Source organism: Nitrosovibrio sp. Nv17 (assembly GCF_900119085.1).
Lineage (GTDB): Bacteria > Pseudomonadota > Gammaproteobacteria > Burkholderiales > Nitrosomonadaceae > Nitrosospira.
In genome coordinates, this window is sequence record NZ_FPIQ01000013.1 from 1 (window position 1) to 57374 (window position 57374).

The following is a 57374-nucleotide window of genomic DNA, read 5'->3' on the forward strand; positions in this document are numbered from 1 at the left end:
CAACGGGAACAGCAATCTGTGCAGGTGTTCCGGGTTCAGTCGTTTGAAGTGTCATGATGAATCCTCGAATGAAGTCGCGATACAATGTCACGGGTTCCCCGACCCTGCACACGCGCCTACCATCCTTGTGTATACAGGCTCAAAGCCTCGGATACTCCACGGTATTGGCGAATAGGGCGGGGAGCCAATCTACATCACAAGCTCAGACCTTAAAAAACCTGTCTTCAGGATGGGACGGCTTCCCCAGTGAAGCATCATCTTACTTGCATCACAAACAAAATCTGAATATCTCTGATCATACAAGGATGGGTGGAGCGCAGCGCAACCCATCACTCCTGCGGAATTTCCGGAGCTCGGTAAAGAACCGAATGCTCGCACGGATCGTATTGAAGAAAGGAAATCACAGCCAATGAAACAATTCAACGGCTGCCGTGCTTTCCACCGGAAAGACTATCGATATGACAAAAAATAAGAGGCGCCTTGCTCATCCTCAGGCGTATCGTACTGATCGGTACCGGAGATGATCATGAAGCGTGAGCAAACAGCCATCTCACCCGAGGAGCGCAGATTCCACAGAGTATCCCAAAGGGATCTATTGATTTTCTGCGTGCTGGGCTACGTATTGTACTTTACCGCGCGTTGGGGAGAGCCACCGACCTGGGCGCTGGCGGGGATCGAGACCCTGAAGCCGGTCCTCGGCGCGCTCGGCAACGCCGCGCGCGTAAGTGACGTGCCCTTCCCAGCGCAGGTGATACTCATCTATTGCGCCTTCGGTTTCCCCTTCCTCACGGTCTGGGCCATGTACCGAGTTTTTGTGACTGAGGATCCAAGGAAGATCATCATGCCTGGAAAGAACGAACTGCCGCGCTGGAAGCTGGCGTGCCTAGGGGTGGGACAGCTAGTGTTGATACTTTCTTTTATAGGAATCTGTATCCATGAGCACACTGGTTCTATCGGATGGGAGATGCACGCCTTCTTCTCGCCGGGTTTTGGCACGGCGACCATACTGCTCATCGGCTACGGAGGCTTTGCCATGACCATACCGATAGTCTTTTACTGGCTGTGGATCGCGCTAGCGGGATATCCCGGAAAACACGTAGCCAGCAGTCCAGTCGACGATCCGATCGATCAGGAATCGGATGCACCCACCATCATATTGAAGGAGGGAAATCATGGCCAGTGAGGCGGATGAAAAGGAACTGACATTCGACATCGTGTTCGGGCTCGGCGGCGAATTTTCAAGCACAGCCCTGAAGCTCGTCCAGGGGGCGCTGCTCGATGTATTCAAGGATGTCTTGAGTTATAAACGCTGAGACCGGCAATCTCAACTGGTACCAAGAGGCGGGTTTCTCCTCCCGTTTGACCGTCAGCTCCATCGTTCCTGCGGTCCCTGCAAGGATTCGAGCACCCCGCACAGCCCAACACCCAGCCCGCCCTTCCGCCCCCTCCACGTAGACTCCTTCGGCCCTCTCGTCCGGAAAATTCCACCGGACGCCGGCTAGCCCCGGCACCGCTTCTACGCGATAATCACGCGTCGTACTTCCGGGACTCTGTCCGTGGCCAACGAAGACCTCTCCAGACTCAGGATCGACCGCACCGGCGGCGCCCGTCCGATCGGCCGGAAAAAGCCGCTGCGGACCGTGCCCGCGCTGGCCGCCGTCGCGGCGCTGGGGCTGCTCGCGGCGCTGTATCTGCGCACCCATGCCACGGTGGAAGTGCAAATCGGCACCGTGACCACGGCCTACCCGTCCCAGTCCCACACCCTGCTCAACGCCACGGGGTACGTCGTGGCCCAGCGCAAGGCGGCGGTGGCGTCCAAGGGCACCGGCCGGGTCGAATGGCTGGGCGTGACGGAAGGCAGCCGGGTGAAGCAGGGCGAGATCATCGCCCGGCTGGAAAACACGGACGTGGGCGCCACGATGGAGCAGGCGGCCGCCAACGTCGGCGTCGCCCGTGCGAACCTGCAACAGGGAAAGGCGGAACTGATCGATGCCGAGGCGGCCCACCGGCGCAACGAGGAGCTGCTTGCCAAGGGTTTCATCTCGCAGTTCGCCTTCGACGCCGCGACCGCGCGCTTCCACAAGGCCCGGGCCGCGGTGCGCGGCTACGAGGCGGCGGTGGACGCGGCCGAGGCCAGCCACCGCGCCGCGCAGGTGGCGGTGGAGCAGACCCTGATCCGGGCGCCCTTCGACGGTATCGTGCTGACCAAGAGCGCGAACGTGGGCGACGTGATCACTCCTTTTTCCTCCGCCCTCGACGCCAAGGGCGCGGTCGTCACGATGGCGGACATGGACACGCTGGAAGTGGAGGCGGACGTTTCCGAATCCAGCCTGCCCAAGGTCAGGCTGGAGCAGCCGTGCGAGATCCAGCTGGACGCCATGCCGGACATGCGCTTCCGCGGCCTGGTGGAGCGCGTCGTGCCGACGGTGGACCGCGCCAAGGCCACCGTGATCGTGAAGATCCGCTTCCTCGACCGCGATCCCGGCATCCTGCCGGAGATGAGCGCCAAGGTCGCCTTCCTGGAAAAGGAGATGGCTCCCGACGAGCGCACCGCCCGCACGGTCATCCCGCCGGAGGCCGTCGTCTCGCGCAATGGCCGCCAGGTGGCGTTCGTGGTGAAGGACGACGCCGCGATCGAGACACCCGTCGAGACGGGCGCGCGGATTGGCGACATGGTCGAGGTGCTGCGCGGCCCGGCGGCGGGCGACAAGGTCGTCCTGCACCCGGACGGCGGCCTGGGCCACGGCGACAGCGTCAAGGTGGCAGCGAAGTAGCGGACACATGGAATCCCCGGCCGAACCCATCGTCCGCATCAGGAATCTCACCAAGAGCTACCGCCGCGGCGAGCAGCGGGTGCCGGTGCTGACGAACATTTCCTTCGACATCGCCGCCGGCGAGTTCATCGCGCTGATGGGGCCGTCGGGGTCGGGCAAGAGCACCCTGCTCAACCTGATCGCCGGCATCGACAAACCGGATGGCGGCTCGCTGACGGTGAACGGGACCGACATCGCCACCCTTTCCGAGGCGGAGCTCGCGGACTGGCGCGCGGCCAACGTCGGGTTCATCTTCCAGTTCTACAACCTGATGCCGGTCCTGACCGCGTTCGAGAACGTCGAACTGCCCCTGCTGCTGACGTCGCTCGCGCGCGGCGAGCGCCAGGCGCGCGTGGACCTGGCCCTCTCCATGGTGGGGCTGGCCGACCGCACCACCCACTATCCCTCGGAGCTGTCCGGGGGCCAGCAGCAGCGCGTGGCGATCGCCCGGGCTTTCATCACCGACCCCGTCATCCTGGTGGCGGACGAGCCCACGGGCGACCTGGACCGCGCCTCGGCGAACGACATCCTCGCCCTGCTCGAGCGCCTGAACGCCGAACTGGGAAAAACCATCATCATGGTGACGCACGATCCGCACGCAGCGCGCTCGGCGCACGCGATCCGGCATCTGGAAAAAGGGGAGCTCGACGTGGCGCCCTGAATGCCGCGCCCGCACGCCCATGCACTTCCTGAAACTCATACTCAGAAATGCCCTGCGCCACCGGCTGCGCACGGGGCTGACGGTGCTGGGCCTGGTGGTGGCCATCCTGGCGTTCGGGCTGCTGCGCACCGTGGTGGACGCCTGGTATTCGGGCGCTGAAGGCGCTTCCGCCGCGCGCCTGGTGACGCGCAACGCAATCTCGCTGGTGTTTCCCCTGCCGGTCAGCTACCGCGAGCGCATACGCCGCATGGAAGGCGTGACGGCCATCTCCTATGCGAACTGGTTCGGCGGCGTCTACGTGACGCCGAAGAATTTCTTTCCCCAGTTCGCCGTCGACGCGAAAACCTACTTCGACCTCTACCCCGAATACGTCATCCCGCCCGCCGAGATGAAGGCCTTCGTCATCGACCGCAAGGGCTGCGTGATCGGCCGCAAGCTGGCGAATACCTACGGCTTCAAGGTCGGCGACGCCCTTCCGCTGCGCGGCACCATCTATCCGGGCACCTGGAATTTCACCGTCCGGGCGATCTACGACGGCGCGCAGGCCAGCACCGACACGTCCCAGCTGTTCTTCCACTGGGACTATCTCAACGAGACCATGAAGAAGGCGGGCGCCCGCAAGACGGACTGGGTGGGCGTCTACGTGATCGAGATCTCCGACCCCGACAATGCCGCCCAGATATCCACCGAGGTGGACGCCATGTTCCGCAATTCGCTCGCCGAGACCCTCACCGAGACGGAGAAGGCCTTCCAGCTCGGGTTCGTCTCCATGACCGAGGCGATCGTGGTGGCGATACGCATCGTTTCCTTTCTCGTCATCTTCATCATCCTGGCCGTCATGGCCAACACCATGGCCATGACGGCGCGGGAGCGCATCGCGGAGTACGCCACCCTCAAGGCGCTCGGGTTCGGCCCGGCCTTCCTGGCGGGGCTGATCTACGGCGAATCCCTCGCGATCGCGCTCGCCGGCGCGGTGCTGGGCATCGCCCTCACCTTTCCCGTGGCGCACGGATTCAGCAAGCAGGTGGGCACGCTGTTCCCGGTCTTCGGCGTGTCGCCCGAGACGATCTGGATGCAGGCCGCGGCCGCAGCCGCGGTGGGCGTCGCGGCGGCCGCGCTGCCCGCCTTTCGCGCCGCGCGGGTGCCCATCGTCGAGGGACTGAGGAGCATGGGCTGAGATGTCCGTTCCCCTCTCCTACATCTGGCGCAATCTCGCCGCCCGCAGGCTGACCACCCTGCTCACCGCGGGCGGCATGGCGCTGGTGGTGTTCGTCTTCGCCACGGTGCTGATGCTGGAGGAAGGGCTGCGGGTCACCCTGGTGGAAACCGGCTCGCCGGGCAACGTGGTCGTGACCCGCCGCTCCGCCGGGACGGAGGTGCAGAGCATCATCGACCGGGAACAGGCGGCGATCGTGGAAAGCCAGCCCGAGATCGCGCTCGGCGAACACGGCCTGCAACTGGCCTCGAAGGAAACCGTGGTGCTGATCTCGCTCGCCAAGCGCGGCTCGGACAAGGCATCCAACGTGTTGATCCGCGGCGTCGGCTCGCACGGGCTCGAACTGCGCCCGCAGGTCAGCCTGCTGTCGGGGCGGATGTTCCGTCCCGGTTCGACGGAGATCATCGCCGGCAAGAGCGTGGCGGAGCGCTACCAGGGCACCGGCGTCGGCGAGACGCTGCGCTTCGGGCAGCGGGAATGGACCGTGGTCGGCATCATGGATGCGGGCAGGACCGGCTTCGACTCGGAGATATGGGGCGACGCGGACCAGCTGATGCAGGCGTTCCGCAGGTCGGTCTACTCGTCGGTGATCGTGAAGCTCGTCGACCCCGACCGGTTCCCGGAGTTCAGGGCCCGCCTTGAGGCCGATCCCCGCCTGACCCTGGACATCAAGCAGGAAAGCGTCTTCTATGCCGAGCAGTCGCAGCTGCTGGCGAACTTCATCAGCTACCTGGGCATGATCCTGTCGATCATCTTCTCCATCGGCGCGATCATCGGCGCCATGATCACCATGTACGCCTCCGTCGCCAACCGCGCCACGGAGATCGGCACGCTGCGCGCGCTCGGGTTCCGCCGCGCCAACATCCTCGCCGCCTTCCTGGTGGAGGCCCTGATGCTGGGCGCCGCAGGCGGCGTGGCGGGGCTGGCGCTCGCCTCGTTCATGCAGTTCTTCACCATCTCCACCATGAACTGGCAGTCCTTTTCCGAGCTTGCGTTCAGCTTCACCCTGAACGGCGAGATCGCGGCCAAGTCGCTGGCCTTCGCGCTGGTCATGGGCGTGGCCGGCGGATTCCTCCCCGCCGCCCGCGCCGCGCGGCTCGACATCGTGGATTCGCTGCGGGCAGCCTGATCCGGTTCCCGATCGCGCGGATCAGCCGCGAATCTCTTCGATCGTGCCCATGTGGAATCCCAGCCTGCCGCACTGGCGTTCCTCGAAGTAGCGCCTCAGCGGTTCGTGGATGACACGGAACGCGAGTTCCGTCCAGGGAATCTCCGTCTCCGCGAAGAGCCGCACGTCCAGGCTCTCGCTGCCCGGGCTGAAGTCCAGATCCAGCAGCCGCGCGCGAAACAGGACGTGCACCTGGTTGATGTGGGGTATGTTGTAGATGGCGTAGAGGTTCCCCATCTCGACCCGCGCGTTCGCCTCCTCCAGCGTCTCCCGCGCCGCACCCTGCACCAGGGTCTCGGCGTTCTCCATGAAGCCCGAGGGCACGGTCCACAGGCCATGGCGCGGCTCGATGGCTCTTCGGCACAACAGTATCCTGTCCTCCCATTCGGGAATGCAGCCCACCACGATCTTGGGATTCTGGTAGTGGATGGTATGGCACGAGGGGCAGATGTAGCGGGGCAGCGCATCCCCTTCGGGAATGCGCCACTCCACCAGGCCGCCGCAATTGCTGCAGAATTTCATCCGCTTCCCGCTTCCTTTCTGAATGGCGAACGCGCGTTCAGCGTGTCCAGGTACCGATCGACTCCCTGCGCCTCGTGCCTGACGTGGTGCCCGACCGCCGCCGCGAACTCGGGGTGCGCCAGCCAATGCGCCGACCAGGTACGCGCCGGCAGCAGGCCGCGCGCCAGCTTGTGCTCTCCCTGCGCGCCGCCCTCGAACAGGGCAAGGCCGCGGGCGATGCAGAATTCGATGGCCTGATAGTAGCAGGTCTCGAAATGCAATCCGGGAACGAACGCCATCGTACCCCAATAACGCCCGTACAGCGTACGGTCGTTGTGCAGGTTCAGGGCGGCGGCGATGGGCCGGCCCTCGCGCAACGCCAGTATCAGCAGCACGTTTTCGGGCATGTGCCGGCCGAGCCGCAGGAAAAAATCCAGGCTGAGATAGGGCGATGCGTGATGGTCGAAATAGGTCTTGTCGTAGCAGCCCGCGAAGAAGCGCCAGTGATCCGGCTGCGCGTCGTGCCCGGAAAGCCATTGGAAACGGATGCCCTCCGCCTGCAACCGGCGCCGCTCCTGCCGGATCTTCCTGCGCTTGTCGCGTTCGAGCGTGCCCAGAAACTCATCGAAATCGGCATACCCTCCATCCGGGCGGTTGCGCCAGTGGAACTGGACGCCTTGACGCAGCGCCAGGCCCGCTCCCTTCCACTCGGCCGCCTCCCCGTCCCCCGGAAACAGACAGTGGAACGACGACACGCCGGACTCCACGGCCATTTTCAGCGCGGCCCCGATCAGCATCCGGCGATGCTCCGCCGTGTCTGCCAGCAGGCGCCGGCCGGTCACGGGGCTGAAGGGAACCGCGCTCAGCAGCTTGGGATAGTAGGCGTATCCACAGCGGCGATGGGCGTCCGCCCAGGCCCAGTCGAAGACGTACTCTCCGTAGGAATGGTCCTTCAGATACAGCGGCAGCGCACCCCGCAGGACACCTTCTTCCCGGAGCGCGAGGAAGCGCGGCCGCCAGCCTGTCTCCGGCGAGGCGCAGCCGCTGCCGTGCAGGGCGGAGAAGAGTTCATGCCGCAGGAAGGGATCGTCCCCGGCCAGTGTATTCCATGCCGCGACAGAAATGCCGTCCAGAGAATCGAGCGCCTCGATTTCGTACTTGGATGTCATGGAAATGTCCCACCCGGCACGCGCGTCCGATCGCGCACGCCCCGGATCCCGCCCCGGTCTCCTTGCAACGTTCTGGTAATATTATGCGATCCACGCGGCCACGGCCCCTCCGGGGCCCCGATCGCGATGACGTCCGACAGGCCCAGACCATAGCGCATACTCATGGCGCCATCATGAAACTCGCCATCGCCCAGATCAACTGCACCGTCGGCGACCTCGACGGCAATCTCCGCAGGATTCTCGACTTCACCCGCCAGGCCGAAGGCGCCGGAGCCCGCCTAGTCGTCACGCCGGAGCTGGCGCTGTCGGGATATCCGCCCGAAGACCTGCTGTTGCGGGACGGATTCCGCCTGGCGTGCCGGGACGCGCTCATCCGCCTCGCCAGGGGCGTACACGGCACGGCATTGCTGGTCGGGCACCCTCATCTCCTGGACGGGAGGCTGTACAATGCGGCGTCGGTCATACGGGAAGGCAGGATCCTGGCCACCTATTTCAAGAATCATCTCTCCGGGCATGCGTCGCTCGACGAGCGGCGCTATTTCGAACCGGGCGCCGATCCCTGCGTATTCGAGCTGGATGGCGTGCGATTCGGCATCGCCATCTGCCAGGACATCTGGCAGCGGGACGTCGCCGCCCGCGTCCGCGCGGAAGGGGCCCAGGCACTCGTGGTGCTGAATGCCTCGCCCTACCACACCGGCAAGCTCATGCTGCGCCAGCAAGCTGCCCGCCAGCGCATCGAGGAAACAGGGCTGCCCATCGTCTACGCCAATCTCGTGGGTGGGCAGGACGAACTGGTATTCGACGGCGCATCGTTCGCGATGGACTCCCATGGAGACGTCACGCACCTGTTCGGGGCATTCACCGAGACCCTGGGCCTGGTCGAACTGCACCATGGCGCTCCCGTCACCGGCGCCATTGCAGCACCCCAGTCGCCGGAAGCCGATGTCTACCAGGCGCTGTGCCTGGGTCTCGGCGACTACGTCCGGAAAAACGGCATACCGGGCGTGCTGCTCGGGCTTTCCGGGGGCGTGGATTCCGCGCTGGTGCTGGCCGTCGCAGTGGATGCACTGGGCCCGGAGCGGGTTGAGGCGGTCATGATGCCTTCCCCTTTCACCGCCGACATCAGCTTCCAGGATGCACGTGCCATGGCCCGCACGTTCGGCGTGCGCTATCGTGAACTGCCGATCCAGCCGCTGCTGGCGGCCTTCACGGAGACGCTTTCCGCGGCGTGGGCCGGATCGCCGGCCACGGCCGCGGACATCGTCCTGGAGAACCTGCAGGCACGCATACGCGGCACCCTGCTGATGGCGCTTTCCAACCGCCGGGGCGCCATCGTGCTCACGACCGGCAACAAATCCGAAACGGCGGTGGGTTATTGTACGCTGTACGGCGACATGGCGGGCGGCTTCGCGGTGCTGAAGGACGTTCCCAAGACCCTGGTGTATCGGCTCTGCCGCCATCGCAACGCGCTGAGCGAGGTCATCCCGGAGCGCGTGCTGGCCCGGGCGCCCTCGGCCGAACTGCGCCCGGAGCAGACCGACCAGGACAGCCTGCCACCCTACGACGTCCTGGACGGCATCGTCGAAGCCTACGTGGAACGCAGTCTGTCGGTACCACAGATCGTGTCCATGGAGCACTTTGAGGAAACCGACGTACGCCGCGTGGTGCGCCTGATCCGCCTCAGCGAACACAAGCGCCGCCAGAGCCCGCCCGGCCCTCGCGTCACTTCGCAGGGCTTCGGCAGGGACTGGCGCCATCCCATCACCTCGGGATACCGTGAATTCTGAAGCTGTACAACCCGTACCGTCGGTTTCGGCGTAATATTCGGTCACCTGCGACAAAATCCATGCATCAAGGAATGTGCCATGAGAAAAATTGAAGCAATCATCAAGCCGTTCAAGCTCGACGAAGTGTGCGAGGCGCTCAACGAAGCCGGCGTCAGCGGATTGACCATCACCGAGGTCAAGGGATTCGGCAGGCAGAAGGGCCACACCGAACTCTATCGGGGCGCGGAGTACGTGGTGGATTTCCTGCCGAAGATCAAGATCGAGACCGTCGTACCCGAGGCGCTGGTGGACGGCATCATCGATACCATCGCCCGTACCGCGCGCACCGGCAAGATCGGGGATGGCAAGATCTTCGTCACGCGCATCGAGCAGGTCGTGAGAATCCGCACCGGCGAGACCGGTGAGACCGCCATCTGAGGTTGCCTGACGACCGGCCGACGCAACCCGCCGGCTGTCCGCGCCTTGCCCTCGCGTCTGCAGATGGCGATCCCGGCCAGCCGGAACTTCACTGCGGGCATCGCAATCCTATTCACATGATATACCGCTACCTGGCAGCGACTCTGGCACTGCTGCTGGCAACCGATCTGCCTGCCACCGGACTGCCCGATCTGGGTGAAGCATCGCAGGCAACCGTCTCGCCCCAACAGGAGCGGGAACTCGGACTGCGGATCATGGCGGAAATCCGCGCCGATCCCAGTTATCTCGACGACGCCGAGGTTGCCGGCTATCTTACCGGGCTCGGCACACGGCTGCTGCTGAATTCCAGCGAATCGCGCCCCGACCAGGAGTTCGAGTTCTTCGCGGTGAAGGATCCCATGATCAACGCCTTCGCCCTGCCCGGGGGATTCATGGGTTTCAATACCGGCCTCATCCTTGCCGCGCAGAGCGAATCCGAACTGGCGGGCGTGATGGCGCACGAAATCGCGCACGTGACCCAGAAGCACCTCGCACGCATGATCGCGGGGCAGAAGTATGCCTTCCTGAGCTCCCTGGGAGCGGTCGCGCTGGCGGTGCTGGCCTCTCGCAGCAACCCTCAGGCCGCGCAGGCGGTGCTGATCGGTTCGCAGGCGCGCCAGATCCAGTCGCAGCTGGACTTCACCCGCGAGCACGAGAAAGAGGCGGACCGAATCGGCCTCAACATCCTCGTCAGCGCCGGCCTGGACCCGCGCGGCATGTCGGGATTCTTCGAGCGCCTGCAGAGGGCCGGACGCTTCCGTGAGAGCAGTGCGCCGTCCTATCTGCGCACCCACCCCATCACGCACGAGCGCATTGCCGACATCGACAGCCGCACCCAGTCCCTCCCCTACCGCCAGATTCCCGACAGCCTCGACTTCCAGCTGGTGCGGGCCAAGCTGCGGGCTGCCATGGACACGCCGGGGAACGCCGTCGAGTTTTTCGACTCCGCGCTGCGTGAGAGACGCTATCGCAACGAGGCCGTGGAACGCTACGGATTGATCAACGCCCTGCTGCGGGACAGGAAGTTCATGCGCGCGGACAAGGAATTGATGCGGCTGTACGAGAACCTGCAGTCCAGCGTCGATGACGCGCTGCAGAACCGTTCACCCGCCCTGATCGCGCACAGTACATACCGGGTGCCCCTCTCCAGCGACACCATCGAGGCGCTTGCCGAGCGCGCGCGCCTCGCCTTGGGCGAGGTCGAGGCGCACGGCATATTCAGCGGCGCCCCTCCGGACTCCGTTCAACCGGACGCGGACGGTATCCTGGAAAACCATCGCCTCGGTGCTACCATCCATATCACGCGCAAGCCGGCCCTGCCCAGCCCCATGATCGAGACCCTCGCGGCAAAGGTCAAGCTGGCACTGGGCGAGACGGCGGAAGCACTCGATCTCTACGAGGCCGCACTGCAGATCTATCCCCAGCATCGCGCCCTGGTCTATGACTATGCCGAAACCCTGTTGCACAGGAAGGATCCCGCGGCTGCCCTCCGGTTCGTGAACCAGCAATTGCAGTTCCTGCCCGACGACACGCGCCTCTACCGGCTGCAGGCGCTGTGCCACGGCGCGCTGGGCAACACGTTGATGCAGCACCGTGCGCAGGCGGAAATCCACGTACGCCAGGGAGACATCCCCGCCGCCATCGAGCAGTTGCAGATCGCGCTGAAGGACGAGGATGGCGATTTCTATCAGAAATCCGGCGCGGAGGCGCGTCTCAGGGAGCTGCGCACCCTGGCCGACGCGAAGAAGAATGAGTGAGGTTTCCATCCGATCCGGCGCATCCCGAAGCCAGGATCGTTTCTAAACCGCCCGCCCTCAGGTAATATACCCGGTTTTCTTTTTTTCACCCACGTCAAGGGCGCATCGCCCGGGCCACGTATGACATCCCCTTCGCCAGTCCGGCGATTTCTTTTCATCCTGGCGCTGCTGGCAGGTGCGGCGGGCATCTGGCACTGGCAGTCAGCATCGGATCCCGACGAGGCACGCTACCGGACCGAACCCGCGGACCGCGGCGAGATCGTGCAGAGCATCACGGCGAACGGCACCCTCAATCCGGTCGTGCTGATCAACGTCGGCACCCAGGTGTCGGGTACGGTGTACAGGCTCCACGCCGACTTCAACGACCGCGTCGAGGAAGGACAGGTGCTCGCCGAACTCGATCCCGCATTGTTCCAGGCGCAGCTGCTCCAGTCCCAGGCCAGTGTGATGAATGGCCGCACCGCGCTCAAGCTGGCGCAGAACAAGATGGACCGCAATCGTACGTTGGTGGAGCAGGGTTTCATCTCCCCGGATGCGCTGGAAGCAGTGGAACAGCAGCTGGAGGCTGCCCGCGCCCAGCTCGCCATCAGCGAGGCGCAGCTTGCGCGCGATCGCGCCAACCTCGGCTACAGCGTGATCCGTTCGCCGATCTCAGGCGTGGTCATCGCGCGCGATGTCGACGTCGGCCAGACGGTGGCAGCCAGTTTCCAGACGCCCACGCTGTTCCTGATCGCGAAGGATCTGCGCCAGATGCAGATCGACACCAGCGTCGCGGAGGCGGATATCGGCCTGCTGCGCATCGGCCAGACGGTCGGCTTCACGGTCGACGCCTTCCCGGCGCGGGAATTCGAGGGTACCGTCCGGCAGGTGCGCCTCAACCCGGAGATCCAGCACAACGTGGTGTCATACAACGTCATCGTGGCGGTCTCAAACGACGAGGGCGTGTTGCTGCCGGGCATGACCGCCAATGTGCGCTTCATGGTCGATCGGCGCAGCGATGCGCTGCGCGTGCCCAACGCGGCCCTGCGCTACCGGCCGGCGGAACGCGACGGATCCCCGCCGGCGGCAGGCGGCGAGCGGCCTGGCACCCGGGTCTACCGGCTGGAACAGGGCAGACCCGTCGGGATCGACGTTCGCACGGGCATCGCAGATACCCGCCACACGGAGGTTCTGGAAGGCGACATCCATGCCGGCGACGCCCTGATCGTGCGCGAGACGGCGGAGGGGAGTGGCCCCGGCGGAAAATTCAGGTTCAAGATGTTCTGATGACGCACCCGGCTCCCATTCCCGGCGGCCCTCTGATCCGGACCCGGGATCTCTGCAAGATCTACAGCCTGCAAGACGGCACCGGTGACGATACGGTCGACACCCAGGTACTGTTCGACGTGAGCCTCGCCATAGATCGCGGCGAGTTCGTGGCCATCATGGGCCACTCCGGCTCCGGAAAATCCACGCTCATGAACCTGCTCGGCTGCCTGGACACCCCCACCAGCGGGCACTACTGGCTGGAAGGGCATGACATCGCGGCGCTCTCCGATGACGACCTCGCCCGCGTGCGCAATCGCAGCATTGGCTTCGTCTTCCAGGGATTCAACCTGCTCAGGCGCATGACCGCCCTCGATAACGTGGCGGCGCCCCTGCTCTACGCCGGCTCCACCCGCGCACAGGCCCGCAGCCGTGCGCGGGAACTGCTGGAACGCACCGGCCTGGGCAGGTTCGCCGCCCACCAGCCCACCCAGCTGTCCGGGGGGCAACAGCAGCGCGTCGCCATCAGCCGCGCGCTCGTCAACAACCCGCCGCTGATCCTGGCGGATGAGCCCACCGGCAACCTCGATACCCAGACCAGCCACGAGATCATGGCGATCTTCGAGCAGCTCAACCGGGAAGAGGGCATCACCGTCGTTCTGGTCACGCACGAGGATGATATCGCGGCCCGCGCCCGGAGATTGATCCGCCTGCAGGACGGGAGGGTGGTGCACGATGGCGGGATCGGGGCATGAATCCGCTCGCCATCATCGGCGAAGCGCTGCGGGCGCTGCGCCTCAATCGCCTGCGCACCGGCCTGACCATGCTGGGCATGATCATCGGCGTGGCGGCGGTGGTGCTGATGCTCGCCGTGGGCCAGGGTGCGCAGACCGCAGTGAATCAGGCCATCAGCTCGATGGGCAGCAACCTCTTCATCGTCATCCCCGGCGCGACCTCCTCCGGTGTACTGCGTTCCGGCGCGGGCGGAGTGCAGACCTTGACGATGGCGGACGCGCAGGCCATCACCCATCTGCCCTCGGTCAAGGCGACCGCACCGCTGCTCGGCAGCACCGCGCAGATCAACCATGGCGCGAACAACTGGAGCACTTCCGTCACCGGCGTCACCCCGGACTTTTTCCGGATACGCGACTGGCCGCTGGAACGGGGGGCGTTCTTCACCGAAACCGATCTCCGCGCCGCGGCGCGCGCCGCCATCCTGGGCCAGGTCAGCGCCGAGAACCTCTTCGGCACCGACGATCCCATCGGCAGGACGATACGCATCCAGAACAGCCCCTTCACGGTCGTGGGGATCCTCGCTCCCAAGGGGCGGGGGCTGGATGGCAACGACCAGGACGACGCCGTCTTCATCCCCATTACCACCGGACAGCGCCAGATCTTCGGTACCCAGTTCCCCGACACCATCCGCTTCATGATGATCCAGGCGGTATCCGCCGAGGCGATGGACGAGGCCGAGCGGGAGATCAACCAGCTGCTGCGTCAGCGACATCGCATCACAGAGGGTGCGGAAAACGACTTCACCGTGCGCAACATGGCGGCCATCGCCGCAGTGGCGACGGGAGCGGCCCGAATCATGTCCATCACGCTGGGCTCCATCGCTTCCATCTCGCTGCTGGTGGGCGGCATCGGCATCATGAACATCATGCTGGTGTCGGTCACGGAGCGCACCCGCGAGATCGGCATCCGCATGGCCATCGGCGCCAACCGCCGCGCCATCCTCGCGCAGTTCCTGCTGGAGGCGATGGTCATCTGCATCCTGGGCGGCCTGATCGGCATCGCCCTCGGCATCGGAGGCGCCTGGGCCGTGAGCATGGCCCTGGACATGGTCGTGGTGATCACCCTGGGCACCGTGCTCCTGGCGTTCACCTTCGCCTCGGCAGTGGGGATATTCTTCGGATTCTATCCCGCGAAGAAGGCAGCCGCGCTCAGGCCGGTGGAAGCGCTGCGATACGAATGATGACGGTGAGTCGCGTCCATTGCGCCCGCGGCACCTGAGGCCCTCGCATTGGGCCGAGGAGCATGCTCCTCGAGGGGAAAGGGAAAGGGAAAGACGGTGACCGCCTACTCCACCGTCACCGACTTCGCCAGGTTCCTCGGCTTGTCGACGTCGGTGCCCTTCTGCAGGGCCACGTGGTAGGCCAGCAGCTGCAGCGGAATGGTGTGCAGGATGGGACTGAGCGAACCGGCGTGCTCCGCCAGGCGGATGACGTGCACGCCCTCGCTTTCCTGGATGTGGGAATCGGCATCGGCGAAGACGTACAGCTCGCCGCCGCGCGCGCGCACTTCCTGCAGGTTGGACTTGAGCTTTTCCAGCAGGGCGTCGTTGGGGGCGATGGCGACCACCGGCATTTCCGTGTCCACCAGCGCCAGCGGGCCGTGCTTGAGCTCTCCCGCGGCGTAGGCCTCGGCGTGGATGTATGAAATCTCCTTGAGCTTGAGCGCACCCTCCATGGCGATGGGATAGTGCACCCCCCGCCCGAGGAACAGCGCGTGACGCTTCTGCGAGAACCTGCCGGCCCAGACCTTGACCTGGGGCTCGACCTGCAGCGCATGCTGAAGAGCGACGGGCAGATGCCGCAGCGCGGCGATGATCTCACGCTCGCCTTCGCCCGACAGTTTTCCGCGAAGCTTGGCCAGCGTCATGGCGAGCAGCATCAGTGAGGCCAGCTGGGTGGTGAATGCCTTGGTGGAGGCGACGCCGATCTCGGGTCCGGCGCGGGTCAGGAAGCGCAGGTCGGTCTGCCGCACCAGCGCGCTTTCCGCCACGTTGCAGATGGCGAGGCTGTGGCGGTGCCCCAGCAGCCGGGCGTAGCCGAGCGCGGCCAGGGTGTCCGCCGTCTCCCCCGACTGGGAGATGCCTACCACCAGCGCGTCGGGATTGGCCACCGGCTCGCGATAGCGGTATTCGCTCGCGATCTCGACGTTGCAGGTGAGACCCGCCAGCGTCTCCAGCCAGTAGCGTGCCACCAGCCCGGCATGGTAGCTGGTGCCGCAGGCGAGGATCAGGATGCCGTCGGTGGCATTGAAGATGGATTCCGCCTCGCTGCCGAACAGGCGCGGGGAGATGGAATGGGCGTTGAGCACCATCTCCAGGGTATTGGCCACGACGCCCGGCTGCTCGAATATCTCCTTCTGCATGAAGTGTGCATAGGGCCCCAGTTCCACCGACTCGTTGGTCAGCTCGCTCTCGTGGACGGGACGCGTCACTTCCTGGCGCATCCCGTCCCGAAGGCTGACGATGCGGTAGCCGTCGCGGCGCAGCTCGGCCACGTCGCCCTCTTCCAGGTAGATCATGTGCCGGGTCACCTGTAGCAGGGCGGAGGCGTCGGAGGCGGCATAGTGCCCCGATTCGCCCAGCCCCAGCAGCAGCGGCGCACCGTTGCGGGAAACGACGATGCGTTCGGGGTGCGCCTCTTCCATCACGGCGATGGCGTAGGCGCCCTGCAGTTCGCCCACCGAGCGGCACACGGCCTCGAACAGGTCGGAGGTCTCCCTCAGGTTGCGGGTGACGAGATGGGCGATCACCTCGGTATCGGTATCGGACAGGAAGCGGAAACCCTCGTCCTGCAGGTGCTGCCGCAACGATTCATGGTTCTCGATGATGCCGTTGTGCACCACCGCGACCTTCGAGATCTCACCGGAGAAGTGGGGATGGGCATTGCGCTCGGAGGGGGCGCCGTGGGTCGCCCAGCGGGTATGGGCGATACCGACCTCTCCCTGGAAATCCTGCTCGCCTGCCAGCTTGCTGAGTTCCGCCACCCGCCCGGTGGTGCGCAGCCGGTGCAGGCCGCCGTTCATCAGCGCCAGCCCGGCGGAGTCGTAGCCCCGGTATTCGAGGCGGCGCAGGCCTTCCAGCAGCGCCGGAACGACGTCGTGATGCGCCACCGCGCCGACTATTCCGCACATGAATCGATACCTCCCTGTCTCACTCGAGAAATTGGCGAATCGGGATCAGTCCCGGCTGCCCGGTGCTACTGTCCGTCCCGGGGTTTCTTTACCGGCCGCTTCCATCCGTCGATGCTCGTCTGCTTGACCCGCGACAGCGTGAGCGTCTCCGGCGGCGTATCCCGCGTGATGGTGGAACCTGCGCCGATGGTGGAACCCTGCGTCACCCGCACGGGCGCCACCAGTTGCGTGTCGGAACCGACGAAAACGTCATCCTCTATGATGGTCTGGTACTTGTTGGCGCCGTCGTAGTTGCAGGTGATCGTGCCGGCGCCGATGTTGACGTTCCGGCCCACCACGGAATCGCCGATGTAGCTCAGATGGTTGGCCTTGCTGGCTGCGGCGATGGTGCTGTTCTTGACTTCGACGAAGTTGCCGATATGGACGCCACTGTCGAGCCGGGTGCCGGGACGGATGCGAGCATACGGACCGATGCGGCAGTTCTCCCCGATTGCCGCCGACTCGATCAGGCTGAAGGGGGCGATCGCCGAGCCCGCCTCTACGCTGACGTCCTTCAGGACGCTGTAGGCACCCACCTTCACGCCGTCCCCCAGACGCACCCGACCTTCGAAGATGCAGCCGACATCGATCTCCACGTCGCTGCCGCAGTCGAGCCATCCACGCACGTCGATGCGCTGCGCGTCGGCCAGCGTCACGCCCTGCTCCAGCAGCTTTCTTGCGCCCTCATGCTGGCAGATGCGTTCGAGCGCGGCAAGCTGTACCTTGCTGTTGACGCCGGCCACCTCCCATTCATGGCCGGGTTGAATTGCCTCCACGGCGACACCGTCCTCGACCGCCATCGCCACGATGTCGGTCAGGTAGTATTCTTTTTGCGCATTGTTGTTTTCCAGCCGGTGCAGCCAGCCGTGGAGATGCGCGTTCGGGATCGCCATGATGCCGGTATTGATCTCCCGTATTGCCCGCTGGGATGGGCCGGCGTCCTTTTCCTCGATGATGGCGGCGATGCTGCCATCGCCGTTGCGCACGATCCGGCCGTAACCGGAAGGATCGGCAAGGTCCACCGTCAGCAGGGCGAGCTTTCCGGACTCTGCCATCCGGAAGAGTCTCCCCAGGGTCTCGGCCCCCGTCAAGGGAACATCGCCATACAGCACCATGGTCATGCCGGTGGTGTCCAGATGCGGTAGCGCCTGCATCACGGCGTGGCCGGTGCCCAACTGCGGCGACTGCAATACCCACGTGAGGCTGTCGTCTCCCATGGCCCGCGGCACCGCCTCGCCGCCATGCCCGTAGACCACGCAGATTCTATCCGGCGACAGTGCCCGCGCAGTATCGAGCACGTGCCCGAGCAGCGGTTTGCCGGCCAGACGGTGCAGGACCTTGGGCAGGGCCGAGTGCATGCGCTTGCCGAGCCCGGCGGCCAGGATGACGATATGCAGTGTAGGCATGGAACGAGAGAACAGGTAAGGAACCAGTCATTGACAGGCGATGCCACGTTGCACATGGACCGTGCGCCACCTCGATGATGCCGCCAATTTATCACACTGTGGGTGCAAGATCCAAGCTGGCTCGGCGACGGCGCCCGGCCTGCCTGCCTTGATCCCTTCGCACCGCGCGGCACGGGCGGCAAGTCCCACAAACAACAAAGGCGGCATGAGCCGCCCCTGCAATCCGCGACGCGGGGGGTGAATCAGTGCCCGCGCTTTCTCAGTTTCTGGATGGCAGCCAGCTGGGCGATGGCCTCGCTGAGTTCGGCCTGCGCGCGGGCGTAGTCGAGGGCGGAGGAACGATCGCGCATGGCGTCTTCCGCGCGCTTCTTGGCCTCGTTCGCCTTGGCCTCGTCGAGGTTGGCTCCCCGCACGGCGGTATCAGCCAGGATGGTGACCACGTCCGGCTGTATCTCCAGCACGCCTCCCGAAACATAGACCAGTTCCTCTTCCTTCAGCGGCGCCTTGATGCGCACCGAGCCCGGCTTGATGCGCGTCAGCATGGGGGTATGCTGCGGGTAGATTCCGACCTCTCCCGCTTCCGCCGGAGCCACCAGGAACTCCGCCGGCCCCGAGTAGATCGACTCCTCCGCACTGACGATGTCAACGTGAAACACGCCCATTTTTCTTTCCATTGCCGATCGGCCCGCCTGGCTGGTTGATCCGGGAAGCCGTATTTATGTTTAAGAGGAGGTCCGCTATTGCAGGGTCTTGGCCTTCTCGACCGCCTCGTCTATGCCGCCCACCATGTAGAAGGCCTGCTCCGGCAGGTGATCGTACTCGCCGGCGACGATGCCCTTGAAGCCGCGGATGGTCTCCTTCAGCGAAACGTACTTGCCCGGTGCGCCGGTGAATACTTCCGCGACGTTGAAGGGCTGCGACAGGAAGCGCTGGATCTTGCGTGCCCGGGCCACCGCCAGCTTGTCCTCGGGGGACAGTTCGTCCATTCCCAGAATGGCGATGATGTCGCGCAGTTCCTTGTAGCGCTGCAGAGTCTGCTGCACGTCACGCGCAGTGCTGTAGTGTTCCTCGCCCACGACCAGCGGGTCCAGTTGCCGCGAGGAGGAATCGAGCGGATCCACCGCAGGGTAGATCCCCAGTGAAGCGATGTCGCGCGACAGCACCACGGTCGCGTCCAGGTGACCGAAGGTCGTGGCTGGAGAAGGGTCGGTCAGGTCGTCCGCCGGCACGTAGACGGCCTGGATCGAGGTGATGGAACCCGACTTGGTCGAGGTGATGCGCTCCTGCAGGCGTCCCATCTCTTCCGCCAGCGTCGGCTGATAACCCACCGCCGACGGCATCCGGCCCAGCAGCGCGGACACTTCCGTCCCCGCCAGGGTGAAGCGGTAGATGTTGTCGACGAACAGGAGCACGTCGCGGCCTTCGTCGCGGAAATACTCCGCCATGGTCAGGCCCGTCAACGCCACCCGCAGGCGGTTGCCGGGCGGTTCGTTCATCTGCCCGTACACCAGCGCCACCTTGTCCAGCACGTTCGACTCCTTCATCTCGTGATAGAAGTCGTTGCCTTCGCGGGTGCGCTCCCCCACCCCGGCAAATACCGAGAAGCCGCTGTGCTCGATGGCGATGTTGCGGATCAGTTCCATCATGTTCACGGTCTTGCCCACGCCCGCGCCGCCGAACAATCCGACCTTGCCGCCCTTGGCGAACGGACAGACCAGATCGATCACCTTGATGCCCGTTTCCAGCAGTTCGGTGGAGGCGGACAGCTCGTCGAACGCGGGGGCCTTGCGGTGGATCGACATCCTCTTCTCTTCGCCGATCGGCCCCATCTCGTCGATGGGCCGGCCCAGCACGTCCATGATGCGGCCCAGTGTCTTGGTACCGACCGGTACCACGATCTGGTCACCGGTATTGGTAACCATCATGCCGCGGCGCAGGCCGTCCGAGGACCCCAGCGCGATGGTGCGCACCACGCCGTCCCCCAGCTGCTGCTGGACTTCGAGCGTCAGCTCGGTTCCCTCCAGCACCAGCGCATCGTACACCTTCGGCAGTTCTTCGCGTGCGAACTCGACGTCCACCACGGCGCCGATACACTGAACAATTTTTCCCTGGCTCATGTCGTTCCCTAAAATGCTATGTCAAAACAGTCAGACCGCCGCCGCCCCGCCGACGATCTCCGAAAGCTCCTTGGTGATGGCCGCCTGGCGCGACTTGTTGTAGATCAGCGTCAACTCGTTGATCACGTTGCCGGCATTGTCCGAGGCGGCCTTCATCGCCACCATGCGGGCGGACTGCTCGGACGCCATGTTTTCCGTCAGCGCCTGGTAGATCAGCGCCTCGACGTAGCGCACCATGATGTCGTCGATCACCGGCTTGGCTTCCGGCTCGTAGATGTAGTCCCACACGCCGCGCTGCCCGGTGGGTCCGTCGCCGGACTTCAGGCGCTCGTCCGACAGCGGCAGCAATTGCTCCATCACCGGTTCCTGCTTCATGGTGTTGATGAAGCGCGTGTAGAAGATGTACACCCGGTCGAACCGATCCTGGGTGTAGCCGTCCAGCAGCACTTTCACCGCCCCGATCAGCCTTTCCAAGTCGGGCGTATCACCCAGCGCCACGACGTGGGAGATGACGCTGGCGCCGATGCGGCTCATGAATCCCAGTCCCTTGTTGCCGATGCAGCACGCTTCGATCTGTTCGCCTTCGGCTTCCCAGGCCTTCATCCTGCTCACGGCCATGCGCAGCACGTTCGTGTTGAGTCCGCCGCACAGGCCCTTGTCGGAGGTGACCACGACGATACCGATGCGCTTCACCGTGTCGCGCTCCACCAGGAAGGGATGCCGGTACTCGGTATAGGCCCGGCTCATGTGCGCGGCGACGTTGCGGATTTTCTCGCCATAGGGCCGCGCCTTCTTCATGCGCTCCTGCGCCTTGCGCATCTTGGAGGCCGCCACCATCTCCATGGCGCGCGTGATCTTTTGCGTGTTCTTTACGCTCTTGATCTTGTTGCGTATTTCCCTGCTACCAGCCATCGGTCAATAGGTTCCGTTCTTCTTGAAATCCTGGATCGCATCATCCAGCTCCTTTTCGGTCGCCGCGTCGAGATCCTTGCCGGTCTCGATCTTTTCCAGGATGGCGCCATATTTGCTGCGGATGTGCCCTTTCAGGGCGGACTCGAACGCCAGGGCGCGGGGTACCTCCACGTCGTCCAGGTAGCCCTTGTTGACGGCGAACAGCGTGATCGCCATCTCGGACACGCTCAGCGTGGAGTACTGCGCCTGCTTCATCAGTTCGGTCACCATCTTGCCGCGTTCCAGCTGCTTGCGCGTGGCTTCGTCGAGGTCCGACGCGAACTGGGCGAAGGCGGCAAGCTCGCGATACTGTGCCAGCGCCAGGCGCACGCCGCCCCCCAGCTTCTTGATGACCTTGGTCTGCGCGGCCCCGCCCACGCGCGACACCGATACGCCGGCATTGATCGCGGGCCGGATCCCGGCGTTGAACAGATCCGTTTCCAGGAAGATCTGGCCGTCGGTGATCGAGATGACGTTGGTGGGCACGAAGGCGGTCACGTCACCGGCCTGGGTCTCGATCACCGGCAGCGCGGTCAGGGATCCCGTCTTGCCCTTGACCTCGCCGTTGGTGGCCTTTTCCACGTATGCCGCGCTGACCCGCGCCGCCCGCTCCAGCAGGCGCGAGTGCAGGTAGAACACGTCCCCGGGATAGGCCTCCCGGCCGGGCGGCCGCCTCAGCAGCAGGGATATCTGGCGATAGGCCCATGCCTGCTTGGTCAGGTCGTCATAGATGATGAGGGCGTCCTCGCCACGGTCGCGGAAGTATTCGCCCATGGTGCAGCCGGAGTAGGGCGCGATGAACTGCATCGCCGCCGATTCCGAGGCGGTGGCTGCCACCACGATGGTGTAGGCCATCGCCCCGTGCTCCTCGAGCTTGCGCACCACGTTGGCAATGGAGGAGGCCTTCTGCCCCACCGCCACGTAGATGCATATCATGTTCTCGCCCTTCTGGTTGATGATCGCATCCACCGCGACGGCGGTCTTGCCGGTCTGGCGGTCGCCGATGATCAGTTCGCGCTGGCCCCGTCCGATGGGCACCATGGAGTCGATGGATTTCAGTCCGGTCTGCACCGGCTGGTTCACCGACTGGCGCCAGATCACCCCGGGCGCGATCTTCTCGATCGGCTCCGAGCCTTGCGCGGCGATGGGCCCCTTGCCGTCGATCGGCTGGCCCAGCGCGTTGACGACCCGCCCCACCAGCGCCTCGCCCACCGGCACTTCCAGAATGCGGCCGGTACACTTGACGATGTCGCCTTCGGTGATGTGCTCGTACGAGCCCAGAATCACCGCGCCCACGGAATCGCGTTCGAGGTTGAGCGCAAGGCCGAAGGTGTTGCCCGGAAACTCCAGCATTTCCCCCTGCATCACGTCGGAAAGCCCATGGACGCGCACGATGCCGTCGGTCACCGAGACGATGGTGCCCTGCGTACGGACTTCCGCGGAAACGGCAAGCCCTTCGATTCTGCTTTTGATCAGCTCGCTGATCTCGGATGGATTTAACTGCATTTCTGAGACTCCTAGCTTTTGAGAGCGACGGCCATGGCTTCCAGCCTACCACGCACGGAGGCATCCAGCACCTCGTCGCCTATTTCAACCTTTACTCCGCCTATCAGTTCCGGATCGATGCTCACCGTGGCGTCTATCTTGCGCTTGAACCTGCTCTCCAGGCTGGCGACCAGATCATCCCGCTGCACGTCGCTCAGTGCGAACGCCGTGGCGATCCTCGCGTCCAACACGCCCTCATGCGCGGTCTTCAACTGTTCGAACAGATCGCTCACTTCGGGCAACAACTGAATGCGACCGTTCTCCGCCAGCAGCAGGATGAAATTCTTCGCCGCTGCGTCGAACCGGTCGCCGCCGATGTCGAGCAGCAACTCGGCCAATCGTCGGGCTGGCACGTTCGGATCACCCGTGAGCGCACGCAGTTGCTCGTCGGCCGCGATGGAGGCGGCCAACCGCAACGTGTCGGACCACTCCTGGAGCGCATTGCCCTCGCGGGCGAGCCTGAAAACCGCCTCCGCGTAGGGACGTGCGATCGTGCGGGCCTCGGCCATCGTCAAAGCTCCGTCTTGATGGAGGCTAACAGATCGGCGTGAGCCTTGGCATCCACCTCGCGATGCAGAATCTTCGCTGCACCTGCCAGCGCGAGATCCGCAACCTGCTGCCGCAATGCCTCCCTGGCACGAAAGACTTCCTGCTCCACCTCGGCTCGTGCGCCGACAAGTATGCGGTCGCCTTCTTCCCTTGCCGCGGTCTTGGCTTCGTCCACGATTTCCGCGGCACGCTTTTCGGCCTGCGCCACGATGTCGACTGCCCGCTGCTTGGCTTCCCGCACCACGTCGGCGGAGCGCTGGCTCGCCAGTTCCAGTTCGTGCCTGCCGCGCTCGCCCGCCGCCAGACCTTCGGCGATGGTTTTTTGCCGGTTCTCGGTCGCGCGCAGCAGGGGGGGCCAGACGAACCGGGCCGTAAACCAGATGAATACGGCGAATACCACCGCCTGTGAGAGTAGGGTGAGATTGATGTTCATGACTGGCCTCTGATGACGGTCCCGGGAATGTGCGCGGCTGCCCTACTTGATGACCGCCAGCAGCGGGTTCCCGAATGCGAACAGCATCGCCAGGCCAACGCCGATGATGAACGATGCGTCGATCAGCCCAAGCAGCAGAAACACCTTGCCTTGCAGGGTCGGCATCAGTTCGGGCTGGCGGGCAGCGCCTTCCAGGAAGCTGCTGCACATGATGCCGATGCCGATACAGGCGCCTGCGGCACCGAGGCCGATCATCAGGCCGATACCGATACCAGTGTAGGCCTGGATCATGGCCAAGTATTGCAGATTGTCCATCTCGTTTTCCTCTCGTCGTAGTGATAAATAATGGGGGGCGGCAGGGGGCGGTCAGTGCGACTCGTGCGCCATGGACAGGTAGACCACCGTCAGCATCATGAAGATGAACGCCTGCAGCGTAATGATCAGTATGTGGAAGATGGCCCATCCCGTTCCCAGCAGCGCGCCGAAGAAGGTTCCGGCGAGGCCGGTCGCCGCCCACATCCCCAGCAGCAGGAAAATGATCTCTCCCGCGTAGATGTTCCCGTACAGGCGCAGGGAGTGGGACAGCGGCTTGGAAACGTACTCCACGATGTTGAACAGGATGTTGACCGGCCACAGGATGGGATTCTTGCCGAACGGAGTGCATACCAGCTCATGCATCCAGCCCCCCAGCCCCTTGACCTTGATGTTGAAGAATATCATCAGCAGCCATACCGACAGCGCCAGCGCGAACGTGGTATTGATGTCGGTGGTGGGCACGCTGCGCCAGTTGTGCAACCCCAGCAGCGCATAGAATTTGGCCATGATGTCGATGGGCAGCAGATCCATCGCATTCATCATCAATACCCATATGAAAACGGTCAGCGCCGTCGGGGCGACGAATGCATGACGATCCCCATGGAAGGTACTCTTGACCTGATCGTCGATGAACTCGATGCACAATTCGACGAAAGCCTGCCGCCTGCCCGGCACCCCGGACGTGGCGCCGCGCACCACCCACCAGAGGAAGCCGAAGCTGACAAATCCAAGCAGGATCGACATCGCCAGCGTGTCGACATGCAGCGTCCAGAATGTCCCCTCACCCACCGAACTGGTGAGATTGGTGAGGTGGTGCTCCATGTAGGAGGTCGGAGTAAGCTCCGCGTCGGATGCCATATGAATCTTTCTTGCTTAATTAAGATTTAAAATATCAGTTTAGCATCAAGTCTGTTCGACCCCGGCGGTACCTGCTTCGTCGGTGACGAACAGCGCCATGCCGAAAACCAGTACCGTGATCGCGAAGGTGGCGACGAGCCCTCCCGCAACCACATCTTCATAAAGCGTCAGGGCAAGCCACAGCAATCCCGTCATGGTGACGATCTTGGCCGCTTCCGCCTTCAGGGCGGTAATCAGGACGCTTCCCGCGGTCGTGCCACGGTGGCGCGCGGTCATGCCCGCGAAGACAGCCGCGGAAACCATGCTGACCGCACCGCCCAGCAACGCGGAAACCGCGCCGTGTGTCCCCGAAGTCAGGCCGAAAAGCAGCACCATCGCCATCGTGACAATCAACTGCCAGCGCATGACGACGCGCACTGGCTTGCTTCTTATCCAGGTCATAGGTGGTGTCGGTCAGAAAACGGCGGCTTGGCTTAGCACGGACACAGGACGGATTGAAATTTCCTATGATGATCTCTCGATCCTCAACCGCGTCCCCTGGCGGAATTCATTTTGACTGCGGTCAACCAGAATACGAAACTCCTGACCAGACAAAATAGATGGATTTTAATCCGCTTGCCCGTGCCAGTCAATGGAAAGTCGCTCCTCCCGATTCATCCACAGGCGTGAAAGGATCCAACAAGGATCCGGTTTTTCGGCCAAGACCCTGCTTCCCGCATGGAATAGCGAAATTATAGGCTCATCGGGGATCTTTGTCATGCCGGAGCCTGATCCGGCATCCGGTAGAATTCGACGAAGAATCGCACCGGACCCAGGGGTTCGACGCTGTGCAACACCTCGGGCACGACGATTCCGATGATGCCTGGCGACAGATCCATCTGGGTTCCGAGTATCGGCACCCGGTAGCACAACCTGCCCTCCACGACGTTGATCTTCGCCCAGACGCCGGTCTTGGTGGAATGATCCCGGGTCAGGGCCGCCGGTACCGATGTCTCGGTGAATTCGGCGGTACGCTTGTAGGCAACGAAATCATCCGGCAGCTCGAATTTCTCGCACCGGACACAATCGAGCATCTTCCCCAGCATGCTGCGGCGGCCCTGTTCATCCATCACCCACGGACGATTGATGAAAGGGGGCTGATGCCGGACGTGCTGGGGATGGCCGCAGCTCAGGATGGCGACTGGATCGCCTTCCCCATCCATGCCGAATCCCGTGATTGGGCGCTCCATGTTTCCTCCTGGTCAGACCGTATCGACGGATTTAAGCATATTCTGAACCATACGCAGCCCGAAGCGCAACGGATGGCGATCCCAGGGCGTGAAACGAGGCAGCTGGTATGGATCGCTGGTCATCCGCGCGGCACCGTGGGCGGTGGATACCGCCGCCTCGAAGCCGATCTGCCTGACCATGCCGACGTGCTGGGGGAGATAATCCCGCCCCGGCTTGCCGTTGGGATAGGCGAAGAACCGTATCCGCGCGCGGATGATGCTTTCCAACACCTCCTTGCCATGAGCGATCTCGGCATGGGCAGCCGCGGGATCCTCCATGCTCGCCAGGATGGGATGGTTGACCGTATGCCCGCCGATTTCCATGCCGGCGCCGTGCAGGTGCCGCACCTGATCGGACGTCATCATCAGGTTGTCGGGCAGCGATACGGCGACGAGGGCCCGTATCGCTTCGACCCGCAACCGGCGTTGCTCGAACGGCAAGTGCTTGAGGGCGCCGATCACGTCATCGATCGCCCCCCGCCGCTGCGCGTCCGTCCCGACCTCCAGTTGCCCCAGCCCCGCTTCGGTCAGGTCGAGCGTGGTACCGGGCGCGCGGCGGATCAGTTCGATGATGGTATCGTTCCACATGCGTCCTCCATCGAGTACGCCCGAGGCCACGAAAAACGTTGCGGGAATCCCGTGCTTCCTCAGTACCGGCAGGGCGATTTCCGCATTGTCGGCGTACCCGTCGTCGAACGTGACGCAGGCGGCACGGGCCGGCAGCTTTCCCTTGCGCAGCCCCCGCAATGCCTCGTGCAGCGGAATGACGTTGAAGCAGTCGGTCACCTGCCCCATCTGGCGATCGAACGCCTCGACATCGTTTTCCTCGGGGAACAGCGGATCGGGTTCCGACAGGACGCGATGATAGATCAGGATGGTCAGCCGTCCACGCGACGCACCGGGAGACAGCAGGCCAAGGCCTGCACGCGCCAGGGAGGCGGCCCAGGAGCGATCGGGCTCACGCACCGGCATGTCCGTCCCGGGCCTCCACCATCGGACGCGCGGTCAAGCGGCTTCCCAGGCCCATGTCGTTATCCGGAGCCTCGAAGCGTGCGTTGCGACTGCGGCAAATTGAGTCTCCCGGGCTGGCCTCGAACATTGGTCGCAGTCCCGCTCCTCGACCCGGCCTTTTCCCTGAGGTCCTTTTCGACCAGGATGCGCGTCACCACCATCGCCGCCATCAGGTAATAGGGCACGTCGAAATAGAGCAGGCTGAGGAAGGTGCCCCCCACGGCAAACCCTATCAGGCTCACCTGGATCATGCTCGCCAGGTTGCGGGCCCAGACATGATCCTCGTTTCCGGCAGTATTGCGGATGATCCACGACCCCGTCCGCCAGGTCATGAAGCCCAGCAGCAGATATATCCCCAGCCCGATGAACCCATGCTCTCCCAGCGCCTGGAAATAGATGCTGTGCGCCGCGTGGATGTCAAAGGGATCGGGTGCGTAGCGGAAGAACAGATCGGGTGTCGTGACCTCGAATCCGCCACCGGTCAATGGCCGCTCCTTCGCCAGGTTGTATGCCATCCACCAGGCGTTGAAGCGCCCCTGGACCGACTCGTCCTCCTCGTAGGTATTGATGGTGTCCATTCTCTTCGACCATTGTTCCGGCATGAAGGCCAGCAGGAGAGGAACGGACATGACCGCCAGCAGGCCCAGCCCGGCCTTCTGCCGGCTCTTGAGCCAGAGAAATCCGCTCATGGCGACGATCGCGAGCAAGGCACCGCGCGAGTACGTTCCGATGGCGGCCACCGCGCACAACAGCATGGATACGGTCAATCCGCGACGCACCCACTTGTTCGGGGATATGGTCTGCAGGTAGTGCATCAGGGGAATCGTCATGATGAGCGCCAGCGCGATCTCGTTGTTTCCCTCGATGAAGGTGCTCATGGGTCCCCATACCATCTCTCCGCCCCCGCTCCTGATGGTGAAAACCCCTCCCTTGACGCCGTAGTAGCCCAACGATACGACAATGACCCAGATGAGATGCTGGATCTGCTCTTTGGTTTTGATCAGCATGAGAACGATGAAATTCATCAGCATGATCTTCATCACCTTGTTCCACTGGTCATACACAGCGTCGGGATAGATGGCGAAAACCGTGGTGACATTCATCCACAGCACGAAAAGAATGAGCAGCCAGGTAAGCGGGGTGAGGGGCAGGTTCTTCGGTTCCCTGCTGAGGAACATGCTCAGCAGGGTGACCCCGGCGATGATGGCGGCAAACGGAAACGTGGTTGCAAATCCCCAGCCCTGGGTGTGGGGATTCATGACACTGATCCACACCCACATCAGCGCACCGAAGTACGGTCGCTTGAAGGCATAGGGAAGCATGCCGAAGACGAGAATGGTGACGAAGACGTCCCTCATGGGCGCGCCTCATCCGGGGAATCTCCCGGGATTTCCGATGCCGATGACAGAGGGCACGTAAAGGTCAGCATGCAATGAATTTCACGAACTGGCGATATATTGTCGCGCTATGATATATTGCTCCGCATCCTGGAGCCGATATCGCATCTCGCCTGGATTTTCGATACGGAATGGCTGAATGGCCCTGGATGGAGGCGAAGCGATGAAACGACCATGGGTGCGGCCACGCAGGGAATCCCGTAATGGGGCCGTTTGTGAGTGGAGCACCCCCAATATCATATCAATTTCATCGATACTCACAACTGGACTTTGGTACATTCACGTATCCGATGGGGTGATATAACGTCATGCCGCCGACAACAGACGCCGTCGCCAGGGAGCGGCCACGCGCTTCTGGCCCCAAATATCGATGACAATTCCTGAATCTCGACGCCCTTATCGGTCCCGCACCATGTGCACGGCGGTGAGGGCGATCATGGGTCAGCCTGCTGAAGGCGTTCCGGATGTTCCCCCCAGCAGGAGCCTGTCTTGAGAATCGCAGTTACAACCTATCCGATGCTGTGGCAGAGAACAGGCGGCCTGCAGGTACAGATACTCAGGACGGTCGCACATCTGGCCCGGAAAGGCGTGGACGCCAGACTGTTCGACAGCCTGGGCGCACGCCTCGGAGACTACGATCTGGTACACGTCTTCTCGGCCATCAATGGTGCACATCTGATCCTTCGCGAAGCCCGGGCACAGAATGTGCCGACGGTGCTCAGTCCAATACTGCAGCCCGGCTACAACTGGCCGAAATTCATGCGCTACCGCGCGGCAAGCAGCCTGACGGGAAAATTGACCGCCTACGAGAACCGCACGACCTATGACGACATCCTTTCGGCGGTCAGCTGCAGCGATCGCCTGATCGCGCTCAGCGAAGCGGAGCGGCGGGTGTTGACGAATGGCTACTCCGCCGAGGACAGATTTGTCACCACGATTCCGAACGGCGTGGACGCCGCTTTCTTTTCGGCAACGCCCCATGCGTTCACCGGCCATTTCAACATCCTGTCCGGCTTCGTGCTGGTGGTCGGCTCAATCTCTTCCTACAAGAACCAGCTCGGAGTGATTCGCGCAACCTTGCAGGTCAGCGAGCGTGACGTTCTGTTGATCGGCCCCGTCGAGGACGCAGGCTACCTGGAACGCTGCCTGAAGGAAGGAGGAGAGCGGGTGCGGCATCTGGGCATGCTCGCCCACGATGATCCTCTGCTGGGCTCGGCCTATGCCTCCGCAGGCGTCACGGTGTTGGCAAGCGCAGGCGAAACTTTCGGCCTCACCGCCGTGGAATCACTGGCATCCGGTACCCCCGCGATCATCACCGCGGCAAATGGTCTCGGCCTGTCTCCGCAGCCTCCCTGGCTGCAGTACGTCGATCCGGGCGATGCCGGGGATCTCGGACGGGCGATCGGGGCCGCCCTCTCCGCTCCCATGCCCACGACCGGTCCATGCCGCCAACTGGTCGCCCACCTCGACTGGAAGGCAACGGCGGACAGGATCCTGGAGGTATACCGGGATTTGACGGGAGCGGGAGCCGGCGCCGCCTCATGAATATACGCCACGCCAACGTAAGCAGGGATGAACGCAGCCGCATCCTTTTCATCTCGCCGGTCCCGCCCGGCCCGGATGGGATCGGCGTCGAGCTGCGTGCATGGTTCCACCTGGAAACCCTGGCAGCCATCGCCGATGTCGATGCAATACTGGCGATGACGCCGGCCCAGCTCGCCCGGCCCATGGACCTCGACCGACCCCGCGCCCTGTGTCGAAGCCTGAGCGTACTGAAGCTCGATCCGAACCACGAAGCGCCGGGAAGGCGCGTGCGTGGCCCCAGGCTGCTGGGACGCGTCCTCGACCTGAGCAAGCCTGCCTTCCGGCTGGCGCCGGACGAAGCCGGAAATCTGCGGTCGGTGCTTAGCGACAGCCACTTCGAAATTGTGTTCTGCTTCCGGATCCGGTCCTACGAGATCCTGGAAAGCCTGGGGGACTTGCCGAACTGGCGGGACAGCCGCCTATTCGTGGATTTCGACGATATCGAATCGCTTTCCATGCGTCGGGAGCTGCCTTTCATCAAGCGGACGCTGGGTTTCGAAAGAACGCTCATCGCCCGCCTCGACACCCTCGAGACATCCCGCCTGGAATCGCGCATCGCGCGCCGGGCCGACATGATCAGCGTGTGCTCGGAAGTGGATCGGCAACGTCTCGTCGAGCGAGAAGGCCATGCCAGGATCACCGTCATACCGAATTCATACCCCCTCATGCCCGCGCTGCCGTTGCGCCCCATCGGACCGGCTGCAAAGCTGCTTTTTCTCGGAACGCTGTCCTATCCTCCCAATGAGGATGCCGTCCTGTTCTTCTGCAGGCAGATCTATCCCCGCATACGCCAGATATATGCCGGACGCGTACGGCTGACCATTGTGGGAAGGCGTCCCGGCAGCAGGGTACGCGCACTGGCGGAAGATCCGTCGATCGTGGTGGCGGGGGATGTGGAATCGGTCGAACCCTACTACGACGAGGCAGACCTGGTGGTCGCCCCCATCCGGTTCGGCGGTGGCACCCGCATCAAAATCCTGGAGGCGCTCTCGTTCGGGCGCGCCGTGGTCTCCACCACCCTGGGCGCGGAAGGGCTCGACCTGACGCCTGGGCACGACTTGCGGCTTGCCGACGAACCAGAAAGCTTTGCAGATGCGTGCGTGGAATTGCTGCAGGACCAGGACGCACGCTTCCGGCTTGCCACTGCGGGCAGGGCCCGCGTTGCCGCGGGATATGGGCGTTCCCACATACAACGCATCCTGGCGCAGCAGATCCTGGACTTATAAACCCGAAAAATTCTCTCTGGAAAGCTCCCTGATCGCTGCGATGCGATGAGCGATGCGCTCCCGGTATTCCGGGAGCGCCGGCAGTGCTTCGAGGACCCGCGCCGGCAGTGCATGTTCCTCGTAAGCGGCCACCGGATCGACCAGCAGGGCCTCCAGTCCGAAGTACCCCAGCAAACCCTCGAACTTGCCCATGTAGCCGATGCCGATGACCGGTGTACCGCTTCCCAGCCCCGCAATGGCGAAATGCATGCGGCCGGTGACGACCAGATCGCTGGCTGCGGCGACGGCCTTGGCGTCCCAGGCGTGCAGGGGGGATTCCAGCAGGAGGGTCCGCGGCTTCGCCCTCTCGTCGAGCCGCGACACGATCTCCAGATGACAGAGATGATCCGATTCCCTGCCGCGAAAATCGTGGGGCACCAGCACGAAACGCAGCGTGGCGTCCTGCGCCGCCAGACCATTGATCATCTCCGCATAGGCGGCATGGATGGCGCCGGGCGTGGAAGGGTAGGTCAGGACATTGCCGTTGAGTGCGAGGATCCTCGCGCCCCCGGCATGCTCATCCCGCATCCAGGCCAGCGCACGCAGGGCGGCCGGACTCTCGGCCCTTGCGGTGACCAGAAAGGCCAGATCCGCCACCTGCCTGGCCGATCGTCCGGTGAATTCTTCAAAGCGTCTGCGCGACACGGGATCGCGTGAGCAGCACACAATTTGCGGTGCAAGGGATTTGAATCTTTCGACCACGCAGGGATTCGGTTTCTCCGAGAAACTGAATCCGAGCAGGCGGGAAGGAATGCCCGCGGAAGCCGCCAGGTCGAGCGCACGCAGGTAATACAAGGCCTGGCCCTCGTCGTAACGACCGTCTATCACGTCGGCCCCCAGCACGCAGAACAGTCTGGCATGGCGCAATGCCAGCAGGAGGCGCAGATCCGAAAGCGTACCGGGGCAAACCGCGATCGAATGGACTCCTCCTTCCAGTAGGGTAATCGCCTCGTAGTTGGGCAGCAACACCTGGCGAAGCCGGCAATTCCAGCCCTTCGCGAGGCCATCGTTCAGTCCCTGGAGAAGCGCCTGGTCCCCCAGGCTGCCGGCGGATGCGGGGGGTGCCACCAGAATTTCCATCTGCTTCCAGGGTGCCAGACGCCGATGGATCCGCACGTATGCACGGGTCATCGACAACAGCAGTCCAGCAATGAGTCTCTTGATCATGATCACGTTCTTCCACTCAGGTTACGGCGGCGAAATGATGCGGCCGGCCGAAGCACACGCACCGGTAACGGTTCCTCCGGGGAATCAACGCTCCCCTTTTCCTTTCGGCAGGAACGCGGACAGATGGCGGCGCAGGGTTTCGATCTCGGAGCGGAGCGGATGGCGGAGCCAGTACACCCCGATCAACCAGGCCGTCATCGCCAGGATACCGGCTATCGTCAATTGCCAGAAACTTCCCGGGTACATCCCCGTCATCCTCGAACCGACAAGCAGCATGCCCGGGCCGGAAACGGCGATCGCCGCCAGCGCGTAGCTTCGCCAGATGCACCGGAACAATCCGGAAAACCCCAACCCGATCGCCTTCTTCATGGCAGCCAGGTAGATATTCACCTCGATGCAGTATGCCAGACCCAGAACCAGGACCATACTCTCCAGATCGATGATCACCGTCGTCGATATGACCAGGATGCGGATGCCCTGAATCCATAGCTGGGTACGCATGAAGATGTCTATCTTGCCACAGGCCACCAGCGCGACACCTGTCAGGACAAACGGAGCGGTCAGCATCGCGTACGCGCACAAGAGACTCGCGAGCGGCGCCGAACGGTCCCACTGGGATCCGAACAGGAAATGGATCAGGGGCTCTGCGAGCAGCGCGAACACCGCGAGCAGGGGAACCGTCAATCCGGTCAGTTGAGTGATCCCCTGCAGATAGATGGCCGAAGGGCTCGCTCCCTCCCGCACGCGCCTGGCAAAGGCGGGAAAGAATACGCCCCGGACGATGTTGGTGAAATCCGACATCACCAGATTCATGACGCCCCAGGCACGGCTGTAGAAAGCCACCTCCGCGAAACCCAGCGTTCCACCGATGATGAGATCGGGAGCAGCCGAACCAACCTGCCCCGCCAGCGATGCCACGCTGGAGCGGGCCCCAAAATGGAATATTTCCCTCATTCCCGCCAGACGCGGCATCAGCAGCGCATCGGCGGGGCGCATCGCGACGAGTATCGCCGTGGTCGCAAGGACGCCGGCAAGGGAGCCCCACGCCATGCTCATGTAGCTGAATCCGTTCAACGCAAGAGAAACGGTGACCGCCAGCTGCACCACGTTGGCACTGATACTGACCAGCGCTATGCGATCGAACCGCATCTCGCGGCGCAGCATCGAGAGCAAGGGCGCGCCAAAAGGCAAAATGGCGAAATTGAGGGCCAGGACGGCGAGTATCTCGGCAATGCCGGCGTTCTGGTAGAACCCGGCTGCGGGCTGGCGGGCCAGAAAAAAAAGGAGCGCCACCGACCACGAGATGAGGATCATCATGGTGCTGGCACTGCGCAGGCGATCGCGGCTGATCTCCGCGGCCTGAACAAGATACTGGCCGATACCGAAATCCCGGAAGACGTGACCGAATGCGATCAACGAAAGCGATACCGAGAACAGTCCGATTTCTTCCGGAGTCAGCAGGCGGGCAACGACGACAGAACCGGTCAGGCCCAGCAGGAACGAAGCGCCCTGGCTGGCGCCGTTGATAAGCAGCGAACGGCGTACTGTCGTCAACTCGAACTCTCGATGGACGCTTCAGCCATGCGCATGGAGACATACGCCGCAGCAAACGCAAAAAACACGAATAAACGATAATGGTATAGGATATATGGATTCATATCGTGCTGCCGTAACGGGCGTGGCGGCTCCCGGGCCCAGGCGGTTCGAGCCTGCCTCGATGGGAGCATGCCCGAAGCGCCAGCGAACCGCCGGCATGTGAAGGGAAGACCGTCACGGGCCGGACTCCGGGCCAACCCATCATCCTGCAAGTCGGTTCCATGCCATTGGCGACCTTCGTCCCGTCAATCCGGTGGAAGCTCCCCTGCCCGGCGATGATACAAAGGATACAAGAAGAATGCTGATCCAGAATGTTCGCAGAATCGACAACGATGAACGCACCTCCGTGATCGCCTCCGTCACCTACGAGCAACGGCAGGCAGACACCCAGGATATCAGCGTTTCCATTCCCGCCAGCCACGCCAGCCTGCTTGGCTGCAGCTATGAAGCCTTTTTGCTGATGGTTTTTTCGGCCGCCCTGTTCCATCGAGAGGAGCGCATCCACGTCGAGGGTCCAGCCTGCCCCGTACTCATGAACAACCTGCGCGCCGCGATGCGGCTCCAGCGCAACTGGTTCCAGCCCGCAGACCCGCTACCCGTACTGTCGGCCGCGGAAGAGAAAGTGAACCCCGGCGGATCCGTCGACCGAAAGGTCGGAGCCTTCTACTCCGGCGGCATCGATTCGACGGCAGCGTTGCTGTCGCATGCCTGGACGTTCGACACGGAGCATCGGGAAGCCCTCGAGTATGCATTCCTGGTCTATGGGCTCGATATCGGCGATCCCAGCCGCGAACCCGGCCATGAATTGTTCGATCATGCCCTGCGCACCCAGGGCAAGGTTGCCTCCGAACTTGGAATCGAAATGGTACCGATCTGGACAAACGTCAGGTTACTGGAACCGGACAGCCATCTGTACGCACGTTACCAATTCGGGGCGATCCTGTCCGGAATCGCTCACTGCATGAGCCAGTGTATCAGGAAAGTTCATATGGCATACAATAACATCATCGATATGTATGAACCCTGGGGAGACCATCCTACGCTGGTTCCCCTGCTCTCCAGCACCCACCTGGCGTTCTCGGGCGCACTGCTCCACCTTACCCGTTTCGAGAAGCTTGCGATCATCGCAAGATCCGAGACCGCACTTTCCAACCTGCGCGTATGCTGGAACACCGATTTCATACCGGATGGCTATCTCAACTGCGGCCGATGCGAAAAATGCCTTCGCACCAAGCTCGAACTGCTGGCCATCGGCATTCCGGAGATGGGGGTGATGTTCCCGGATTCACGAATAGATCCCGATATGCTCCGGTCGTTGCATGCAGACCACTTTCCCGAAAACGAGTACTACAGGGAACTCATAGAACCTCTCCACCAACGCGGATATCACGAACTCTCGGACATCATTCGATTGATCACGCGGCAGCCAACCACCGGCCTGTGGCCATCCTATGCGAGGATGATGGTGAAAAGAAGGTACTGGAAGATGCTCGGATCGCTTCAGGATTCCTCCTCGAAAAAAAAATGATCCCGGGGATGCTGCCCTGCCTGGCTACTGCGATCTCGCTGCGTCATTCGATGGCGCCCCCGGTCCCGAGGAGATGCGACTCACCACATAGCGGAATTTTCCCGATCTTTCCGCCGGAATCTCCGGCACCTGCTCGACGGCAATCTCGACCCGCTCACCCAACCTGGCCCGAAACCCTTGCTGGATCGCGTCGATGAGCGCCGGAGCGGCAACGGATTCGGAAACCACCAGCACGCGAGTCAAATCCAGGCTCTCCTGAATGATCTTGAATGCCTGGACCTGGGGAAGATCGCGCAGAATGTAGATCAGAGCCAGGCCATGCATGACGGTCCCGTCCTGCGCCACCAGAAAATCCGTGCTGCGGCCCTGGATCTCCCTGAGCAGAGGCAAGCCGCGACCGCAGCCACACATCTGGCTGTCCAGTACCCCGATATCACCGGTGCGATAGCGTATGAAAGGAAAATCCGGCGTGGCGAGATGAGTCACGACGATCTCCCCTGCTTCGCCTTCCGGCAACGGGACTCCCTCCTGGTCCACGATCTCGACGATGACGTCCTCGGCCGTCAGGTGCATGCCGCCCTCCGGGCATTCGTGCGCGATGAAACCCGCATCGCGGCCGCCATAGCCGTTTGCCACCGGGCATCCGAAGGTTCCCCCGATCTGCCGGCGCTGCTCGTCGTACAGCCGTTCCGATGTCACGAAGGCCACGCGTATGCCCAGATCGTCCATGCGCCGCCCCGTCGACTCGGCATGGCGGGCGATATGCGAAAGAGCGGATGGATAGCCGAACAGCATTCGGGGGCGTACTCTACGAATCTCCTCCAGGAATCGATCGAGCTTCTGTGCCGACATCTCGAAGGCGGGCAGCAACCGGGTCCGGAACAGCCTGTCGCGCAGGGCGCGCAATCCATCCTGCGCCCCGAGTTCGATGGGAGAGCCCCATACCACGATCTCCGGATCGCCGATGTCAACCCCCCACCAGCGCGTCGCGCGCCACTTGGCTGCGACGTCGTGACTGACGCGCTCGCTGCCGATGTGGAAGATCAGTGGCACACCACTGGAACCCCCCGTGTTGAAACGTGCCAGACCAACCGCCCGCTCCGACTTGAGCGCGTCGAGATGCTGGCGTATAACGGCCTTGTCGAGCATGGGCAGACCCGGAAGCTCCGAAATCGAGCGAATGGCGTCGGGGACGAACCCGATTCGCTTGAAGAGGTTCCGGTAGTACGGCACGTGCGTTCCCGCATGGTCGAGCAGCCGGTGCAGCCGGCGCAGGCGGAGCGCTTCCAGGCGATCCCGGTCCCACCATTGGGAACTCTCCATGTCCCTGCGCACCGCCAGGCTGCTGTGCCGCTTGAGGCGTTCGTGCAACGGGAAAATCAGTCCGGATATCAACGAGGTATACCAGTCCATGTCCTCAGCCAGCATCCTCGCGGCTTCCCGCCGTGCGTTGCTCGAGCGCCCCCGCATAGACTTCCAGCAGACGTGGCCGCACCTGCGGCCATGCATACCGCCGAACTGCGACAAGTCCCGCCGCACGGATCCGTTCCGCCCTGCCTGGATCGCCGAGCAGCGCAAGCACGGCATCGGCCATGGCCGAGTGATCCCCGGCCGGCACCAGCAGTGCGGTCTCCCCGTGTGTGACGAGGTGCGGCACGCCCCCAACGTCGGTGCTGACGACCGGAACACCGCTGGCCAACGCCTCCAGGATCGAGATCGGCATGTTGTCGGCCAGACTGGGGTTGATCATGATGTCGGCGCGACGATAGATCTCGGCCATGCCCGCATTGTCCACACGACCGGTAAACGTCACTGCGTCCACGACGCCGAGCTCCGCCGCCAGCCCGGCCAGAAACCGGTGCTGCGGCCCGGTCCCCGCGATGGTGAGCGTGGCCGCGGGAAATACCCGCCGGATCCGGTCGAAGGCCCTCAATGCCGTCGCATTATCGTAGATGGGCTCCAGGTTGCGGCTCACGACGAGGTGGGGCGCCGCGGCCTTCAGCGGCATCGGCCGGCCGACTCCGCCCGGGAATCGGTCGAGATCGATGATGTTGGGCACGACATGGACGGGAAAACCCCACTTGCCGAACACCTCTTCCAGGAAGGCGGACGGCACGACGATGGCGCTCGCCCGGCGCAGGCTGGGCCCGATCCAGGCGAAGGACCGCTCGAAGAAGACGTCCGCTTCGCCGCCACGGTAGTTGACGATGACCGGTATCTGCCGGATCCAGGCGATCCAGATCGCAGGTGCGGCGAACAGATGCCACGACCATCCTGAGTTGGCCATCACGTGGAACAGCCGCACGCGGCCGGAGGCCCGCCACAGATGCGTCAGGTAGGGGACCAGCCGGAACAAGGCCCTGAGTCCCTTCAAGCGGCCGATCCCGGGCGGGCGGTAGGGACGGTTGACCTGGATCAGGTCCACCACGATGCCTTCCCTGCGCAACAGCCCCGCCAATTGCAGCGTCTGGTTGGCCATGCCTCCGGACGGCGGCGGCAGGGGGCCTACCAGCCCGATATGCAGATCGGAGGGGATCACCCCGGCGGATCCGGGTTGTGAACCAGGGCGGCATAGATTCCCTCATAGCGGGCCACGCTGCCGCGCCAGGTGCGCTGCGTTTCCACGAAGCTGCGGGCCGCGCTCCGCAGCCCGGGCCATCGGTGCGGGCTGGCCAGCAGATCCAGAGCCTTTTCCGCCAGATCCGATGAAGATCCCGCTGCGAAAAGTATGCCGGTCCGGCCGTCCTCGATGAGCTCGCGATGCCCGCCGACGTTGGATGCCACCACCAGTCGCCCCTGCGCCATGGCCTCCAGCGGCTTGAGGGGTGTGACTAAGTCGGTCAGGCGCATCCGCAGCCTCGGATAAACGAGCACGTCGACCAGATCGTAATACCGTTGCACCTGGCCGTGGGGGACGCGCCCGGTGAAGACCACCCGATCCTGCAGACCCAGTTCGGCGGCAAGAGCCCTGAGTGCCCGCTCCTGGGGGCCTCCTCCCACCAGCAGCACGCGAATGTCGGGATTGCGGGCCAGCAGTTGCGGCAGCGCCCGCAGCAGGATCTCCAGTCCCTCGTAGGCGTAAAAGGAGCCAATGAACCCCAGCACTTGCCTGCCCGCCAATCCCAGCGAGCCGGCAAGCTGCGGATCAGCTGCGCCACCCATGCTGAAATCCGCGATGTTCACGGCATTGGGAATGACCGTCACCTTCTCCGGCGCGATGCCTCGACCGAGAATGTCGTTGCGCAGTCCTTCGCATATGGTGGTCACGGCGTCGGCCCGGCGCAAGGCATGGCTCTCCAGTCCCCGGGTCAGGCGATAGCGGATGCTTCCTTCCCTGCTGGTGCCATGATCCACGGCCGCGTCTTCCCAGAACGCCCTGACCTCGTAGACCACCGGAATACCCTGGCGCCGGCCCACGCGCAAGGCGGGCAGGGCGTTCAGCACGGGGGAGTGGGCGTGCAGGACGTCCGGTCTGACGATCCCCGCCACTTCATCCAGCCGTTGCGCCAGACGCTCGACGACCGCGAGCTGATTCACGACCGGCATCTTCGATGCCAGGCCGGTCGCGGGAGGGGTACGATGGAAAAACCATCCATCGACCTCCTCCTCGCGGGCAGTACCGCCGCCCTGCTTTGGACCAGTCAGATGGAAGGTCTCCCATCCACGCGCGCGCTGCTCCGCCAGGATCGACAGCGTGCGGAAGGTGTAGCCGCTGTGCAGCGGCAGGGAATGATCCAGGATGTGCAGAATGCGCATGGCGTCAATCGCCCCTGCGGGATAAGCGCATTCCCAGCACGACGGCTGCCCAGGCGGCATACATGATGATCCACGGCATCGCCGGGAAATGGAATCGCGACTGCCCGGAAAACACCACGGATATGAGCGTGAGGTATGCCATGAGGCAGTAGCCGATCGATACCCAGGGCCACGCAACGTCGTGTTTTCCCCTGGACAGCAGAACGAGGGTCACGAGGGAGCCGACCAGCATCAGGGCATAGAGGACCTGATTCGCCCACCTGATCGAGCGGAAGAGGGACTGATGGCGCGGATAATGGGGATAGCCTGCCTGATAAGCCCATTCGGCCTCGCCGTCCTTGGCCCAAAGATGCCACATCTTGAGCGGAATCAACTCGACGAACCGACCGGGATTCTCCCTGATCCACGCAAGGGCCAGCTGCTTTGCCCTGCGATCCGACTCCACCTGACGCCGCGTTGAAAAATCACGTTGCAGCACCAGCGGATCGTTTTCTATGTAGCTCCCGTCCGCGCTGGGATTGTTTCCGGTCAGCAGCGTCGCACCGCCATTGGTGGAAATGAGCACCACTTCGCCGAACACTAGCGTATTGCGCACGGCCCATGGCACGAGCACGCCGGCCATGACCAGATAGATGCAGCAGCCCTTGACGACGGTCTCCGCCAGGCTTGTCTCGCGACCGGCGGCAACGATGCGGAAAAGTATCAGGAGTGCCGGCAGGAACACGATCTGCGGTTTGGTCAGGGCGGCGAATCCGAAGACCAGGCCCGATCCGAATACCCAGCCCCATCCGTTCCGGGAGATGTACAGATAAACGCCGAGCAGCAACAGGAAGGTGAAGTAGATCTCGGTGAGCAGCAGCGGCGTATAGGCGATGTTGTTGGGATACAGGGCGAGCAGCAGGACCCCCAGGCGGGCGGTTGTCTCGCTGCGGAAAAGCTGGCGCGTCAATTTCAACTGCAGGAGGAAGATTCCCGCGGCCATCAGCAGGTTGGCCAGCTGGCCGACGATTTGATGGGGACCCGCCAGATGGAAGAGTATCCCCAGGAACCCCGGATAGCCGACGGGCCAGTAGGCTGTGGGATGGCCGTCCTCGACATACCCCTCGCCATTCGCGATGCCCAGCGCGCGATTGAGATACCAGCGCGAATCCGAGTCCATCTCGAGCGGAACAGCGAAGATCAGGGCAGCACGGAGCCCGATGAACAGGATGAAACACAGGGGAATGAAGTAGGGTGAGTCCAGCACGCGAAACGGTGCAGCGGCCGATCCGGATTTCCTCCCAAGACTATTTTCCGGGACCGGGAGCATGCTTGAACGTCCAGTAGGAGTTCAGGAAATAATTGATGAGCATGGCGGGTGCGATGCCGGCCAACTGGTGAACGGTCGGCGGCGTTTCCGGGAAAAGCATCGAGAGGGTCACGAACGTGGAATAGCTGACCAGCAGGGAGACGAGCGAAACCATATTGAATTTCAGGCCCTTGATGCGCACATGATCCTGCGATCTCCGCCAGCGGAAGGTCCAGTAATTGTTCAGCAGAAAATTGGTGATGATCGATACCTCGATCGAAATGGGAGAGGCCAGGTATTTGTTCACTCCGGCCTGGAGCAGCAGCGTGAACACGCCGAGGTTCACGATGACGCCTGACAGTCCCACGATGGCGAACTTGATGAAAGTCTTCGAACTGTGCAGTCGAATCCACCAGGCGTTCAGGATGAACTCGACGATATCCGAGATCCCGAGCTTGGATTCCCCCTCGGTGCGATCGATGAAATCCACCGGCACTTCCCTGATCGTCGCACCGAGCGATGCCGCCTTGTGCAGCAGCGCCACCTGGAAGGCATACCCCTGCACCCGGAGATCCTCGAACACGATCTTCCTGAGCAGCGGCGTCCTGATCGCCCGGAATCCTGCGGTGCAGTCACGAATCCCGTACAGGCCCGCGACATAGCGTCCCACGATGTTCCCACCCAACGAGTTCAGGCGACGCAGCAGGCCCCATTCCTTGGGGATCGATCCTCCCTTGACGTAGCGGCTGCCGATGACGAAGTCAGCGCCTTCCACCAAGGCTGCCATCAGCCGCGGAACGTCCTCCGGCTTGTGCGAGAAATCGGCATCCATCTCGAATACAACGTCTGCCTTCAACGCATCCATGGAGTGCATCATGCCGCGAATGTATGCAGCCCCCAATCCCGCCTTCTGTCCCATCAGAAGATGCACATTGGCATTCTTCGCGTCAGTCTGCTTCAGGCGCACGATATCCGCCGTGCCATCGGGCGAATTGTCATCCACCACGAGAATATGCATGTCATGCCGCATATGCTGGAACTGTGCCTGCAGGGCGTCGATGATGGACCCGATGTTATTCCGCTCGTTGTATGTGGGTAGAATTACGACCGCTTTGAGGCACGTCATGAAGTCATGAGACTGATTCGTAAGAGAAGTTCACTTGTTCGGCTCTGGATCGAGAACCCGAACGGTGTATGCGAGCATGCCGGAATACGAGGCAGGGGCTCCGGATGGACATTCTCGAACTCCCTGCGCAATCCGAAGGTTGTGATGCCTATAGGGTCTTGCGGTAAGCGATCCGTCGGACCCCGCTCTTGAGCCTGGATGATACCAGAAAACGGATTCATGCCGATTTCCTTGGAACCGCCACCCCCCGGTCGCTTGAAATGACCCAGAAGCAGAGCATATTGGTCAATGATCACCCACGCGTTGTAGTACTATTCGTTTTTTCGAATATTTCTGGAAAGCTTTGAAAAAGCTCGGAACGCCGGTTTAACCTGACGGATGGGAACACTTAGGTAACCAACGTGCGAAGCTCCCGGCAGTTCAATCCGCCCAGATTACGAGAAATCCGAGGGAAACACCCGGGTTTGTGAGAAGGCATCCGGCCCTCGATGGGTACCGATGGTGCATCCCGTCCCGCAATCCAATGGCATCCATAGCGGAACGAAAAAATGAGTTGTACCATATGGCACGGCAATGGGGTTGGTTCAATGCCGGCTTTTTCGTGCTCAGCAGACTCCTGGCCGTGGTTTCGATGGGAAGCCTGCGCATCTACAAGTATTACTTGATAGCCCAGCCTGTCTCCCGGAAAAGCCTGCTTCCATCGGGCAGGGGCAAGAAGATAGAAATCCGGATGATCCATCAGGACGACATCGTCATCCGGCAATTTCCGCGGCCGGCAGCGGTGATCCGGGAGCGATTCCGGCAGGGTGCGCAGTGCCTGGCCGCCTTCAAGGATGAACGATTCGTCGGTTTCCTCTGGTTGCTGACAGGAAGCTACCAGGAGGATGAGGTCCGTGCGCGCTATGTTCTCCACCCCCAATACCAGGCAGCATGGGATTTCGACGTGTACGTCGCGCCCGAGTCTCGCCTGGGGTTGACGTTTCCGCGTCTGTGGGATGAAGCGAATCGTTATCTAACCGGAAAGGGCATCTCATGGTCATGCAGCCGCATCTCGGCATTCAATCCGGGTTCGCTCGGAGCCCATGCACGGCTTGGAACGGTGTCGATGGGCAGCGCCGTTTTTTTTTGCGCCGGCCGGTGGCAAGTCATGCTCTCCTCCGTTCCTCCCTATTTTCATCTTTCCGCGGAAGCGGCCTCCTTCCCGGAATTCCGTCTGGATACGCAGAATCTTGAAAAAGAGTCCCGTACCTAACATCTTCAACCCATCATGGAGCAGGCAATGCAGCATTTGGAAGCTGTCAGGAATATCCTGACCGATGTACTGAATCTCGGTGATCGTGGCGGCACGCTCACCGAGAACTCGATTCTGCTGGGGAGTCTTCCCGAGCTGGATTCGATGGCGGTCGTGAACGTGATCACCGCCATCGAGGAACACTTCGACATCAGCGTGGACGATGACGAGATCAGTGCGAGCACATTCGAAACACTGGGCAGCCTGGCCCGCTTCATCAAGCAAAAGCTGGGTGAATGAAAGGATCGCCCGGGACGCCCTCGGCCCAGCCCTTCTTCCTACAGACCGACTACGGGAAACGGTTCTGCCTGTATCATGAACCGCACGAGGGCGCAGCGTACCGGGCAGCGCTGATCTACATCCCCCCTTTCGGCGAGGAAATGAACAAATCCCGCCGCATGGCAGCGCTGCAGGCCCGAGCATTCGCCGCAAACGGGATAGGCGTGCTGCAGATGGATCTCTTCGGATGCGGTGACAGCAGCGGAGAATTTGCGGACGCACGATGGGACGTCTGGAAACGCGACGTCGACTACGCGCTCGGCTGGCTCAATGACAGGACCGCCGTCCCGATCGGTCTCTGGGGCCTGCGCCTGGGTGCGCTGCTCACCCTGGACATCGCCCGGGAGCGGCAGCATGCGCTCGACAAGATCGTTCTTTGGCAACCGATAGTCAACGGGGCATCATTTCTTACCCAATTCCTGCGACTGCAGTTGGCGAACGAAATGCTCGCGAACGATGGAGACACTGCCAAAACATCGGGAACGCGTGCAATGCGGGATGCCCTGGCGAACGGCGAAACCCTGGAGATCGCGGGTTATGCGCTGGCACCGGACCTCGCTGCGGCAATCGATGAGCTGAAGGCTTCGGAATTCGTTATTGCCCGCAAGCCCATACACTGGTTCGAGATCGTGTCCGAGGCAGGGCGCCCCATGTCTTCCGCGGGACTCAAGGTGGCAGATGCCTGGAAGCGGAACGCGGTCGAACTGCATGTGCACCTCGTGCCGGGCCTTCCGTTCTGGGCGACCCAGGAGATCTCGGAATGCGCGCCGCTGATAGCCGCCACGACGGAAGTCGTGGCGGGGGAAATTCCATGACCATCGAGGAACGCGCCGTCGCGTTCCCCTGCAACGGCGACTGGCTGTACGGTATCCTGAGCCAGCCCGGGCCCGCTTCCTCCTCCAAGGGGGTGCTGATCGTGGTAGGTGGGCCCCAATACCGGGTCGGCAGCCACCGGCAGTTCGTGCTGCTCGCACGCCACCTCGCCTTTCACGGCATACCCGTGCTGCGCTTCGACTATCGCGGCATGGGAGACAGCGAGGGCGACGCCAGGACGTTCGAAGACCTGGAGGACGACCTGCGTTGCGCCATCGACCATTTTTTCGAAATCGCCCCTTCGCTCGGCGAAGTAGTGATGTGGGGATTGTGCGATGCCGCCTCCGCAGCGCTGTTCTACGCCCATCGTGACGAACGGGTGACAGGGCTGGTGCTGCTGAACCCCTGGGCACGAACGGACGGGGGGTTTGCCAGAACCCATCTGAAGCACTACTATGCGAACCGATTGTTCGAGAAGCGCCTCTGGGAAAAAATACTGCGCGGGCGCTTCGACTATGTGGAAGCGGTACGTTCCCTCGCACGAACCGTCGGCGCCTCCATCGGAAGCAGGCGATCGAACGCGGTGGAGCAGGACACGGCAGGCGCTGCGGATGCCTGCGCCCTGCCGGAACGCATGCGTGCCGGCCTCGCGCTTTTCAGCGGAAAGGTACTGCTCGTCACCAGCGGCAACGACCTCACGGCTCGGGAATTCCTGGACACGGTGGAGGCCTCGCCCCGCTGGCGGGAGCTGCTGGCCTCCCCGCGCGTATCCCGATTCCATCTGCCGCTGGCGACCCACACCTTCTCCCGGCGCGAGTGGCGCGACCAGGTCGCGACCCACACGGCGGAATGGATGCGGTCATGGTGAAACGGGTACTGATGATCGCGTTCCACTTCCCACCTCTGCGCGGAAGCAGCGGCATCCTGCGAACACTCAAGTTCTGCCGCTATCTCCCCGAATTCGGCTGGGAGCCCATCATACTGACCGTACACCCTCGGGCCTATCCCAGCACCGGCGACGACCATCGCAAGGACATCGCGAACCAGGCTGCAGTACATCGGGCGTTCGGGCTGGACGCGTCCCGCCACCTGTCCTGCATGGGGCACTATCCTGCCCTGCTGGCTCTGCCGGACCGCTGGGCCTCATGGACACTCGGTGCGCTCCCCATGGGCTTGCACCTGATCCGTAAATACCGGCCGGCAGTCATATGGTCGACCTATCCCATCGCCACCGCCCATCTGATCGGCCTGGGGCTGGAACGCATGAGCGGACTACCCTGGGTTGCCGATTTCAGGGACCCCATGACCGACGTCGACTATCCGCCCGACCCGGTGACCCGGCGGGTATTCCGGTGGATCGAAAAAGAAGCGGTACGGAAATGCAACCGGGCAATCCTCACCACCGCCGGCGCGATCGCGGACCACAGGCGCCGGTTTCCGGAGGTACCCGCCTCCCGCTTTCATCTCATCGAGAACGGCTATGACGAGGACAATTTTCTCGAAGCCGAGGCGCATCCTGCAACCAGATCGGACGACGGCTCGCGGCTCGTTCTGGTCCACAGCGGGATCGTCTATCCGTCCGAACGGGACCCGACGCAATTGTTCGCGGCATTGGCGATGCTCATCCGGCAGGGGTCCCTCGGGCACGGCGATCTGCACGTGATCCTGCGGGCCACGGCTCACGATGAGTACCTGCGTCCGCTGATAGAACGATATGGAATCGACGACATCGTATCGCTCGCGCCACCCCTTCCCTACCGGGAGGCCCTCTCCGAAATGCTGTCTGCCGATGGTCTGCTCATCCTCCAGGCTGCCAACTGCAACAACCAGATCCCTGCGAAGCTCTATGAGTACCTGCGCACCCGGCGTCCCATCCTGGCCCTGACCGATCCTGCCGGAAACACGGCGGCCGCGCTGCGCAACGCGGGCATCGACACGATCGCCCCTCTGGATTCCAGGGATGCTATCATGCAGGAAATATCGCGCTTCGTGGCACTGATCAGGGCCAACGACGCGCCCATAGCGTCGGTGGACAGTGTGCTGGCGGCCTCGCGCAGATCGAGAACGCGGGAACTCGGCGCACTTCTCGACGACGTGAGTTCGACAACGTGACGCCGGATACTCTGGCGAATGCCTGCCACCGCTCGGGCCGGCCACCCTCGGAGGGAGTGTTCCATGAAGCACCATCTGCTCCATCAATTGGCGGCACTCGCCGTCCTCGCGTTCTCTGCAAGCCTTCATGCCGCGGCGCCCTTCTGCGGCGGACTCGAAAACGCCTATGGTCCCTACGACTACATGGACCCCGACGCCCGGCAAACCAAGCTGCCCCTCGTCGAACAGTACCACTTCACGCCCAACATCGAAAACCTGGTCAAGGGGAATTCAGGAGCCATCGGCGGAGAGCTGGACTATACGCTGAGAGCCTTTCCCAATCACCATCGGGCGCTCAGCACGCTCGTCAAGCTCGCTCTGCGGGACAAGACTATCAAACCGGCCGGCGCGAAGTACTCCGTGGAATGCTATTTCGATCGCGCGATCCGCTTCAAGTCGAACGATGCCGCGGTGCGGACGATATACAGCAACTATCTGCTGAAGCAGGGCCACACCGACAAGGCGATCGAGCAACTGGGTGCGGCGATCGAGCTTCAACCGGAAGATCCCACCATCAACTACAACATCGGCCTGCTGTACGTACAGAAAAAGGACTACGAGCAGGCGCTCATCCACGCAAAAAAGGCCTATGAACTCGGCTTTCCTCTCCCCGGCCTCAGAAACAAGCTGGTGGAAGCAGGGAAGTGGCGGGAATAGAAGCGGCCTGTCCCGGGAGCTATCGTCTGGATTGCCGCCTGCCTGGGGAACCAGGCTCTTCCCGATCGGGCGCAAGATGGGCCACATACCACGCCAGCGCCTCAGTCAACCCCTCTTCGATCCGATGGGTCGGGGAAAAGCCCAGCATCGCTGCAGCCCTGGAAATATCCGCCTGCGAATGCCGTACGTCGCCCTTGCGAAAATCCACATACGTCGGCTCATGATGCCGCAGATGGGGGAAAGTCTCCTGTAGCAGTCCGCGTATCATCTCATAGAGCCGGTTGAGACTGGTGCGCTCGTTCAGCGCGACGTTGTAAACCTGGTTGACAGCCTCGGCATTGTCGGTCAGTGCCGCCAGCAGGTTGATCTGGATCACATTCTCTATGAAACAGAAGTCCCGGCTGGTCTCCCCGTCACCATTGATATACAGCGGCCTGTTTTCCACCAGGGCAGCGACCCACTGGGGAATCACCGCCGCATACGCGCCGTTCGGATCCTGCCTCGGGCCGAAGACATTGAAATAGCGCAGCCCTATCGAGTTCGTGCCATAGCAGCGGGCGAAAACATCCGCGTACAGTTCGTTGACGTACTTGGTCACCGCGTAGGGCGAAAGCGGCCGGCCGATCACCGGCTCCACCTTGGGCAAATCCGGATGATCCCCGTAGGTGGAACTCGACGCCGCGTAGACGAAACGCCTCACGGATGCATCCCGGGATGCCACCAACATGTTCAGGAATCCCGATATGTTGTTCTCGTTGGTGCGCACCGGATCCTGGATGGAACGGGGGACCGACCCCAGGGCCGCCTGGTGCAGCACGTACTCCACGCCCCTGCACGCCTCGATGCACGCCTCCGGCTGACGGATATCGCCCTCGATCAGCGTGAAGCTCCGCCAGGCCCGCTCCCCGACCAGATCGCGGACCTGCTCCAGGTTGTACCGATGGCCCGTGGAAAGATTGTCCAGTCCGACCACCTCCTGGCCATGCCTCAGCAAGGCTTCCAGCAAATTGGAACCAATGAATCCGGCGACACCCGTCACCAGCCATCGATGGCGATGATCCTCCAGGTATTCCAGAACGCCTTGGTACGCTGTCATATCCCGTCGCCCGTCTTTTTCACATGGATCGGCCCGTGAGCGGTCCCGTCACCGAAATGGAAGCCCATGGGGTTGCGCGCGCAGGCCGGAGTACCGGAGATTCTCCACCCGTGCCGAACCACAGGTTTCGGGATAGCACTAAAGCCGCCAGACGTTGAGCCCTGCCGCTTTCAACGCAACCGGATCGAGCTGGGACTTGACGTCGATGAAGCATCCCCGGTCGGTAACCTTGGACTGGAATTCGGGCAATGGCCTGCTGACGAATTCGTGATGCGAAACCGCGAGGATGATCGCATCGGCACGCGGCAACTGCTCCCAGGACTCCAGTGCCAGCCCGTACTCCTCCCGGGCCTCGTCGGGATCCGCGACGGGATCGTGCACATGGATCTCCACTCCATACGATTCGAGCTCCCGCACCAGGTCGGCAACCTTGGAATTCCTCAGGTCGGGGCAATTCTCCTTGAAGGACAGGCCCAGCACATTCACGCGCGCACCCCGGACGTTGATGCCCGCCTTGATGATCTGCTTGACCGTCTGCTCCGCGACGAACTTCGCCATGCTGTCGTTGATGCGGCGCCCGGCCAGGATGACCTGCGGAATGTAGCCGATCATTTCCGCCTTGTGCGTCAGGTAGTAGGGATCGACTCCGATGCAATGTCCCCCCACCAAGCCCGGGCGGAAGGGAAGAAAATTCCATTTGGTTCCCGCGGCCCGTAGTACCTCTGCGGTATCGATCTCAAGCTTGTCGAAGATGATGGCCAGCTCGTTCATCAGGGCGATGTTCAGGTCCCGTTGCGTATTCTCGATCACCTTGGCGGCCTCCGCGACCTTGATGCTGGAAGCGCGATGGACGCCCGCCGTCACCACGCTTTCATACAGGGCAGCGATCTTCTCCAGGGTATCCTCGTCATCCCCCGAAACGACCTTCAGGATAGTGGTCAGCCGGTGCTGCCTGTCGCCGGGGTTGATGCGCTCGGGGGAAAACCCGACATGGAAATCGGTTTTCCATTTCATGCCGGAGTACTTTTCCAGAACCGGGATGCAGATCTCCTCCGTCGCGCCCGGATACACCGTGGATTCGTAGATGACGATCGCACCCCGTTTCATGTGTTTCGCCACGGCCTGGCTGGCACCGGTGAGCGCGGTGAAGTCGGGCTGGTGGGCGAGATCCACCGGGGTGGGAACGGCGACCACGATGTAATCGGCCTGAGCCAGTTCCGCAGCATCGGTGGTGACGACGAGCTGCCCGGCCGCCGCGAAATCTTCGGTCGGCACCTCGCCGGTGGGGTCCACCTGACGCCGGTAGCTCTCGATCTTGCTGGTGGAAAGATCGTAGCCTATGGTATGCCGCTTCTTGCCGAATTCGACAGCCAGCGGAAGTCCCACATAACCCAGCCCCACCACCGCCACTACGCTCATACGCGACCTCCGCTGTTATATGTTCCGGAAACGACAGATAGACATGACAGATAGACATGATACACGGCATTATCAACCGGCTTCGTCTCGAAGTAACCTGTACCAAAGACCAATTCTATCCGCGGTGCAGCCAGCATATCATACCGGGCAATGATGGTGATAAGATGACGTGTATATAAGCCTCAGACCGGCTTGATTCCTCGGTGCTGGCCCCAGCATCCGATTCCCGTGCAGTCCGCGGAACTCAAGTTTCCAAGATGCATTGAATGCAACCAGAACCGTCGCTGGAAAGGAGAGACCCGCATGCGTAATCCCGGCATCGTGACCACACTCAAAGATTTCATGATGCTCGCCGCCTCGAGCGTACTGATCGCTGCCGCTATCAGCGGCTGCGAAAAACCCGGGGATCCCGAGACCCTCATGTCGGAAGCCAGGGCATACGAGCAGAAAGGGGACGACAAGGCCGCCATCATCCAGCTCAAGAACATACTGCAGAACAATCCGGATGACATCGATGCCCGCTATCTGCTCGGCACCATCTACAACCGGACCGGAGATCTGCAATCGGCGGAAAAAGAATTGCGCAAGGCACTGAGCCTGGGCATGGCGCCCGAGAAGGTATTGCCGGACCTGGGGAAGACACTGCTGAATCTTGGCCAGTTTCAACAGATTCTGGATGAAACAGGCAAACTGCCCGAAAGCGCGCAGACTCCGGAAATCTCGGTATTGCGTGGCAGTGCCCATCTGGCGCTAGGCAACGCCAGGAAGGCCAAGGAGTTGTTCGAGCACGCGCTGCAAGGCAAGCCGGACTTCCCCGACGCATTGATCGGACTGGCCCGCCATGCACTGGTGGACAAGGACGTCGATTCCGCGGCGCGCCATGTGGAGCAGGCGGTAACCCGGAATCCCGACAACGTCGACGCCTGGCTCTTCAAGGGCGACCTGCTGCGCACCGAAGGAAAAATGGATGAAGCCCTTGCGGCCTACGACAGGGTGATCAAGCTGAGGCCGGACAGCATCTCCGCGCTGATCAACAAGGCCTTCATAGAAACCAATACCGAACGGTTCGACGCCGCCCAGTCCTCCATCGACACGGCACGCAAGGCAGCACCGGGCCATCTGCTCACCCACTATGCCCAGGCGTTGCTGGACTATACCCAGAAAAGATACGCTGCCGCGCTGGAGCCCCTGCAGCAGGTATTGAGCAAGTCGCCGGAACATCTGCCGAGCGTGCTGCTCGCCGGAGCGGTCCAGTTCGAACTGGGGTCGCTGACGCAGGCCGAACAGCATCTGAAGCTCTACCTTGAAAAGGACCCCGGAAACCTCTACGCCCGCAAGCTGATGGCGTCGGTGTTACTGAAAAGTCGCCAGCCGCAGCGGGCCATCGCCCTGCTGGCACCCGCCCTCAAGCAAGCACCCCGCGATCCGCAGCTGTTCGCCCTGGCGGGGGAAGCGCACATGCAGATCCGGGATTTCGGCAAGGCCACCGAATACTTTGAAACGGCCAGCGGCATCGCGCCCGAAAGCGCCATGCTGCGCACCGCCCTGAGCATGAGCAAGCTGGGGGAAGGGGACAGCACCCGCGCCATCGCCGAACTGGAGCGCGCGACCCGGCTGGATCCTCAGTCCGCGCACGCCGGCATCCTGCTGGTCATGGCCCATCTGCGCCTCAATGAATTCGACAAGGCGCTTGCCGCGGTCAAGGGGATCGAAAAAGAACACCCGGACAATCCCTTCATCCAGAATCTCAAGGGTGGCGTCTATCTGAGCAGGAAGGATACGTCGAATGCCCGCGCGAGCTTTGAAAAGGCACTCGCCATTCAGTCCACCTACTTTCCCGCCATCGCCAATCTTGCACGGCTCGATCTGCAGGACAAGAAGCCGGAGGCAGCCAGGCAGCGTTTCGAGGACATTCTGAAGAAGGACAAAAAGAACATTCAGGCGATGAACGCGCTCTCCAGCCTGGCACTCGGCCTGGGACGGGAAAAGGAAGCAACGGACTGGCTGGAAAAAGCTCATCAGGAAAATCCCGACACGCTCCAGCCGGCGATCGCCCTGGCAACACACTATCTGCGTCTGGGAGAGAATCAGAAATCCCTGAATTTCGTAAAAAAACTCCAGGGAATCCATCCCGATGACGCCAATGTGCTGGATCTGCTGGCACAGGCCCAGTTCGCCAGCGATGACAAGAACGGCGCACTGGAAAGCTACCAGCGACTGGCCATGCTGCTGCCCGAATCACCCGTGGTGCAGTTCCACCTGGCGGCCCTTCATACCACCATGGAGAATCTGTCCGCCGCTTCGGAAGCACTCAAGAAAGCACTGGTGCTGAAGCCGGACTATCTGGATGCGCAAATGGCACAAATCATGCTGGAGGCGCGCAAGGGAAACACCCAGGGGGCGCTTGCCGTCTCCCGGCAGATACAGAAACAGCATCCGCGCTCGCCGGTTGGCCACATCGCCGAAGGCGATCTGCAGATGGGACAGAAAAATCCCGCAGCCGCGGCGAAATCCTACGAACAGGCGCTGGCACTCGGCAAGGACTCATCGGTCGCGATCAAGCTGCACGCCGCGCTCAGCCAGTCGGGGAAAAACAGGGAGGGGGATGCGCGCCTGCTCCAGTGGCTGAAGGAACAGCCGAAGGATACGGCCGCCCGCGCGTACCTGGCGGGCATCTACCTTGCCAACCGGCAGACCGGTTCCGCCATAGAGCAGTATCGCATCATCCTGCAGGAGAATCCGGGCTACGTCCCTGCACTGAACAACCTGGCGACGGCCTATCAGCAGGAAAGCAATCCACAGGCCCTGGAGTTCGCCGAGAAAGCCTACAAGCTGGCGCCGGAAAACCCGGCGGTACTGGATACGCTGGGATGGATACTGGTGGAGCGAAACGACATCAAGCGGGCGTTGCCGCTGCTGCAGAAAGCGGTGTCGCTGGCACCCGACATGGAGGAAATCCGCTACCATCTCGCCCAGGTCCTGGCCAAATCGGGCGACAAGGCCAAGGCACGCAAGGAACTCGAACTAGTGCTGGCCACGGGCAAGAATCTCCCTTTCACCGATGAGGCGAAGGCCCTGCTGCAGCAGCTATAGGCGCACCTCTCCTGCTTTCCAGCATTCAGGCATTCTCGCGCCTGGGTCCCGCATCCTCCAATGCAGGACCAGGCAGGGCCGCATCTCGCGACGCCGAGGAGACCGCAGCCTCGTTCCAGATGCGTCGCAGCGCATCCCACATTCCGGTGCGCATGGTTTCCAGATACAGGGAATTGTCACTCAGGCCTGCCAGGAGGCGGCGCTGCGCTTCACCCAGGTTATGGTAGGGCAGGCTCATGAAGAGGTGATGGGTCGCATGGTAGCGCAGGCCCACCGGCGCCCACAGGGCGGTGAGAAACCGGTTGCCGGGCACGTTGATGGAGTCGAGAAACTGCTCCGCGAATTCCATCTGCCGATCCCCCGGATTGCGATAGGCATGGGCGCTGAGCGTACGCAAGGCATTCACGAAGAAGATGAACATCGCGATCACGTACCACAGGATCAGTGCTTCAGGGGCCAGCACTCCCCCCGCGATGCACGCGGCGGCAATCGCCGCGAACACGAAGGCGGAGAATTCCTGCAAGCGCCAATGGCTGTCGTTGCGGATCGCATCCGGCGCGCGGCGATAGTTCATGTCTATCGTCAGCGACGAGGCCCGTTCCCAGAGAAGACGCCGCAATGGCGGGATCACGTAGGACAGCGGGGTAAGCAGGAGGAACCGGACGATGAAGAATACGGGCAGGATGAACGACAGCATCACATAGCCGACCATCACCGCCGGCCTCAGGGTGGCGAAGGGAATGTACTCGCCGTCCCTGCTCGTGCCATAGACGTCGCGCCGGTGGTGATCGTTATGCACGCCATCGTAGGTGAAGGAGGGAATCAGCAGCGGGATGCCGCAGATGACGTTCCACACGAGGCGGAAGAACCCGAACGTCCCTTTCTTGAGGTGGGCCAGCTCATGAATGAAGATCGCCGCCCGGTAGAAGGCAAACGTGGCGACGATCACGGCCAGGATCTGCCAGATCGAAAACCGCGGCGCCGACAACGCGGCAACGAAGGTCGCCCAGCCCAGCGTGATATGGAACAGGAAGTCGCCCCAGTAGATCCAGGGATTGGGCGTCATCAGGTCGCGCACCAGCGCGTGCGCTTCCCGCAGCGGAAACTCTTTCTTGCCTGTGGCTGTCTCCATCATCCCTTCCGGTTCGGGAAATCCGCCCGACTGCCTATTTTATCAACAACTCCGCGGCGGCGGCGAAAACTTGCCCTGCCCTTCCGGCCTCTTCCCGCAGGCATGGATTTCATGGAAACACCTGGGCATCGACCAAGCGGGGCGCTTTCCCGTCCTTGACGGACACGAGCGGCCGCCCCTGCCCGCGAGTCGGCCAGGCGATGCCGATCTCGGGATCGTTCCATGCAATACCGCGCTCGAGCGCGGGCGCGTAGTAATCCGTGGTCTTGTACAGGAAATCGGCTGAGCTGCTGAGCACGTAGAACCCATGGGCAAAGCCAGGCGGTATCCACAGCTGGCGATGGTTCTCCTCGCTCAGGTCGAAGCCGACCCAACGGCCGAAGGTGGGGGACGATCGACGCACATCCACCGCCACGTCGAACACCGCGCCACGCACTACACGCACCAGCTTCCCCTGCGGCTGCCCGATCTGGTAGTGCAGGCCACGCAGCACGCCCTGTGCCGAGCGGCTGTGATTATCCTGCACGAACGCGACATCCAGCCCAAGGGTTCGATTGAATACCTCGAGATTGAAACTCTCGAAAAAAAACCCCCGGTCATCGCCGAAAACCTTCGGCTCGAGGATGACCACGCCGGGAATACCGGTGGGAATGGCGTTCACCCGGAATCCCCGTCCTGCAGGCCGCGGTATCCCCTTGCCGGCGGGTGCGGCGCACCTTTCCCGATCGTTCGACCACTTCCCCGGTGCGGGATCATGGCGCCGTGTGCTCCTTCAGCAGGCGCAGCAGATACTTCCCGTAGCCATTCCGGGTCAGCGGCTGGGCCAGTGCCTCCAGTTGCGCGGCATCGATGAACCCCTGGCGGTAGGCGATCTCCTCGGGGCAGGCCACCTTGAGCCCCTGCCGGTGCTCGATGGTCTCGATGAAGTTGCTCGCCTCGATCAGGCTCTCGTGGGTACCGGTATCCAGCCACGCATAGCCCCGGCCCATGATCTCGACACCCAGCTGGCCGCGCTCGAGGTAGGCGCGATTCACGTCGGTGATCTCCAGTTCGCCACGGGCGGAAGGCCGAAGATCATCCACGATGTCGACGACCTGATTGTCGTAGAAGTACAGGCCAGTCACGGCATAGTTGCTTCGCGGCTGGGCCGGCTTCTCCTCCAGGGAGGTGACGCGGCCCTGCGCATCGAAGGCGGCGACGCCGTAGCGTTGCGGATCCTGTACGTGGTAGGCGAATATGGTGGCCCCCTCGGGCCGTGCGGCGGCTCGCCTGAGCCGGACCTGCAGATCGTGGCCGTAGAAGATGTTGTCGCCCAGCACCAGCGCGCTGGTGCGGCTGCCGACAAACGCCCTGCCGATGGTGAACGCCTGGGCCAGTCCCTCGGGCGCGGGCTGCACCGCATACTGCAGGCTCAGCCCCCAGTCGCTGCCATCGCCCAGCAACTGCGCGAAACGCGGCGTGTCCTGCGGGGTGGAGATGACGAGGATGTCGCGAATATCTGCCAGCATGAGCGTGCTCAGGGGATAGTAGATCATCGGCTTGTCGTAGATCGGCAGGAGCTGTTTCGAGACCGCCTTGGTCACCGGGTACAGGCGCGTGCCGGAGCCACCGGCGAGGATGATGCCCCTGCGCGCGGTCATGGCCGATCTCCGAGGATCTCGTCCAGCATGCGCGCCACCCCCGTCTGCCACACCGGCGGGTGCAGCCCGAACGCGGTGCGCAGCTTGGCGGTGTTCAGGCGTGAATTGGCGGGCCGTGCGGCGGGCGTCGGGAATGCGCTGGCCGGCACGGGCTGGATGTCTTCCGGTGCGACCTTGAGCGCGACGCCCGCCTGGCGGGCCCGATCCAGCACGAACCAGGCGTAGCCGTACCACGAGGTCTCCCCCGCTGCGGCAAGGTGATAGACGCCGGCGACGTCTCGCTGGTACAGGGCGCGCCGAATGGCGTGGGCGGTCACGTCCGCAAGCAGGTCCGCGCCCGTGGGCGCGCCGACCTGGTCGTCGACGACGCTCAAATCGGTGCGCGCCTGCGCCAGGCGCAGCATGGTGCGCGCGAAATTCCCGCCGCGGGCGGCATATACCCAGCTGGTGCGGAAGATCAGGTGCCGGCATCCCGAAGCGAGGATCGCTGCCTCCCCCTCCAGTTTGGTGGCACCGTATACGTTGAGCGGCCCGGTGGGGTCGGCTTCCGTCCATGGCGCGCTTCCGCTGCCGTCGAACACGTAGTCGGTCGAGTAGTGGATCAGCCAGGCATCGAGCCTTCGGCATGCCCGGGCCAGCGCGGCGGGAGCCTGCGCGTTGATCAGGCGGGCGCGTTGCGCCTCGGATTCAGCCCGGTCCACGGCGGTATGCGCGGCGGCATTCACGACGACGTCGGGCACGACCGCCCGGACGGTTTCGGCGATGTCCTCGGGGCGAGTGAAGTCGCCGCACAGATCCCGGCTGTCGGCATCCAGTGCCACCAGCTCGCCCAGCGGAGCCAGGCTGCGCTGCAGCTCCCAGCCGACCTGTCCGCTCTTGCCGAACAGCAGGATCTTCATCCGACATGCCGCGGATAGTGCGCGTCGATCCAGGCGCGGTAGGCGCCGGTCTGCACGTTGCGTACCCAAGCCGGATTGTCGAGGTACCACTGCACGGTCTTGCGGATGCCGCTCTCGAACGTTTCCGCGGGTCTCCAGCCCAGTTCGCGTTCGATCCTGCCGGCATCGATGGCGTAGCGGCGGTCGTGCCCGGGACGGTCGGCCACGTGGGTGATCAGTTCGCGGCAGGATCCGCGGGCAAGCGGCCTCAGTTCGTCCAACAGGACGCAGACCGTGCGCACGATGTCGATGTTGGGTATCTCGTTCCAGCCACCCACGTTGTAGGTCTCCCCGGGCACCCCCGCCTCCAGCACCCGGCGAATGGCGCTGCAGTGGTCGCCGACGTACAGCCAGTCGCGGATCTGCCGGCCGTCGCCGTACACGGGCAGAGGCTTGCCGGCCAGAGCATTGACGATCATCAGGGGAATGAGCTTCTCGGGAAACTGATACGGCCCATAGTTGTTGGAGCAGTTGCTCGTCAGGACCGGCAGGCCGTAGGTGTGGTGGTAGGCACGCACCAGATGGTCGCTCGCGGCCTTGCTCGCGGAATAGGGACTGTTGGGCTCGTAGCGATGGGTCTCATCGAATGCAGGTTCATCTTCTGCCAGAGAGCCATAGACCTCGTCGGTCGATACATGCACGAACCGGAACTGCTGTCGCACCCTGCCGTCCAACCCGCTCCAGTAGGCCCGTGCGGCTTCGAGCAGGCGAAAGGTCCCCAGGATGTTGGTCTGGATGAACGCCTCTGGCCCATGAATCGAGCGGTCCACGTGGCTTTCCGCAGCGAAATGGATGATGGCGCGGGGATGGTGCCGGGCAAGCAGGCCGGCCACCAGTTCGGCATCGCCGATGTCGCCCTGCACGAAGGTATAGCGCTCATCGGCCGCTGCCGCGGCCAGGTTCTCCGGATTTCCAGCATAGGTGAGCGCATCGAGATTGATCACCGCCTCATCGGCACGCGCAAGCCAG

General features: G+C 62.9%; 52 protein-coding genes (1 of these 52 running past the window's edge). 22 read left to right on the forward strand and 30 right to left on the reverse strand.

Features of this window, described 5'->3' with window-relative positions:
• Positions 1-526 precede the first annotated feature (526 nt).
• The 6 genes from BT108_RS08510 (at position 527) to BT108_RS08530 (ending at position 5819) form a co-directional block, all read left to right on the forward strand.
• Positions 527-1183, forward strand: a complete 657-nt coding sequence (locus tag BT108_RS08510; protein ID WP_143142444.1) for a hypothetical protein — start codon at positions 527-529, stop codon at positions 1181-1183.
• A complete protein-coding gene (locus tag BT108_RS13820) occupies positions 1173-1313 on the forward strand; it encodes a hypothetical protein (protein WP_177257285.1) in 141 nt (46 codons plus the stop codon). Before BT108_RS08510 ends, BT108_RS13820 begins: the two co-directional genes overlap by 11 nt.
• A gap of 243 nt (positions 1314-1556) precedes the next feature.
• Positions 1557-2774, forward strand: a complete 1218-nt coding sequence (locus BT108_RS08515; RefSeq protein ID WP_072294120.1) for an efflux RND transporter periplasmic adaptor subunit — start codon at positions 1557-1559, stop codon at positions 2772-2774.
• Between the two features lie 7 nt (positions 2775-2781).
• Complete coding sequence (locus tag BT108_RS08520; protein ID WP_072294121.1) at positions 2782-3474, forward strand: ABC transporter ATP-binding protein; 693 nt, start codon at positions 2782-2784, stop codon at positions 3472-3474.
• A gap of 19 nt (positions 3475-3493) precedes the next feature.
• Positions 3494-4651, forward strand: a complete 1158-nt coding sequence (locus tag BT108_RS08525) for an ABC transporter permease (RefSeq protein ID WP_072294122.1) — start codon at positions 3494-3496, stop codon at positions 4649-4651.
• Position 4652: 1 nt separating this feature from the next.
• Positions 4653-5819: an ABC transporter permease gene (locus BT108_RS08530; protein WP_072294123.1), complete on the forward strand. Its 1167-nt coding sequence runs from the start codon at positions 4653-4655 to the stop codon at positions 5817-5819.
• A gap of 21 nt (positions 5820-5840) precedes the next feature.
• On the opposite strand, the gene BT108_RS08535 is transcribed toward BT108_RS08530, so the two are convergent.
• Together BT108_RS08535 and BT108_RS08540 are read right to left on the reverse strand one after the other, a co-directional pair.
• Positions 5841-6380 (reverse strand): NUDIX hydrolase, encoded by a 540-nt coding sequence (locus BT108_RS08535; protein WP_072294124.1) that lies wholly within the window; start codon positions 6378-6380, stop codon positions 5841-5843.
• Positions 6377-7528: a GNAT family N-acetyltransferase gene (locus BT108_RS08540; protein WP_072294125.1), complete on the reverse strand. Its 1152-nt coding sequence runs from the start codon at positions 7526-7528 to the stop codon at positions 6377-6379. Before BT108_RS08540 ends, BT108_RS08535 begins: the two co-directional genes overlap by 4 nt.
• A 173-nt stretch (positions 7529-7701) precedes the next feature.
• On the opposite strand from BT108_RS08540, the gene BT108_RS08545 reads away from it, so the two are divergent.
• The 6 genes from BT108_RS08545 (at position 7702) to BT108_RS08570 (ending at position 14748) form a co-directional block, all read left to right on the forward strand.
• The gene (locus BT108_RS08545) at positions 7702-9315 is read left to right on the forward strand and encodes an NAD+ synthase (RefSeq protein WP_072294126.1); all 1614 of its coding nucleotides are present in this window, start codon (positions 7702-7704) and stop codon (positions 9313-9315) included.
• 78 nt (positions 9316-9393) lie between these two features.
• A complete protein-coding gene (locus tag BT108_RS08550) occupies positions 9394-9732 on the forward strand; it encodes a P-II family nitrogen regulator (RefSeq protein ID WP_072294127.1) in 339 nt (112 codons plus the stop codon).
• A 116-nt stretch (positions 9733-9848) separates the two neighbouring features.
• The gene (locus tag BT108_RS08555) at positions 9849-11528 is read left to right on the forward strand and encodes a M48 family metalloprotease (RefSeq protein WP_072294128.1); all 1680 of its coding nucleotides are present in this window, start codon (positions 9849-9851) and stop codon (positions 11526-11528) included.
• Positions 11529-11648: 120 nt separating this feature from the next.
• Positions 11649-12794 carry an efflux RND transporter periplasmic adaptor subunit gene (locus BT108_RS08560; protein WP_072294129.1) on the forward strand — a complete coding sequence of 382 codons (1146 nt, stop codon included), beginning with the start codon at positions 11649-11651 and terminating at the stop codon, positions 12792-12794.
• A complete protein-coding gene (locus tag BT108_RS08565; RefSeq protein ID WP_072294130.1) occupies positions 12794-13528 on the forward strand; it encodes an ABC transporter ATP-binding protein in 735 nt (244 codons plus the stop codon). Before BT108_RS08560 ends, BT108_RS08565 begins: the two co-directional genes overlap by 1 nt.
• The gene (locus tag BT108_RS08570; RefSeq protein ID WP_072294131.1) at positions 13525-14748 is read left to right on the forward strand and encodes an ABC transporter permease; all 1224 of its coding nucleotides are present in this window, start codon (positions 13525-13527) and stop codon (positions 14746-14748) included. The genes BT108_RS08565 and BT108_RS08570 overlap by 4 nt, the downstream gene beginning before the upstream one ends.
• Before the next feature lie 104 nt (positions 14749-14852).
• On the opposite strand, the gene glmS is transcribed toward BT108_RS08570, so the two are convergent.
• The 14 genes from glmS to BT108_RS08640 all read right to left on the reverse strand — a co-directional run bounded on the left by glmS (position 14853) and on the right by BT108_RS08640 (position 28547).
• Complete coding sequence (glmS, locus tag BT108_RS08575) at positions 14853-16697, reverse strand: glutamine--fructose-6-phosphate transaminase (isomerizing) (protein ID WP_072294132.1); 1845 nt, start codon at positions 16695-16697, stop codon at positions 14853-14855.
• A gap of 65 nt (positions 16698-16762) precedes the next feature.
• Positions 16763-18142, reverse strand: a complete 1380-nt coding sequence (gene glmU / locus BT108_RS08580) for a bifunctional UDP-N-acetylglucosamine diphosphorylase/glucosamine-1-phosphate N-acetyltransferase GlmU (RefSeq protein WP_177257286.1) — start codon at positions 18140-18142, stop codon at positions 16763-16765.
• A gap of 242 nt (positions 18143-18384) precedes the next feature.
• Positions 18385-18804, reverse strand: a complete 420-nt coding sequence (locus tag BT108_RS08585; RefSeq protein ID WP_072294133.1) for a F0F1 ATP synthase subunit epsilon — start codon at positions 18802-18804, stop codon at positions 18385-18387.
• 75 nt (positions 18805-18879) lie between these two features.
• Positions 18880-20259 (reverse strand): F0F1 ATP synthase subunit beta, encoded by a 1380-nt coding sequence (atpD, locus tag BT108_RS08590; protein WP_072294134.1) that lies wholly within the window; start codon positions 20257-20259, stop codon positions 18880-18882.
• A 30-nt stretch (positions 20260-20289) separates the two neighbouring features.
• Positions 20290-21171: a F0F1 ATP synthase subunit gamma gene (gene atpG, locus BT108_RS08595; protein WP_072294135.1), complete on the reverse strand. Its 882-nt coding sequence runs from the start codon at positions 21169-21171 to the stop codon at positions 20290-20292.
• Positions 21172-21174: 3 nt separating this feature from the next.
• Positions 21175-22716 carry a F0F1 ATP synthase subunit alpha gene (gene atpA / locus BT108_RS08600; RefSeq protein WP_072294136.1) on the reverse strand — a complete coding sequence of 514 codons (1542 nt, stop codon included), beginning with the start codon at positions 22714-22716 and terminating at the stop codon, positions 21175-21177.
• 11 nt (positions 22717-22727) lie between these two features.
• The gene (locus BT108_RS08605) at positions 22728-23264 is read right to left on the reverse strand and encodes a F0F1 ATP synthase subunit delta (RefSeq protein ID WP_072294137.1); all 537 of its coding nucleotides are present in this window, start codon (positions 23262-23264) and stop codon (positions 22728-22730) included.
• Between the two features lie 2 nt (positions 23265-23266).
• Complete coding sequence (locus tag BT108_RS08610) at positions 23267-23737, reverse strand: F0F1 ATP synthase subunit B (RefSeq protein WP_072294138.1); 471 nt, start codon at positions 23735-23737, stop codon at positions 23267-23269.
• Between the two features lie 42 nt (positions 23738-23779).
• Positions 23780-24052, reverse strand: coding sequence for a F0F1 ATP synthase subunit C (gene atpE, locus BT108_RS08615; RefSeq protein WP_072294139.1), 273 nt, complete (start codon positions 24050-24052; stop codon positions 23780-23782).
• Positions 24053-24103: 51 nt separating this feature from the next.
• Positions 24104-24910: a F0F1 ATP synthase subunit A gene (gene atpB, locus BT108_RS08620; RefSeq protein ID WP_072294140.1), complete on the reverse strand. Its 807-nt coding sequence runs from the start codon at positions 24908-24910 to the stop codon at positions 24104-24106.
• Between the two features lie 45 nt (positions 24911-24955).
• A complete protein-coding gene (locus BT108_RS08625) occupies positions 24956-25327 on the reverse strand; it encodes an ATP synthase subunit I (protein ID WP_255369673.1) in 372 nt (123 codons plus the stop codon).
• A 338-nt stretch (positions 25328-25665) separates the two neighbouring features.
• On the reverse strand, positions 25666-26139 hold the full coding sequence (locus BT108_RS08630; RefSeq protein ID WP_072294142.1) for a DUF3565 domain-containing protein: 474 nt from the start codon (positions 26137-26139) through the stop codon (positions 25666-25668).
• 12 nt (positions 26140-26151) lie between these two features.
• Positions 26152-27150: a polysaccharide deacetylase family protein gene (locus tag BT108_RS08635; protein WP_218184847.1), complete on the reverse strand. Its 999-nt coding sequence runs from the start codon at positions 27148-27150 to the stop codon at positions 26152-26154.
• Positions 27151-27209: 59 nt separating this feature from the next.
• Positions 27210-28547 carry a putative O-glycosylation ligase, exosortase A system-associated gene (locus tag BT108_RS08640; RefSeq protein ID WP_072294143.1) on the reverse strand — a complete coding sequence of 446 codons (1338 nt, stop codon included), beginning with the start codon at positions 28545-28547 and terminating at the stop codon, positions 27210-27212.
• Between the two features lie 528 nt (positions 28548-29075).
• On the opposite strand from BT108_RS08640, the gene BT108_RS08645 reads away from it, so the two are divergent.
• Together BT108_RS08645 and BT108_RS08650 are read left to right on the forward strand one after the other, a co-directional pair.
• On the forward strand, positions 29076-30131 hold the full coding sequence (locus tag BT108_RS08645) for a glycosyltransferase (RefSeq protein ID WP_072294144.1): 1056 nt from the start codon (positions 29076-29078) through the stop codon (positions 30129-30131).
• Positions 30128-31396: a glycosyltransferase gene (locus BT108_RS08650; RefSeq protein WP_072294145.1), complete on the forward strand. Its 1269-nt coding sequence runs from the start codon at positions 30128-30130 to the stop codon at positions 31394-31396. The genes BT108_RS08645 and BT108_RS08650 overlap by 4 nt, the downstream gene beginning before the upstream one ends.
• Here BT108_RS08650 and BT108_RS08655 read toward each other — a convergent pair.
• Together BT108_RS08655 and BT108_RS08660 are read right to left on the reverse strand one after the other, a co-directional pair.
• Positions 31391-32602 carry a polysaccharide pyruvyl transferase family protein gene (locus tag BT108_RS08655; protein ID WP_143142445.1) on the reverse strand — a complete coding sequence of 404 codons (1212 nt, stop codon included), beginning with the start codon at positions 32600-32602 and terminating at the stop codon, positions 31391-31393. The two genes, BT108_RS08650 and BT108_RS08655, sit on opposite strands and share 6 nt — an antisense overlap.
• An 84-nt stretch (positions 32603-32686) precedes the next feature.
• Positions 32687-34156: a lipopolysaccharide biosynthesis protein gene (locus BT108_RS08660; RefSeq protein ID WP_072294147.1), complete on the reverse strand. Its 1470-nt coding sequence runs from the start codon at positions 34154-34156 to the stop codon at positions 32687-32689.
• Between the two features lie 340 nt (positions 34157-34496).
• Between BT108_RS08660 and BT108_RS08665 the strand changes: the two genes are divergently transcribed.
• The gene (locus tag BT108_RS08665) at positions 34497-35726 is read left to right on the forward strand and encodes a hypothetical protein (protein ID WP_072294148.1); all 1230 of its coding nucleotides are present in this window, start codon (positions 34497-34499) and stop codon (positions 35724-35726) included.
• A 24-nt stretch (positions 35727-35750) separates the two neighbouring features.
• Here BT108_RS08665 and BT108_RS08670 read toward each other — a convergent pair whose 3' ends face one another.
• From BT108_RS08670 to BT108_RS08690, 5 genes are read right to left on the reverse strand one after another with little or no spacing between them, the layout of a single operon-like run.
• Positions 35751-37154 (reverse strand): phenylacetate--CoA ligase family protein, encoded by a 1404-nt coding sequence (locus tag BT108_RS08670; RefSeq protein WP_072294149.1) that lies wholly within the window; start codon positions 37152-37154, stop codon positions 35751-35753.
• The gene (locus tag BT108_RS08675) at positions 37144-38265 is read right to left on the reverse strand and encodes a glycosyltransferase family 4 protein (protein WP_255369675.1); all 1122 of its coding nucleotides are present in this window, start codon (positions 38263-38265) and stop codon (positions 37144-37146) included. The genes BT108_RS08670 and BT108_RS08675 overlap by 11 nt, the downstream gene beginning before the upstream one ends.
• Positions 38262-39482, reverse strand: coding sequence for a TIGR04063 family PEP-CTERM/XrtA system glycosyltransferase (locus BT108_RS08680; RefSeq protein WP_072294150.1), 1221 nt, complete (start codon positions 39480-39482; stop codon positions 38262-38264). The genes BT108_RS08675 and BT108_RS08680 overlap by 4 nt, the downstream gene beginning before the upstream one ends.
• A 4-nt stretch (positions 39483-39486) precedes the next feature.
• Positions 39487-40728 (reverse strand): ArnT family glycosyltransferase, encoded by a 1242-nt coding sequence (locus BT108_RS08685; protein ID WP_255369676.1) that lies wholly within the window; start codon positions 40726-40728, stop codon positions 39487-39489.
• Between the two features lie 40 nt (positions 40729-40768).
• Positions 40769-41896, reverse strand: coding sequence for a GtrA family protein (locus BT108_RS08690; protein ID WP_072294152.1), 1128 nt, complete (start codon positions 41894-41896; stop codon positions 40769-40771).
• A 601-nt stretch (positions 41897-42497) separates the two neighbouring features.
• Between BT108_RS08690 and BT108_RS08695 the strand changes: the two genes are divergently transcribed.
• The 6 genes from BT108_RS08695 to BT108_RS08720 all read left to right on the forward strand — a co-directional run bounded on the left by BT108_RS08695 (position 42498) and on the right by BT108_RS08720 (position 47087).
• Positions 42498-43148, forward strand: a complete 651-nt coding sequence (locus tag BT108_RS08695; RefSeq protein WP_143142446.1) for a GNAT family N-acetyltransferase — start codon at positions 42498-42500, stop codon at positions 43146-43148.
• 27 nt (positions 43149-43175) lie between these two features.
• A complete protein-coding gene (locus BT108_RS08700; protein ID WP_072294154.1) occupies positions 43176-43427 on the forward strand; it encodes an acyl carrier protein in 252 nt (83 codons plus the stop codon).
• A complete protein-coding gene (locus tag BT108_RS08705) occupies positions 43424-44281 on the forward strand; it encodes a hydrolase 2, exosortase A system-associated (RefSeq protein ID WP_072294155.1) in 858 nt (285 codons plus the stop codon). Before BT108_RS08700 ends, BT108_RS08705 begins: the two co-directional genes overlap by 4 nt.
• Positions 44278-45147 (forward strand): hydrolase 1, exosortase A system-associated, encoded by an 870-nt coding sequence (locus BT108_RS08710; RefSeq protein ID WP_177257287.1) that lies wholly within the window; start codon positions 44278-44280, stop codon positions 45145-45147. The genes BT108_RS08705 and BT108_RS08710 overlap by 4 nt, the downstream gene beginning before the upstream one ends.
• Positions 45141-46391, forward strand: coding sequence for a glycosyltransferase (locus BT108_RS08715; RefSeq protein WP_072294156.1), 1251 nt, complete (start codon positions 45141-45143; stop codon positions 46389-46391). Before BT108_RS08710 ends, BT108_RS08715 begins: the two co-directional genes overlap by 7 nt.
• 63 nt (positions 46392-46454) lie before the next feature.
• The gene (locus tag BT108_RS08720) at positions 46455-47087 is read left to right on the forward strand and encodes a tetratricopeptide repeat protein (RefSeq protein ID WP_072294157.1); all 633 of its coding nucleotides are present in this window, start codon (positions 46455-46457) and stop codon (positions 47085-47087) included.
• A gap of 19 nt (positions 47088-47106) precedes the next feature.
• Here the strand turns inward: BT108_RS08720 and BT108_RS08725 are convergent, their stop codons facing one another.
• Positions 47107-48183, reverse strand: a complete 1077-nt coding sequence (locus BT108_RS08725; RefSeq protein ID WP_072294158.1) for an SDR family oxidoreductase — start codon at positions 48181-48183, stop codon at positions 47107-47109.
• Positions 48184-48321: 138 nt separating this feature from the next.
• Positions 48322-49602, reverse strand: a complete 1281-nt coding sequence (locus BT108_RS08730; protein WP_072294159.1) for a nucleotide sugar dehydrogenase — start codon at positions 49600-49602, stop codon at positions 48322-48324.
• A gap of 303 nt (positions 49603-49905) precedes the next feature.
• On the opposite strand from BT108_RS08730, the gene prsT reads away from it, so the two are divergent.
• The gene (gene prsT, locus BT108_RS08735) at positions 49906-52695 is read left to right on the forward strand and encodes an XrtA/PEP-CTERM system TPR-repeat protein PrsT (RefSeq protein WP_255369677.1); all 2790 of its coding nucleotides are present in this window, start codon (positions 49906-49908) and stop codon (positions 52693-52695) included.
• A gap of 25 nt (positions 52696-52720) precedes the next feature.
• Here the strand turns inward: prsT and BT108_RS08740 are convergent, their stop codons facing one another.
• The 5 genes from BT108_RS08740 to rfbB form a co-directional block, all read right to left on the reverse strand.
• Positions 52721-53830 (reverse strand): fatty acid desaturase family protein, encoded by a 1110-nt coding sequence (locus tag BT108_RS08740; protein WP_072294160.1) that lies wholly within the window; start codon positions 53828-53830, stop codon positions 52721-52723.
• A gap of 106 nt (positions 53831-53936) precedes the next feature.
• Positions 53937-54488 carry a dTDP-4-dehydrorhamnose 3,5-epimerase gene (rfbC, locus tag BT108_RS08745; RefSeq protein ID WP_072294161.1) on the reverse strand — a complete coding sequence of 184 codons (552 nt, stop codon included), beginning with the start codon at positions 54486-54488 and terminating at the stop codon, positions 53937-53939.
• Between the two features lie 91 nt (positions 54489-54579).
• The gene (gene rfbA, locus BT108_RS08750; RefSeq protein WP_072294162.1) at positions 54580-55467 is read right to left on the reverse strand and encodes a glucose-1-phosphate thymidylyltransferase RfbA; all 888 of its coding nucleotides are present in this window, start codon (positions 55465-55467) and stop codon (positions 54580-54582) included.
• Positions 55464-56366 (reverse strand): dTDP-4-dehydrorhamnose reductase, encoded by a 903-nt coding sequence (gene rfbD / locus BT108_RS08755; protein ID WP_072294163.1) that lies wholly within the window; start codon positions 56364-56366, stop codon positions 55464-55466. Before rfbD ends, rfbA begins: the two co-directional genes overlap by 4 nt.
• A protein-coding gene (rfbB, locus tag BT108_RS08760) for a dTDP-glucose 4,6-dehydratase (protein WP_072294164.1) crosses the window boundary here: on the reverse strand, positions 56363-57374 show its 3' portion. 53 nt of this gene lie beyond the right edge of the window; 1012 of the gene's 1065 nt are visible here — the last part of the coding sequence; its start codon lies off the right edge, out of view — the gene reads right to left on this strand; it ends in the stop codon at positions 56363-56365. The genes rfbD and rfbB overlap by 4 nt, the downstream gene beginning before the upstream one ends.

Excerpts from the sequence above, each read along its gene's own strand:
- prsT (WP_255369677.1), top strand. The coding sequence starts at position 49,906 with ATGCGTAATCCCGGCATCGTGACCACACTCAAAGATTTCATGATGCTC.
- rfbD (WP_072294163.1), bottom strand. The coding sequence starts at position 56,366 with ATGAAGATCCTGCTGTTCGGCAAGAGCGGACAGGTCGGCTGGGAGCTG.
- atpG (WP_072294135.1), bottom strand. The coding sequence starts at position 21,171 with ATGGCTGGTAGCAGGGAAATACGCAACAAGATCAAGAGCGTAAAGAAC.
- BT108_RS08690 (WP_072294152.1), bottom strand. The coding sequence starts at position 41,896 with ATGACGTGCCTCAAAGCGGTCGTAATTCTACCCACATACAACGAGCGG.
- BT108_RS08610 (WP_072294138.1), bottom strand. The coding sequence starts at position 23,737 with ATGAACATCAATCTCACCCTACTCTCACAGGCGGTGGTATTCGCCGTA.
- BT108_RS08585 (WP_072294133.1), bottom strand. The coding sequence starts at position 18,804 with ATGGGCGTGTTTCACGTTGACATCGTCAGTGCGGAGGAGTCGATCTAC.
- BT108_RS08550 (WP_072294127.1), top strand. The coding sequence starts at position 9,394 with ATGAGAAAAATTGAAGCAATCATCAAGCCGTTCAAGCTCGACGAAGTG.
- BT108_RS08700 (WP_072294154.1), top strand. The coding sequence starts at position 43,176 with ATGCAGCATTTGGAAGCTGTCAGGAATATCCTGACCGATGTACTGAAT.
- BT108_RS08730 (WP_072294159.1), bottom strand. The coding sequence starts at position 49,602 with ATGAGCGTAGTGGCGGTGGTGGGGCTGGGTTATGTGGGACTTCCGCTG.
- atpA (WP_072294136.1), bottom strand. The coding sequence starts at position 22,716 with ATGCAGTTAAATCCATCCGAGATCAGCGAGCTGATCAAAAGCAGAATC.
- glmS (WP_072294132.1), bottom strand. The coding sequence starts at position 16,697 with ATGTGCGGAATAGTCGGCGCGGTGGCGCATCACGACGTCGTTCCGGCG.
- BT108_RS08635 (WP_218184847.1), bottom strand. The coding sequence starts at position 27,150 with ATGCCGGTGCGTGAGCCCGATCGCTCCTGGGCCGCCTCCCTGGCGCGT.
- BT108_RS08720 (WP_072294157.1), top strand. The coding sequence starts at position 46,455 with ATGAAGCACCATCTGCTCCATCAATTGGCGGCACTCGCCGTCCTCGCG.
- BT108_RS08510 (WP_143142444.1), top strand. The coding sequence starts at position 527 with ATGAAGCGTGAGCAAACAGCCATCTCACCCGAGGAGCGCAGATTCCAC.
- BT108_RS08535 (WP_072294124.1), bottom strand. The coding sequence starts at position 6,380 with ATGAAATTCTGCAGCAATTGCGGCGGCCTGGTGGAGTGGCGCATTCCC.
- BT108_RS08540 (WP_072294125.1), bottom strand. The coding sequence starts at position 7,528 with ATGACATCCAAGTACGAAATCGAGGCGCTCGATTCTCTGGACGGCATT.
- BT108_RS08545 (WP_072294126.1), top strand. The coding sequence starts at position 7,702 with ATGAAACTCGCCATCGCCCAGATCAACTGCACCGTCGGCGACCTCGAC.
- BT108_RS08555 (WP_072294128.1), top strand. The coding sequence starts at position 9,849 with ATGATATACCGCTACCTGGCAGCGACTCTGGCACTGCTGCTGGCAACC.
- glmU (WP_177257286.1), bottom strand. The coding sequence starts at position 18,142 with ATGCCTACACTGCATATCGTCATCCTGGCCGCCGGGCTCGGCAAGCGC.
- BT108_RS08705 (WP_072294155.1), top strand. The coding sequence starts at position 43,424 with ATGAAAGGATCGCCCGGGACGCCCTCGGCCCAGCCCTTCTTCCTACAG.
- BT108_RS08520 (WP_072294121.1), top strand. The coding sequence starts at position 2,782 with ATGGAATCCCCGGCCGAACCCATCGTCCGCATCAGGAATCTCACCAAG.
- BT108_RS08650 (WP_072294145.1), top strand. The coding sequence starts at position 30,128 with ATGAATATACGCCACGCCAACGTAAGCAGGGATGAACGCAGCCGCATC.
- BT108_RS08740 (WP_072294160.1), bottom strand. The coding sequence starts at position 53,830 with ATGATGGAGACAGCCACAGGCAAGAAAGAGTTTCCGCTGCGGGAAGCG.
- BT108_RS08525 (WP_072294122.1), top strand. The coding sequence starts at position 3,494 with ATGCACTTCCTGAAACTCATACTCAGAAATGCCCTGCGCCACCGGCTG.
- BT108_RS08670 (WP_072294149.1), bottom strand. The coding sequence starts at position 37,154 with ATGCTGGCTGAGGACATGGACTGGTATACCTCGTTGATATCCGGACTG.
- BT108_RS08640 (WP_072294143.1), bottom strand. The coding sequence starts at position 28,547 with ATGAGGGACGTCTTCGTCACCATTCTCGTCTTCGGCATGCTTCCCTAT.
- atpB (WP_072294140.1), bottom strand. The coding sequence starts at position 24,910 with ATGGCATCCGACGCGGAGCTTACTCCGACCTCCTACATGGAGCACCAC.
- BT108_RS08655 (WP_143142445.1), bottom strand. The coding sequence starts at position 32,602 with ATGATCAAGAGACTCATTGCTGGACTGCTGTTGTCGATGACCCGTGCA.
- atpD (WP_072294134.1), bottom strand. The coding sequence starts at position 20,259 with ATGAGCCAGGGAAAAATTGTTCAGTGTATCGGCGCCGTGGTGGACGTC.
- BT108_RS08560 (WP_072294129.1), top strand. The coding sequence starts at position 11,649 with ATGACATCCCCTTCGCCAGTCCGGCGATTTCTTTTCATCCTGGCGCTG.
- BT108_RS08725 (WP_072294158.1), bottom strand. The coding sequence starts at position 48,183 with ATGACAGCGTACCAAGGCGTTCTGGAATACCTGGAGGATCATCGCCAT.
- BT108_RS08530 (WP_072294123.1), top strand. The coding sequence starts at position 4,653 with ATGTCCGTTCCCCTCTCCTACATCTGGCGCAATCTCGCCGCCCGCAGG.
- BT108_RS08605 (WP_072294137.1), bottom strand. The coding sequence starts at position 23,264 with ATGGCCGAGGCCCGCACGATCGCACGTCCCTACGCGGAGGCGGTTTTC.
- BT108_RS08665 (WP_072294148.1), top strand. The coding sequence starts at position 34,497 with ATGCTGATCCAGAATGTTCGCAGAATCGACAACGATGAACGCACCTCC.
- BT108_RS08565 (WP_072294130.1), top strand. The coding sequence starts at position 12,794 with ATGACGCACCCGGCTCCCATTCCCGGCGGCCCTCTGATCCGGACCCGG.
- rfbA (WP_072294162.1), bottom strand. The coding sequence starts at position 55,467 with ATGACCGCGCGCAGGGGCATCATCCTCGCCGGTGGCTCCGGCACGCGC.
- BT108_RS08715 (WP_072294156.1), top strand. The coding sequence starts at position 45,141 with ATGGTGAAACGGGTACTGATGATCGCGTTCCACTTCCCACCTCTGCGC.
- BT108_RS13820 (WP_177257285.1), top strand. The coding sequence starts at position 1,173 with ATGGCCAGTGAGGCGGATGAAAAGGAACTGACATTCGACATCGTGTTC.
- BT108_RS08680 (WP_072294150.1), bottom strand. The coding sequence starts at position 39,482 with ATGCGCATTCTGCACATCCTGGATCATTCCCTGCCGCTGCACAGCGGC.
- atpE (WP_072294139.1), bottom strand. The coding sequence starts at position 24,052 with ATGGACAATCTGCAATACTTGGCCATGATCCAGGCCTACACTGGTATC.
- BT108_RS08710 (WP_177257287.1), top strand. The coding sequence starts at position 44,278 with ATGACCATCGAGGAACGCGCCGTCGCGTTCCCCTGCAACGGCGACTGG.
- BT108_RS08630 (WP_072294142.1), bottom strand. The coding sequence starts at position 26,139 with ATGGAGCGCCCAATCACGGGATTCGGCATGGATGGGGAAGGCGATCCA.
- BT108_RS08570 (WP_072294131.1), top strand. The coding sequence starts at position 13,525 with ATGAATCCGCTCGCCATCATCGGCGAAGCGCTGCGGGCGCTGCGCCTC.